We start from the raw sequence: 57,671 nt of genomic DNA, 5'->3' as shown, positions 1-57,671 counted from the left end.
TAGCTGCATTGGTGCTTGCCCGTGAAGGTGCGCAAGTTCTCCTAATCGAAAGAGGAAACTACGCGGGCGGCAAAAACGTAACAGGTGGGCGAATGTATGCCCATAGCTTAGAACGCATTATTCCAGGCTTTACCCAAGAAGCGCCTATTGAGCGCATGATCACACGCGAAAAACTGTCATTTATGACCGAAACTGGCGCTGTTACAGTTGATTTCCAAAATGGCTCAGAACAAAGCCCTGATGAAACGTCTTGGTCTGTACTACGCGGTAAATTAGATCCATGGCTAGTTGAACAAGCCGAAAATGCTGGTGCACAGTGTATTACGGGTATTCGAGTTGATAAGTTAGTTGAACGTGATGGCAAGGTAGTTGGTGTTGAGGCTGATGGTGATGTACTTGAAGCTAAAGTGGTCATTTTAGCGGATGGCGTCAACTCACTGCTGGCTGAACAACTTGGCATGACTAAGCGCGTCAATGCAGAACATGTCGCTGTTGGTGTAAAAGAGCTCATTGAACTACCAAGAGATGTTCTAGCTAACCGTTTTAACCTTAAAGACAAAGAAGGTGTTGCTTGGCTATTTGCTGGCTCACCAACCGATGGCTTGATGGGCGGTGGGTTCCTCTATACCAATGAAGATACCGTTTCACTCGGCTTAGTTTGCGGCCTACACCATATTAAAGATGCTAAAAAATCTGTTCCGCAAATGCTTGAAGACTTTAAACAACATCCGGCTGTTGCACCTTTGATTGAAGGTGGAAAAATGGTCGAATATGCCGCGCACGTCGTCCCTGAAGCGGGTTTAAAAATGCAATCCGAATTGGTTCGTGATGGTGTATTAATTGCTGGTGATGCCGCGGGTATGTGTATAAATTTAGGTTTTACTATTCGTGGTATGGACTTAGCCGTTGCTTCAGGTGAAGCCGCAGCAAAAGCGGTACTTAGCGCAATGAAAACTGACGATTTCAGCAAGCAAAATTTAAATCAATACCTCGCACTGCTCAACGAAGGCCCATTACGGGACATGAAAATGTACCAAAAAATGCCTGAGTTTTTGGATAACCCGCGCATGTTTTCTGCTTACCCAGAAATGGCGGTTGGTATTGCAAAAAAACTCTTCACTATTTCAGATGAAGCTCCTGTGCCTTTACGTAAGACCATGTTACAACACGCGAAAAAAGTGGGCTTTATGAACTTGCTCAAGGATGGAATTAAAGGAGTCAGAGCAATATGAGTAATCCAGTCAACGTTGATGTCAAACTCGGTATTAATAAATTTAATGTCGATGAAGAAAACCCGCATATTGTGATAAAAGAGCATCCAGATATGAATGTGCTCGACACATTAACTAAAGCTTGCCCTGCGGGATTATATAAAAAACAAGAAGATGGCTCAGTACGTTTCGATTATGCCGGCTGTCTCGAATGTGGAACCTGCCGCATTCTTGGCTTAGATAGTGCATTAGAAAAGTGGGAATACCCACGCGGCACTTTCGGTATTGAATTTCGTTACGGCTGATTTATTTAGCATCGCTCTCGAAGCTAATAACTTCGTGAGTTTTCAAGCGTTTATTTGCGCTGATCAGGGACACACCCATAATGAAACCAAAAAGTTTTGATGATATTCAATTTTCCTCCGTTCACCGACGGATCATGCTGTGGGGTAGCGGTGGGCCTTTTCTGGATGGTTATGTATTAGTCCTGATCGGCGTTGCCTTAGAACAACTCACCCCCGTATTAAGTTTAAGTAGTGACTGGATTGGCTTATTGGGCGCTGCAACATTGGCGGGCCTATTCATCGGTACTTCTCTATTTGGCTATATTTGCGACCAAGTCGGTCGTCGTAAAATGTTTTTAATTGATATTGTTGCCATTGGTGCCATTTCAGTCGCGACCATGTTTGTCTCAACACCGATGGAGCTGCTTATCATGCGATTCTTAATCGGGATTGTAATAGGTGCAGACTACCCAATTGCAACGTCAATGATCACCGAATTTTCCAATACCAAACAACGTGCATTTGCTGTCGGGTTTATTGCAGCAATGTGGTATGTCGGTGCCACCTGTGCCAATCTCGTCGGCTATATGCTATATGACGTGGAAGATGGCTGGCGCTGGATGCTTGGTAGCTCAGTGATCCCCTGTATTATTATTTTGATTGGTCGTTTTGATTTACCTGAATCACCTCTTTGGCTGATTCGCAAAGGGCGCATTAAAGAATGTGAAAAAATGATGGAAAAGTTATTTGGCCAACCCGTAATATTTGAAGCCGAAGAACAACAAAAAACACACTTTCTTCAATTATTCACTAAGAGGCATTTTTCTTTCGTCCTATTCACCGCCATTATTTGGACCTGCCAAGTGATCCCGATGTTTGCAATTTACACCTTTGGACCACAAATCGTTGGGCAGTTGGGGTGGGATCAAGGAAAAAACGCTGCACTCGGTAACGTAGTTATCAGCTTATTCTTTATGCTAGGTTGCTTACCTGCGATGTATTGGCTGAATAAAATGGGACGGAGACCATTATTGATTGGTAGCTTTGCCATTATGACCCTCGCACTTGCCATACTTGGGCTATTTTCAAACCTTGGTATTTGCCTTGTGATTATCATGTTTGGGATTTACGCTTTTTTCTCAGGGGGACCCGGTATTTTACAATGGCTTTACCCTAACGAACTGTTTCCAACCGATATTCGCGCATCCGCCGTTGGGATCATTATGTCTATCAGCCGTATTGGCACTATTTTTTCAACATGGGCATTACCGCTATTTATCACTAAATACGGTGTCAGTTCGGTGGTATTAATGGGGGCAGGCGTTTCTTTACTCGGACTGATCGTTTCGATCCTATTTGCACCAGAAACCAAAGGCTTAACCCTAGCACAAACCTCAGTGATGGGTATTCGGCGCAAAAAGACATAAGAGAAGTAAAAGAAGTTACTACGATAAACAATCACATCAAATACGCTAAATAATTCGTGCTGCACCAAGGCAGCAAGAGAAACTAATCCCTAGGAGCATAGGAGAGTATGTGACTAGGGTAACGCAGTGGCAGTAAGAAGTATAACGCGTATTTATACGCTAAATAGTTCAGATTGTAGGTAGGCGGCAAGCGAATAAGACCCTAGGAGCATACACAAGTATATGACTAGGGCGAATAAGCGAAGCCAACACCCCTACAATTTGAAATATGACGCGTATTTATACGCTAAATAGTTTGTGTTGTGGCTAGGCGGCAATCGAGGTTATCCCGATGAGCATACACAAGTATGTGATTCGGGTAACCAAGTGCGGCCAACAACGCCACAGCGCAAAATATGACGCGTATTTAGTTGGTAGAGAATGGCATGATGTCATACCATACCAACAACCAAATAGTCACATAAGCAAAAATCGCCGCAATAATATCGTCAATCATGATGCCAAAACCGCCACTGACTTTTCGGTCAAAAATCCGTATCGGCCATGGCTTCCACATGTCATATATGCGGAAAATAAAGAAGGCGGTGATGACCCATTCATAATCAACAACTGGGATCGCCATGAGAGTAATCCACATCCCGATAAATTCATCCCAAACAATGCTGCCGTGGTCATGAATTTTCATATCATCGGAAGTGCGCTGACAAATTAAGCAACCAATCCAAAAACCCGCGATAATAAGCACCCACAGGCTCCAAATTGGCATGTTGGCCATTAATAACCAGAAAGGTATCGCAGCAAGAGAGCCCATTGTGCCTGGCACAATAGGTGAAAGGCCGCTACCAAATCCTGTAGCCAATAAGTGCCAAGGATTACGCATATTCAGCCGTTTTTTTGCTTCTGCTTTTTCTTGGCGACTAGCCATTCTATGCACCTTCCGAAACAAAATGATCGAAACCTTTTAGGTTTACATCAACTTCTTGGTTATTGCAAAAGTAGCTAATTCCTTCAGACTGCGGCTTAATTTGCCCAATACACGTAAAGCCTGAGCCTGTATGTGCAAGTGCCATCTCTAGCGCCCCACGGTTAATTTCAGGAACGGTAAAGCAAAGTTCGTAGTCTTCACCACCACTCAAAGACCATAAACGCCCTTGTTCGATACTACAACTTTGTTTCAACGCTTCTGATTGAGGCAATGCATCTAAATTAATGCGCGCACCACAACTACTCGCTTTCAAGATGTGGTTGAGATCAGAAACTAAACCGTCAGAAATATCAATCGCAGAAGAAGCCAGGTTTCTCAATGCTTGGCCTTGTAAAATCCGTGGCTGTGGACGTAAATGGCGCGCAATTAGCCATTCTTGATGTTCTACATTTTTAACATTCAGTTTATCTTGTAAAATAGCAAGGCCAGCAGCGCTATCACCGAGAGTCCCCGTTACATAAATCCAATCGCCATTACGCGCCCCCGCACGGGACATCGCTTTGCCGTTTGGCACTAAGCCATGAACCGTGTAGGTCAAGCTCATAGGGCCTCGGGTTGTATCACCACCAATTAATTGCATGCCATAATAGTTAAGCTGTTCAAACAAACTATCACTAAAAGATTGTAACCAATCACAATCAACACAAGGCAATGTAATTGCCAAAGAAACCCATGCAGGGTCTGCGCCCATCGCTGCGAGGTCACTTAAATTAGATGCTAATGATTTATAAGCAAGATCAGCTGGTGAAATGGTTGGTAGGAAATGAATACCAGAAACGAGAGTGTCAGTGCTTACAGCAAGTTGCTGTTTTTCTGGAATGGTCATCAACGCACAGTCATCCCCAATACCGATATTAACATCACGTCGGTTAGTGGTTTGACGGTTAAAATAACGCGCGATGAGGTCAAATTCGCCATATGACATGGTAGATTTTCCGTTTTCGCTATATCTATTTTCGTTTAAGACGAAGCAAATAATTTACACCCTAATAATTCAATAATAGGTAAATAGCACTGAATTGCTAACCTGAAGAGTCTATCTAATTGGCTGCAATTATTCTTCGCTCACCGGCCATTGAAATATCGCGAGCATATAAACACAAAGGTAGACTGGAACCCAGGCTACCTATTTATTACCGTAGTGCTACAGGAGGGAACCCTGATATTATTATTTTTTACGGCGTACCGCAGGTGCAGCTTTGTCTAATACACCGTTAACGAATTTATGGCTATCTTCTGCGCCAAAAACTTTCGCTAATTCAATACCTTCGTTGATTGCGACTTTATAAGGTACATCTTCACGGAAACTTAATTCAAACATGGAGACGCGTAAAATCGCTTTTTCTACCTGCCCTAACTCTTCGAGCTGACGAGATAAATAAGGCGCCATCTGTTGATCTAGTTTTGTTGCGTTAGTCGCAACACCTGATAACAGTTCACGAAAATAGTTTACGTCGACGTCTGACATGTCCTGTTCAGCAATAAACTCATATTCGACTTCAGCAATTGGATTGCCAGATAATTGCCATGAATAAATGGCTTGTACAGCACACTCACGAGCGCGGCGACGAGCAGCAGGTTTCACAAGATTCCCCTTAAATTTAAAAACTGTACACAATAAACACTTGTTGCATTGCGTAATCTACACCGCAGTGGCGAAAAAACAGCAACATAGAGCAAATTGTGTATTATTTGCCTTTGATGGCCTTAATTACATTAATCATTTCAAGTGCTGTCAGTGCAGCTTCAGCACCTTTATTACCTGCTTTAGTACCCGCACGTTCAATAGCTTGTTCAATATTTTCAGTGGTTAACACACCAAAAGTCACTGGAACTTCACTGTTCATCGCAACATGAGATAAACCGGAGCTACATTCACCTGCAACGTATTCAAAGTGAGCAGTACCACCACGAATCACAGTACCTAATGCAATCACTGCATCATATTTATTCGTTTCAACCAATGCTTTTGTGGTCAATGGCAGCTCATAAGCGCCTGGAACCCACACAATTGTAATATTGTCATTTGAAACCTGACCAATGCGTTCTAACGCATCAACAGCACCTTCCAGCAGACTATCATTAATAAAGTTGTTAAAACGAGCGATAGCGATAGCAACACGCGCTTGTGGAGCAGCAACAACACCTTTAATTACGTTCATAGCCTTCCTCTAATATTAATTATAACCCGCGGGGCGCGGATTTTATCACATTCTTTCGTGTATCGTACGTATGATTTTCAAAAAAACCACTTACCATACGGGACGAAGCCTGACACGAAGGTCTGGCCCGACTTGCTTCACTTCTGTAAATTCAAATTTTGGCGCATCAACAAGGGCGTTAAGCGGCGGAAAGTCCACCAAACCTCGAGCGCTGTCACCTAATAATTTAGGTGCAATATAGACAATCAGTTCGTCAACTAAACCTAGCTTAAGTAATGAGCCAGCGAGTTTTGCTCCCGCCTCAACCCAAATGCTATTCACATTACGTTTAGCCAGCTGCATCATCAAAATAACCAGATCGGTGCCGTTTTCATCTGCTGGAATAGCGATTTGCTCAATTTTTCCTTGCCATACCGCATTTTCATCTGGGGTTGAGCGCACTAACCAACATTCACCATCTAATTGAGTAACTTTATGGTCAGGAGTCACTCGATTGTGATTATCTAGCACAATACGAATGGGTTGGCGTACTTGGCTTTCTGGATACACTTGTTGGATATCTGATGGGAGCTCACTCCAACGTACCGTTAAAGAAGGGTCATCAGCAACAACCGTGCTGCTCGTACTTAAAATAGCACTTGCCTCGGCTCGAAGAGCTTGTACATCTTTGCGAGCTGCCGGGCTGGTAATCCATTTGCTTTCCCCAGATTCAAGGGCGGTCTTGCCATCAAGCGAAGCAGCAAGTTTCAACTGGATATAGGGAAACCCGGTACGCATACGTTTTAAAAAGCCACGGTTCGCCGCTTCAGCATCGTCTAATAAAACATTACTACGTGTTTCAATTCCTGCTTGCGACAACATATACAGACCACGGCCTGCAACCTGAGGATTTGGGTCTTGCATCGCCGCTACAACTCGGCTTACACCTGCATTAATCAGTGCTTCTGCACAAGGCGGAGTGCGGCCGTGATGACTACAAGGCTCAAGGGTGACATAGGCCGTTGCCCCTTGCGCTTTTTCTCCTGCCATACGCAATGCGTGAACCTCAGCGTGGGGTTCCCCTGCTTTCTGATGATACCCTTCACCGACAATGGCACCATCACGCACAATCACACACCCGACATTTGGATTAGGTGATGTAGTAAAACGCCCTTTTCGTGCCAATTCAAAAGCACGAGCCATATACATGTTGTCTTGTTCAATCATTGGCGTTAATCCTGTAATTTAGCGATTTCTTCGCCAAATTCGCGCACATCTTCAAAGCTGCGGTAAACAGAAGCAAAACGGATATAGGCAACTTTATCGAGCTTTTTCAGTTCATCCATAACCAAACTACCAATCAATTTAGACGGAACTTCACGTTCCCCCGTAGCCCGAAGCTGAGATTTAATAGAAATAATAGCTTGCTCAATGTCATCAGAACTTACAGGCCGTTTTTCTAATGCCTTTTGCATACCTCGATTAAGCTTTTCTTCATCAAAAGGTTCACGAATATCGTCGCTTTTAATGACTCTAGGCATGACAAGCTCAGCGACTTCAAAAGTGGTGAAGCGTTCATGACAAAGTAAGCACTGGCGGCGTCTACGGACTTGGGACCCTTCACCGACCAGACGCGAGTCAATAACTTTCGTATCTACAGCTGAGCAGAATGGGCAGTGCATAGCGTTTCCTGAATCTATTTAGGGGGAGATAGTTTACCCTACTGTGCGAGAAAAAACACCCTAGAAGATGCCTCCTAGGGTGTTCTCGTTGCTCTTCATATTTCGCGTTGTAGGGGTGTTGGCATCGTTTATTAACCCTAGTCACATACTTTTGTATGCTCCTAGGGATTAATTACACTTGCCGCCTACCTACAACACGAACTATTTTGAGCACTAATTGGCTTAACTCTTTATTATTCCCGTTGTAGGGGTATTGGCATCGCTTATGAACCCTAGTCACATACTTTTGTATGCTCCTAGGGATTAATTACACTTGCCGCCTACCTACAACACGAACTATTTTGAGTGCTAATTAGCTTAGTTACTCATCATTTTTAAAACTAAGGCAGTAATGACTCTTGGTCTGCGCCTTCTTTTTCGACTTTCGCTTGCATCAAGTGTTCACGCTTCATACCCATCTTCAGTGCTAATGCAGAAGCCACATAAATAGATGAGATAGTACCGATAGTTACACCGATTAACATAACCAATGAGAAGCCTTCTAACATTGCGCCACCGAACAGGTATAGCATCAGAACCACTAATAATGTGGTGGCTGATGTCATGATGGTACGGCTCAATGTTTGCGTCAAAGAGACGTTCATGATTTCGTACGGTGTACCACGGCGTATTTTACGGAAGTTTTCACGGATACGGTCTGATACAACGATACTGTCGTTCAGTGAGTAACCAATAACTGACATCAATGATGCCACAATAGTCATATCTATCTCTATATGGAACAAAGACAGAATACCTAAAGTGATCACCACATCATGCGCAAGAGATAACACGGCACCCGCGGCCAAACGCCATTCAAAACGGAAACCAACGTAGACTAGGATACAAATCAACGCAGTTAACAGAGCCAAAGCCCCTGTTTGCGCTAATTCAGCCCCAACACTTGGCCCCACGAATTCAATGCGTTTTACGGTTGCTTTATCATCCACATTTTGGTTGATAATCGTGATAATTTCTTTACCGACTTCTTGACCAGCAGTGCCTTCAATTGGCGGAATACGGATCATGATATCGCGGCTGCTACCAAAGTTTTGGATTAATGGATCTTTATGATTCGAGTTAGACAAGCTATCACGAATTTTATCCAAATCAGCTGGCTGACTTAAGTTGATTTCAATTACCGTACCACCGGTAAAATCTAAGCCCCAGTTAAAACCTTTGACGCCAATAATCACAAAAGAAGCTATCAGTAATACGATAGAAATGCTAAAGGCAACGTTGTCCCAGCGCATAAAGTCATAAACTTTACGGCCATAGTTCAATTGTTCAACAGTATAATCCTGTGCCACAACGTGCTCCTTAAATTGACAGCTTGTTAATACGTTTACCGCCGTAAAGCAGGTTCACGATAGCACGTGTACCAACGATAGCTGTAAACATAGAGGTTGCGACACCAATCGCTGTCGTAATCGCAAAGCCTTTAATAGACCCAGTACCCACTGCATAGAGAATAATCGCAGTGATCAGTGTCGTTAAGTTTGCGTCTGTAATACTTGAGAAGGCGCCTTTATACCCTTCATGAATTGCTTGCTGAACAGATCGACCGTTCTTGAGCTCTTCTTTAATCCGTTCGTTAATTAGAACGTTCGCATCGACGGCAACCGCAAGGGTTAATACGATACCGGCAATACCAGGCATAGTCAGTGTTGCGCCCGGTAATAAGGACATCACCCCAACAATTAACACCAAGTTTGCCAACAGCGCGCTACTCGCAATCAGACCAAATTTACGATAGTAAATAATCATAAATAGGATAGAAGCTAACAGACCTGCAATACAGGCTTTCAGCCCTTGCTCGATATTTTGCATACCTAGTGTTGGGCCAATGGTACGTTCTTCAACAATTTGGATTGGCGCAATCAACGCACCTGCACGTAACAGTAATGAAAGCTGGCGAGCTTCAGTGCCGTTAGTAATACCAGTAATACGGAATTTGCTACCAAAACGTGCAGAAATACGTGCCGCATTGATGACTTTTTCATCTTTCACCAAAATTGAACGGCCCGTTGCATCTTTCTTGCCACTGTCTTTGTATTCAACAAACAGCGTTGCCATCAGCTTGTCTTGGTTATCACGTGTAAAGTCAGACATGATAGAACCACCAGAACTATCAAGACTGATACTCACTTGTGGTTGACCGTTTTCATCCGCATCAGATGTTGAGTCGGTAATATGGTCACCCGTTAAGATCACACGCTTATATAAGACATAAGGCATGCCTTCACGGTCATATTTAACTTCTGAATCACCTGGTACACGGCCACTTTCCGCTGCAGAAGAATCCACAGCGGTATTCACTAGACGGAATTCTAATGTCGCAGTCGCACCTAAAATTTCTTTTGCGCGCGCGGTATCTTGAATACCCGGTAATTCAACCACAATTCGGTCAGCGCCTTGGCGTTGAACGAGTGGCTCCGCAACACCTAATTGGTTTACACGGTTGCGAATAATAGTAATGTTCTGAGAAACCGCGTAGTTACGTGCTTCACGTAAACGCTCGTCGGTCATCACTGCGATCATGGTGTTATCGCTGCCATCACTAAAGACTAAGTCTGGGTATTTACGAGACAATGCTTTTTCAGCTTGGCTACGATCATCCGCGTTACGGAAACGAACTTCCACGCTATAATCATTGCCTTTACGAATAGAAGAGTACGCAATGCCTTCTTGACGCAGGTCATTACGCAAACCATCCATGTTTTGTTCCTGCAATTTACCTAATGCAGTGTCCATATCAACTTCCATCAGGAAGTGAACCCCACCACGCAGATCAAGACCAAGCTTCATCGGTTCACCACCGATAGCTTCGAGCCACTTTGGCGTTGCAGGTGCAAGGTTTAATGCAACAACATACTGGTCACCCAGTGCATTCATGATCACTTCACGCGCACGTAACTGAACATCAGAGTTGTTGAATCGGGCTAAAATGGCCCCATTTTCTAGAGAGATAGATTTACTCTCAATTTTATCGTCTTTTAACGATTTCTGGACTTGGATCAGCGTTTGTTCATTGGCGGCGGTTCCCCGCACGCCAGTGATCTGAACAGCCGGATCCTCACCATATAGGTTTGGAAGTGCATAAAGCAAACCGATGAGGATCGCGAAGATCAACATCAGATACTTCCACAAAGGATAACGGTTTAGCACGGCAGTTCCCTTCGGGAGAATCAGAATTAAATTGCTTTCATTGTGCCTTTAGGTAAAACAGCAGCAACGAAATCACGTTTGATGGTTACTTCTGTGTTCTCACTCAGCTCAAGAACCACATAACCGGTTTCAGACACTTTAGTTACACGTCCGATTAAACCGCCAGTTGTTAAAACTTCATCACCTTTAGTGATAGATTCCATCAATTTACGGTGTTCTTTCGCACGTTTTTGCTGTGGACGCAAAATCATGAAATAGAAGATCAGCGCGAAAACAACAAGCATGATAACCATAGTGTACGGGCTACCTTGCGCTGGTGCACCTGCTGACGCCGCTGCTTCAGAAATAAAAAAACTCATTCAACTTTCCTCATTGTTTTATTGAAAGCAATTTTACATACAAAAAAGCTAAGTTTGATATGCTACACAGATTAATGGCATTTCGCACTTAAATTCATTCGATATTTAATGAAGGTTCAGGTTTACCAATCTTTTGGTAAAAATCTTTAGCAAACTCTTCAAAATTCCCATTTTCAATGGCTTGGCGAATACCGGCCATCAAGCGCTGGTAATAACGTAAATTATGGATGGTATTGAGCCTTGCACCAAGAATTTCATTACATCTATCAAGATGATGCAGATAAGCGCGGCTATAATGACGACAAGTATAGCAATCACACTCAGCATCCAGTGTTGATGTGTCTGATTTATACTTAGCATTACGAATTTTTACCACGCCATTTGTCACAAATAAATGCCCATTTCGCGCATTTCGTGTTGGCATCACACAATCGAACATATCGATTCCGCGACGAACCCCTTCCACTAAATCTTCAGGCTTACCAACCCCCATTAAGTAACGAGGTTTTTCCGCTGGAATTTGCGGGCAGACATGTTCTAAGATTCGGTGCATATCTTCTTTCGGTTCGCCAACGGCTAAGCCGCCTACAGCGTACCCATCAAAGCCGATTTCCACCAGCCCCTTAACTGAAATATCACGTAAATCTTCGTAAACACTACCTTGAATAATGCCGAATAAGGCATTTTTATTGTTAAGTTCGTCAAAACGTTGGCGGCTACGTGCAGCCCAACGCAGCGACATTTCCATTGATGTCTTTGCATAGTCCCAATCTGCTGGATATGGCGTACACTCGTCAAAAATCATGACAATATCTGAACCGAGGTCATACTGAATTTCCATCGACTTTTCAGGACTTAGGAAAACTTTTTCACCGTTGATTGGGTTACGAAAATGCACACCTTCTTCTTTAATTTTGCGCATCGCACCAAGACTAAAGACCTGAAAGCCACCTGAATCGGTTAAAATTGGGCCTTGCCATTGCATAAAGTCATGGAGGTCACCATGCAACTTCATAATTTCTTGCCCAGGGCGCAACCACAAGTGGAAAGTGTTCCCTAATAAGATTTGAGCACCAGTCTCTTTAACTTCTTCCGGTGTCATGCCCTTAACAGTACCGTAGGTTCCTACTGGCATAAATGCAGGGGTTTCCACCACACCGCGCTCAAAAACTAAGCGACCACGGCGTGCATTGCCATCGGTCGTTTGTAATTCATATTTCACGTTTGCCTCCTAGCAGCAGAAAAACAGTCTGTTGCTATTGATAATATTAATTTGCTAAGCAAGCAGCCGATGCCACCGCTTCAAACTGATTACTCACCAATTTTCTCGAATCGAGCATTTGTATTGGGGGTAATGAACATAGCATCACCATAACTAAAAAAGCGGTATTTTTGTTCAACGGCTTCTTTATATGCATTCATGGTGTTTTTGTATCCAGCAAACGCAGAAACCAACATAATTAATGTCGATTCCGGTAAGTGGAAGTTGGTGATCAGTGCATCTATCACCTGATATTCATACCCTGGATAAATAAAGATTTGGGTATCATCAAAAAATGGAGCAATTAAAGCATCTTGGCTCGCTTTTGCGGCACTTTCGAGCGACCGAACGGACGTTGTTCCAACAGCGATAACGCGGTTACCTCGTGCTTTACAGGCTAAAACAGCGTCTACGACCTCTTGTGGCACTTCTGCATATTCAGAATGCATAATGTGATCTTCGATAGTATCAACTCGTACAGGTTGAAAGGTACCGGCTCCCACATGCAATGTTACAAACGCCATTTCTACGCCTTTTTGGCGCAATGCTTCAAGTAACGGTTCATCAAAGTGTAAGCCCGCCGTTGGTGCTGCAACAGCCCCTGGTTTTTCACTATATACGGTTTGATAAAGTTCTTTATCTGATTCTTCATCAGGACGATCAATATAAGGCGGGAGAGGCATATGACCAATTTGGTTTAGAATGCTTAATACATCACGTTCATCGTCAAAACGCAGTTCAAACAATGCACCATGACGCGCGACCATCGTCGCATTCACGCTTTCATCTTCGCCTAGCAGTAATTCAGCCCCTTCTTTTGGTGCTTTTGATGCCCTAACATGAGCGAGCACGCGGTGTTCATCCAACATACGCTCAATCAGAACTTCAATTTTACCACCGCTAACTTTGCGCCCAAATAACCGTGCGGGGATCACGCGAGTGTTATTGAACACCAGCAAGTCACCATGCTCCAATTTTTCTAGAATATCGGTAAAAACACCATGCGTGAGCTGCCCTGAGCCGCCATCTAGGCTTAATAAACGGCAAGCACTACGCTCAGCCTGCGGATAATGGGCAATCAGTTCTTCAGGTAATTCAAAAGTAAAATCAGAAACACGCATTGTATTGACATCAATCTAAAAAAACAGGCGACTAGTCTAGTGCCGCACTGACTTTGGCGCAAGAAATAAGCGCAAGATCGGACAAAAAACCACCATTTTTTAACAAATAATTTGTTAGCAAAAAATTCTGCATACTATTTATCCATTCAAAGAATGAATTATTTCAATTTCAATAAACTTTTATAACAAATTGATTTCGACTTTTTTCTACTCGATAGGTATACCCATGAATTTCAAATTAGAGGAATTCTTTATTCCTCTGCCAAGTAATGTCCTGTGAGTTTCGAATTCAACATAATTACTGCTATAGTTTGAGCAATCAAAAAGTTAGCTAAGCTGCGTTGCATGTCCTATGGATTTCGAATCACAGGTAGGCAACTTACATAGATTCGAACTATCAAGAATATTTTTTCTTTTGTTTCTCAATGTTCATACCCCATGAATTTCGAATTAGAGCAAGGCAGCAAGCAAATTGATCCCTAGGAGCATACATCAGTATGTGACTAGGGTCGATTTGTGCAGCTAACACAGCTATAATTTGAAAGGCATCGGGTATATCATAGGAGGATGAATTACCTAGCTCACCTCCACCTGGCCCATCTCGCTGGCAGCTCCTTACTCGGCAACATCATGGCTGACTACGTCCGCGGTAACCCTGTGGGCCTTTACTCCCCCGAAATTGTCTCTGGTATCTTTATGCATCGAACTGTCGACCGCATTACAGATACTCACCCTTTAGTCAAAGAAGCTAAATTGTTATTTCGTGATGAATATCGCCGTGTTGCCCCCATAACATTGGATTTAGTTTGGGACCATTTTTTATCGCTGCATTGGTCAACTATTGAGCCATCAATACCGCTAGTAGACTTTGTACGTGACTGCCGAAAAATAATTGAGCCGCAGCTTTGTCATACCCCTGAAAAATTCCAGGAGTTAAATGAATATCTCTGGCCTCAACAGTGGCTAATACGCTATGCAGATAAAAATTATATTGGAAAATCACTGAGTGGGATGGCAAGAAGACGCCCCAAGCTCAGTGCGCTAAGTGGTTCATTTGATGATTTTTTATTGCAGTATGATGCGTTAGAAACTATTTTCTTTCAATTTTATCCGCAAATGATGGCTAATGCGCTGCAACATTTTTTTGTACAGAATGTCACAATTAACACAAAGGAATAAATTAAAGCTTGCACTTTAGTGGAATAAAACTATCTTATTGATATTAATTTGATAAACCAGTATTATTGATAGTTAAAACCTATCACAATAATCGGTTTAAATGACTTTATTGTCAAAAGATCTTTTTCTATTCTTTCAGAAGTCTAAATCCACACTATTTATCAGTGATTAAATAGACAGGACAAAAAACTTTAATTCAAACTCATAGGAGTAAATTATGGTTCTGGTAACACGTCAAGCCCCTGACTTTACTGCAGCAGCTGTTTTAGGTAACGGTGAAATCGTTGAAAACTTCAACTTAAAAAAACACATTGCTGGTAAACCTGCTGTCATCTTCTTCTGGCCAATGGATTTTACTTTCGTTTGCCCTTCAGAGCTGATCGCATTTGACCACCGCTATGAAGAATTCCAAAAACGTGGTGTAGAAATCATCGGTGTTTCTTTTGACTCTGAGTTTGTTCATAACGCATGGCGTCAAACATCCGTAGATAAAGGCGGTATTGGTGAAGTTAAATACCCAATGGTTGCTGATATCAAACGTGAAATCATGGCAGCATACGGCATCGTGCACCCAGATGCAGGCGTTGCACTGCGTGGCTCTTTCCTCGTTGACAAAAAAGGTGTTGTTCGCCACCAAGTGGTTAATGACCTACCATTAGGCCGTAATATCGACGAAATGCTGCGTATGGTTGACGCGCTGCAATTCCACGAAGAGCACGGTGATGTTTGCCCAGCTCAGTGGGAAAAAGGCCAAGAAGGTATGAATGCATCTCCAAAAGGCGTTGCTGACTACCTGACTAAAAACTCTGCAAAACTGTAATTCGTTACGCGAGTTTTAGAAAAGCGGGCATCAAGCCCGCTTTTTACTTTTGTGAACCAAGTCTATCTTTTCTCTTCCTACTCGCAATTATTCCACTCAGTTAACAATTCTTAACTCAAATACTCAATGTTTTGTATTATTGTGTGCTATACATTAAAAACACAAATAATTAACAAACTATTCATATTGAATATTTGTGCGATAGAACAACTCAATTAACCCTAACTGGGAGATACGAATGATAAAAACATCATTACGCCCTGCGGTTCTATTTCTTTCCTTACTTGTTTCTAATCAGCTGTATGCCGCTTCTGAACCTGCCGTTGAAGCAAAAAAAGGTATGGTTGTTTCCTCCCAACATTTAGCATCACAAATTGGGGCTGATATTCTAAAATCAGGCGGCAATGCTATTGATGCCGCTGTTGCGGTAGGATATGCACAAGCCGTAGTTAACCCTTGCTGTGGCAATATCGGCGGTGGTGGCTTTATGACTATTCATCTAGCCGATGGCAAAGATTTATTTATTAATTTCAGAGAAACCGCGCCCGGTGCCGCTAGTGCAGATATGTATTTAGACAAAGACGGTAAGTTAATCAAAGATGCGAGCCTATATGGCTACCTCGCGTCAGGTGTACCAGGTACCGTTAAAGGCCTAGACTATGCCTTAGAAAAATACGGTACGATGAGCCGCCAGCAGGTGATGGCGCCGGCTATTAAATTAGCGAGAGAAGGCTTTGTGCTGACTAGAGCGGATACTGATGTCCTCGACACCACGACAGAACGTTTTAAACAAGACCCAGAAGTCGCACGTATCTTCTTAAAACCGGATGGTCGTTCTTTCCAACCCGGTGACTTGTTAGTTCAGACCGATTTAGCTAACACCTTAGAAAAAATTGCCCAAAATGGCCCTTCTGCTTTTTACGAAGGAGAAATCCCCAAAATTGTGGAAGAAGCCTCTAAGAAAAATGGCGGCATCTTAACCGCAAAAGATTTTGCAGATTTTACTATCACAGATACAGCGCCTGTTAGCTGTACCTATAGAGGCTATCAATTTATTTCTGCACCACCACCAAGTTCAGGTGGAGTGACTATCTGCCAAACGCTTAATATCTTAGAAGGGTATGACCTCAAAGAAATGGGCTTTAACTCCGCGGACTATATTCATACTCTAACGGAAGCGATGCGCCATGCTTATATGGACAGAAATACCTTCCTCGGTGATCCTGAGTTTGTCGATAACCCAACGGAAAAGCTACTCAGCAAAGCCTATGCAGAAGAGTTACGCAAAGAAATCAAACCCAACCAAGCAACGCCATCCACGCAAGTTCAACCAGGAATAGGGCCTCACGAAAAACCGGAGACCACGCATTACTCTGTCGTCGATGAAAAAGGAAATGCGGTTTCAACTACTTACACGATTAATGGTCGCTTTGGCTCTGTGGTGATCCCGCCCGGAACTGGCTTTTTCTTAAACGATGAAATGGATGACTTCACCACCAAAGTAGGTGAAAAAAACCTGTATGGTTTAGTACAAGGTGAACGCAATTCTATTGCACCAGGTAAGCGCCCACTGTCATCCATGAGCCCAACTATCGTAACGAAAGATGGCAAAGTATTTCTAGTTCTCGGTTCACCCGGAGGCTCACGAATTATTTCGATTACGCTGCAAACCGCTTTAAATATTATCGACCATGGTATGCCACCACAAGAAGCCGTTAATGCACCGCGTATTCACCACCAGTGGCTCCCTGATGAGGTTTATTATGAGCAAAGAGGCGTTTCTAAAGACACCTTAGCACTACTCGATAAAATGGGTTACCAGATGGTTGAACAAACACCGTGGGGTGCCGCCGAGCTGATTATGGTCGCGATCCCTGAAGGAGCTGGTGTTAGTGCCAAATCTTCGGGTAATGATTCCGCTGTTTCAGGGAAAGTTCGCGAAGGTTTCATTTATGGCTCTAACGATGTACGTCGCCCAGCAGGGAGTGCTGTCGGTGTTGATTAATGGCCTAATAAAATAGAAAAAGGAGCTATTTAGCTCCTTTTTTGTAATTTCAATTAATTACACTTGCTTATGCTGTGCAGCAGGTGACACAAACTTATCGCATAAAATAGCCACGACCATCACAACAACAGTTGGTAATACCCAGACTAAGTCTTGTTTATACAGTGGCATTGCTGTCATCCATTCAGGAATATAACCTTTAAGATGGTCTGACGCTTTTACGGCACCGATTAAACCGACGACAAAGCTAACTAACATTGTCGGCGCAATCACTATCGTTGGGTTTTTCCACCACTTCAAAGTAAAGCTTAATAAAATTAAGACAATACAAGGTGGATAAATTGAAACTAGCACGGGTAATGAGAAGGCGATTAACTTACTCAAACCTAAGTTTGAGATCACCATGGAGAACACACCCAAGATCAACACCAGTTTACGGTAAGAAATCGGTACATAGCGGCTAAAGAACTCGGCACAGGCACAAGTTAAACCCACGGCAGTTACCATACAGGCAACAAAGATTAATACCGCAAGGAAGAAGCTACCGTAATTACCAAAAGTATATTGAACATAGGTATGTAAAATATCAGCGCCATCAGCAGGGTTTGGAATTAACGAACCGCTATTCTCACCAAGCTTAAACAAGGACAAATAGACCAGAGTTAATAATACCCCTGCAATTAACCCTGCCCACATAGTGTAACGGGTTAATAGTGAAGAGTTTTCGATACCCCTTGAACGCGCCGCATTAACAATAACGATACCAAATACCATAGCACCAAGGGTATCCATAGTTAGATAACCATTGATAAAGCCATTCGAGAAAGCCATCTCACGGTATTCTATTGTAGAAGGGATCGGATCCCCCGCAGGCCACATGACAGCCGCAATACCCAAAATAGCCAAGGCTAACATTTTTACAGGTGCTAAAATGTGCCCAACGCTATCGAGCAGTTTTCCGGGATATAGTGAAATACCGATAACTAGAACGAAGTAAACTACGCTGTAGATAAGTAACAGCATATCGGACTCACCACCGAATAAAGGTGCGATACCGACTTTATAGGATACAGTCGCCGTTCTTGGCGTTGCAAATAGAGGCCCTACAGACAAATAAGCAACAACCGCCAATAGTAACCCTGCCGTTTTGCCAACGGGTGTACTGAGCGCTTCAATGCCCCCACCCACTTTAGCTAGCGCAATAACGGTTAAAACAGGTAAACCCACGCCTGTAACCAAAAACCCTAGTGCCGCAGTCCAAACTTGTTCCCCTGCCTGCAAGCCAACCATGGGGGGAAAGATAATGTTTCCTGCCCCTACGAATAACGCAAAAGTCATAAAGCCTAATGCGATGATATCTCTTGATGATAAACGATGAGCCATATTATGTTATTTTTAAGTGACAAAATAGAAAATTATGGGTTTACACTTAGCAACCCTTTGAAATATATATAGCGAGATAGAATTCTGATAAACATACTGTTAACAATATAAAAAAGCATGTTTGTTTGTATCATACGAAATGAAAAGTCAAAAAACAGAAAAATTCGCCAATAACTGACAACAAGTAGAACTTTTATAGGGCAAAAAGGCAATAGCAAACCGAAAAACAAGAATAAATAACTAAACTAATTTTCAGAACTAGTGATTACTTTCAGTAAAATCCCAATACTCGTTATATGCTTTGCTCGAAAAATGAACAACTCGTCTTTTTCTGGTGATTAAAATTGATTATTTAACAGAATATATAATTAATGTGATAGCAATAATCAGCATTAAATATATATGTTTTGAATTTAATACAGGTATGGATTGATAAATAGAAACAATCCACTTTATTAATATTTTGATTATATTAACAAAGTGGAATTATTTACCCATTTTTAAGTTTTTTGTCATCAACAATAAATACTGGCGGTAAAGTAAATGAAAACTCACTCCCTTTACCTAATTGACTTGTTACCACCAATTGGCTGCTATGGTGCTGTAATGCATGTTTAACAATAGCCAACCCAAGGCCGGTACCTCCACCGCCTTGGCGGGAGCGTGCTTTATCTACCCGATAAAACCGTTCTGTCAAACGAGGAATATGCTCTGTAGGTATCCCTTGCCCGTTATCTCTCACACTAAAACGAGCACCCTGACCATTTCTTTGCCATTCAACCCAAATTTTGGTGCCTTCTGGCGTATGGCTGATTGCGTTATAGACTAAATTCGCCACTGCACTTCGTAATTGTTCTTCATTACCATGGACACGCAATTTTTCATCAACATGAAATTCAAACTGGTGGCGCCCTTGGCTTAAACTTAACGCTTCTTGCTCAATCATTTTGAGAATGACAGGGATATTCACTTGCTCATCAAGGTTAATTTGAGGAGCAATTTCTATACGTGATAACTGCAAAAGCTGTTTAACCAAGTTATCCATACGATGAGTTTGCTCTTGCATGACATGCAGTGCTTTTTTATTGGCCGCAGTGACATTTTCTTGGTCATCCATGACCTCAAGGTAGCCTTGAATGACAGTAAGAGGAGTTCGTAATTCATGGCTTACATTCGCAAAGAAGTCCCTACGGGCCTTTTCCAAACGGCGTTTTTCTGTCACATCTCGAGCTACCATCAATAACTGCCCTTCGGTATACGGCAAGATACGAAATTCAACAATTTCACCACTATTGAGCTCGATAGTCAGCGCTTGGTCATAACGCTTAATGGTGAAGTATCGGCTAAAATCTGGGTAACGTAATAAATTAAAAATATGTTGGCCATTATCTTCAGGCCAACGGAAACCGAGTAAAGCCTGCGCATGACGATTACACCAGAAGATATTCCCTTCTGTTGTCATCATAACCACCGCTTCAGGTAGTGATTCTGCACCACTACGAAACCGTTTAATTAACTGGCCTAGCTCACGACGGCGTTTACGATTACGTTGTTGCATCTGGTAGATGCCATAAAATATCGGTTCCCACCCTCCTTTCCCCTCGGGTGGTAACATGCTTTTATCGAGCCACAACCAGTAAGAAAGTTTAAGTAGGTTATACCCATGCCATGTCAGTGCAGCAAGTAGCGATATCACTAATAGCCACGCTAGGTGGCCAATAAAAACCGATAAGATAAGGGCGGGTAAGATAAATAAAAACAGCCCCCAAATCAGCTGCTTAATCGATAAACGTTCAAGCACGCATGCCTCTCCCTTTGTGGTTTTTAGTAACGGATAGAAAAACGATAACCTGTACCGCGTACAGTTTGTACCATTTTATCATGACCTTCCGTCTCTAGTGCCTTTCTTAACCGCCGAATATGGACATCAACGGTTCTATCTTCCACATACACATTGGCTCCCCATACATAATTTAGTAGCTGTTCTCTACTATATACGCGTTCAGGGTGAGTCATGAAGAAATGCAGTAATTTATATTCAGTTGGCCCCATATCGATAGGGATTTCATTGCTGGTCACACGATGAGAAGTAGGGTCTAACGTTAACCCATTCATTTCAATAATATCTTCCGTCGCCATTGGTGAAATACGACGTAAAATTGCCTTTACCCGAGCGATTAATTCCTTTGGTGAAAACGGCTTAATCAGATAGTCATCCGCGCCAACTTCCAAACCTTTTACGCGGTCTTCTTCTTCTCCTCGTGCGGTTAACATCATGACAGGAACGTCACGTGTTGCGCTATCACGCTTCATATGCTTAATTACTTGGATACCGGAGCCCCCTGGGATCATCCAATCCAGTAGTACGAGATCGGGTAGAGGGTCAACGAGTTGTGCAATCGCACTGTCATAATCATCAGCTTCAATAGGCTGAAAACCATTCTGTTCTAATACAAAACAAACCATTTCTCGGATGGGCGCTTCATCTTCAACAACTAGAATGCGTCTTGCCATGATTGTTCCTGTAAAATTAAGAAGACATTTAAAATGTGAAAGTATTATGCGTCACTTTTATGACAGAATTATGAATATCAATGAGCAAAACTCATATTAATCTTTATTTTAGCGGTTAAATGTCATTTAAGTGAAATATTTCCGCAACATGGTAATAAAGCCGCAAACATCCCTCAACGAGTTATCTGGATCAGGTATACTTAGTTATCGAACGCTCGTGCACATTATTGTTGATAGGAATTGATAGCTCATGCGCATTATTCATACTTCAGACTGGCACCTTGGTCAGTATTTTTTTACCAAAAGCCGTGCGCCTGAGCACCAACATTTCTTGAATTGGCTCGTTGAACAAGTGGAATTACATCACGTTGATGCAGTCATCGTTGCTGGTGATATCTTCGATACAGGCTCTCCGCCTAGCTATGCACGTGAACTGTACAACAAATTTATTGTTGATTTACAAAAAACAGGCTGCCAATTAGTCATTTTAAGCGGTAATCACGACTCAGTTTCTGTACTCAATGAATCAAGTGCTCTACTTCGTTACTTAAATACACAAGTCATTACGTCGGGAAGTGAGCCCCAAGTTATTACCTTAGTCAATAAACAGGCTCAACCTATTGGTTTAGTCTGTGCCATTCCTTTTTTACGCCCTCGAGATATTCAACTAAGTATTGCAGGACAAAATATTGAAGAGAAACAACGCTCGCTGCAAACAGCTATTCATGATCATTACCAAGCCAGCTACCAACTCGCGCTAGAACAGCGAACCGCTTTGGGGCTGGATATTCCAATTATTGCAACAGGCCATTTAACTGTTGTCGGCGCAGCCTTAACTGACTCTGTACGAGATATTTATATTGGTACGTTAGATGCGTTTCCTTCAGGGGCTTTTCCGCCTGCTGACTATATCGCCCTTGGCCATATTCACCGGTCCCAAGTGATTGGAGGACAAGAAAATATTCGCTACTGCGGTTCACCTATTGCATTGAGCTTTGACGAAACAACACAACAAAAAAGTGTCTGCCTTGTTGAATTCAGCGGAAGTGAATTGACTCAAATCACACCACTGGAAATCCCGACTATTCAGCCATTACAAAGTATTAAAGGCTCCTTAAACCAAATAGAACAGCAATTAGAGATATGGAAAGATTACCAAGGTGATAAACCGGTTTGGCTTGATATTGAAGTTGCTTCACAAGATTACCTCGCTGATATCCAACAACGTATTGAAGCTTTGACACAAGACCTCCCAGTCGAAGTCGTAATACTACGCCGTGCACGCAAGCAAATACAGGGACAAAGCCAAACCTTGGCCAATGAAACATTGAGTGAACTCACCGTAGAAGACGTTTTTTTACGCCGCCTTGCTCAAGAGTCTTTAGAAGATCCTGAGCGTGAACAGCGTCTATTCCAGCTATTTCAACAATCTTATGACGCATTGCAACTGAGCAAGGAAAGTTAATATGAAAATTTTAAGTTTACGTTTAAAAAATATTAACTCTCTTAGAGGTGAATGGAAAATTGATTTCACTGAAGAGCCATTTGCTAGCAATGGCCTGTTTGCCATTACGGGTGCCACTGGTGCAGGGAAAACAACCTTATTGGATGCGATTTGCCTCGCGCTTTATCACCGAACACCGCGTTTAAAAACCATTTCTAATGCACAAAATGAACTGATGACTCGCCATACAGGGGAATGCCTCGCGGAGGTAGAGTTTGAGGTCAAAGGTAAAGCTTATCGAGCCTTTTGGAGCCAACGACGGGCTGGAGGGAAACCTGATGGCAATTTACAACAGCCTAAAGCGGAGCTTGCAACGGTTGCTAATGGTAAAATATTGACCGTAAAAATCACAGAGATAAAAGAATTAGTGGCGCAAATAACAGGGCTTGATTATGAGCGTTTTACTAAATCCATTTTACTCTCCCAAGGGGACTTCGCGGCTTTTTTAAATGCCTCTGAGAAAGAACGCGCTGATTTACTTGAAGAAATTACAGGCACCGAAATTTATAGCCAAATTTCAATTTATGTTTTTAATCAACACAAGCAAGCCAAAATTGACTTAGATTTGCTAAAAGCAAAAGCGCAAAACATTAATTTACTCACAGAAGTAGAACATCAAGAATTATTGGTACAGCAAAACGATTTGCTTGAACAAGAAGCACAAACCAAGCAACAGCGTGCTCGCCACCAACAAGGGGTTAATTGGTGGCAACAATATCATCAACTCACCCAGCGCATGCAATCACTTGATGAAGAACTCAAAAAAAACGAACTTGAGTTCCAAGCCGCGCAACCTCAATTAAAAAGATTAGCTGATAGTGCCCCTGCGGAATCCCTTCGTCCATTATGGCAGGAAGTTGAACGACAACAGCAACAACTCACTGAATACACGAATAAACAACACCATTTGAAACTTAGCTTGCAAACCCAACAAACTGAGCGCGCCCCACTGCAAGAAAAGTTGTTTAAATCGCAATCCGAGTATCAACAACACCTTGATTTTGCCAAACAACAACATCAATTGATTGATGAAACAGTCAGGCCTCTTGATAACCAAATTGCACAATTGAAACAGCAACAATCTGAAATTAAACAGCAAATTGAACAACAACAAATCACTCTTCAGCAAAAGCAATGCTTAGTTAGTGAAACGCAAAGTCAGATCCAAAATGCGTACCTTGAGTTAAAAAAACACAATATATTCCTAGAAGAACACCCAAAAGACGCTGAGCTCAGTTCACGAATAGGCAGTTGGCAACAACAAGGCCATTTTATTTTCGAATTAGCTGATAAACTGGCCAGCTTGCACGAAAAACAACAGATACTTTCAAATGAAGTCGAGCAGTTACAGCGGCAACAGCAGCAGCAAACAGAGAAATTATCCCAAAAACGTCTCGAGTTAGAGCACAGCACTGTAGCGTTCAAAAAACAAGAAGAAATCTACAAGCGAAACCAAGAAAAACATGACATTAACACCATCAATCAACACATTGAACAGCTACAAGCACGTTTGCAACATGCTAAGTTATTGCCATTAATATTATCTCAATGCCTTAATGCGCAAACGCAAAAACAGAAACAGCTCCAAAAAGATGTTGAATTAGCGCAAGATATCATCACTACGCAAAAAGCGTTGAGCCTTGCGGTAACACATATTAATGAATTGACCCCACTCATCAAACTAACCAATGATAAATTACAATTAGAACAAAAAATTGTCAGCCTAGAGCATGAGCGCCAGCAACTAATAGCAGGTAACCCCTGCCCATTATGTGGTTCAACAGAACACCCGGCAGTTAACGATTATCAATCAATCCATCTCAGTGAAACACAGCAACAACTCATTGAACTAACAAATAAACTCGACCAATTAAAACAACAACAAACTCAGTTAGAATCACAACTTCACACACAAAAACAACGTCAAAACGAAAATTTACAGCAACAGCAGCAAATCAATGAACAATTCGATGTATTTAACCAACAGTGGCAAAAGACATGTGAGCAAGCACTCACACCTGAGTTGGCCCAAAATGAACAAGCCGTTACGCTCTTTGTTAATCAATTAACAGAGCAATTGGCGACGCAACAGAAAATAGTTGTGGATATGGCTGCTCTTGAGCGTGAATACCAGCAAACCAAACATCATTTACACGAACAACAAGCAAGCTTTACCCAGTTGCAATCAGACCTGTTATTAGTCGAAGAACGCTTAAAAAACCAAACACAACAACATGATGAGTTGCAAAAAGAACAGAGCCAATTCCAACAACGTAAACAGAGACAAATAGAGCAGTGGCAATCTACCCTAGCGCCATTTAACTTAAATGTGCCAGATAAAGATAAGTTCGATGAATGGGTTCTCGATATTACTCAGCGAAGTGAGCGTTTTAATAACCAAAAAATGGCGGCGCAAACACTTAGCCAACAAATTGAGGTCAATAATGCCACATTAAAAGTTGAGTCAGAGCAACTCAATATTCTCAATCAACAAATTGAACAAGAAAGAAATCGCCTTAAACAAATTGAGTTAGGTTTAGAGCAAAAAACAGCGCAACGAAAAACACTGCTTTCTGGCTTAGCTATCAGCCAATTTATTCAGCAGTTGAATGACAAACAAACCATACTTTTCCAAACTCAGGAACAATTAAGCAAACAACTCAATGAGGTTGATAAAGCCATCGCATCTATGAATGGAAGTTATCAAGAGCTCATTGACGCCTGTGAAAAAACAAAACTGGCGCAAATACAAGCTAATACCCTGTTTACTCAAGCACTTATGGATAGCCCATTTCGTCATCAACAAGCTTTCCTTGATGCGTTAATCAGTCATGAAGAAAAACAACAATTAGAAGCACTAAAACAACATATTAACCAAGCTCGCATACAGTGTGAAACGCGTTATAAAGAGGGGTTGCAGGCTATTGAAGCACTGAATCAACAGCGTATCACTGATTTTTCAGCGCTTAATGAAACGCAATTACAAACAATTGTTACTCAGTTCGATGAAGAAATTAAGCAAATAAACCAAAAACAAGGCCAGATAATTAACCAGCTCAGTACAGACAAGCAACTGCGCCATCAACAACAAGATTTGCTGCAACAAATAGAAAAAAGCCAATTAAGTTATGATGACTGGAGCTATCTCAGCTTACTTATTGGTTCTGCTGAAGGAGATAAATTCCGACGTTATGCGCAAGGCTTAACTTTGGACTGTTTAGTTTCTTTAGCAAATCAACAGCTTGAGAAACTTCATGGCCGCTATTTATTACAGCGTAGCCACCAAGCAAACCTTGAATTACAAGTTATTGATGGCTGGCAAGCGGATAGCATTCGAGATATTAAAACCCTTTCGGGTGGGGAAAGTTTTTTAGTGAGTTTAGCATTAGCTTTAGCGCTATCCGATATGGTAAGTCACCGTACACAATTAGAATCGCTCTTTTTAGACGAAGGTTTTGGTACTTTAGATGCAGAAACGTTAGATATTGCCCTTGATGCATTAGAAAGTTTAAATGCATCTGGCAAAACTATTGGCGTAATTAGCCATGTGGAAGCAATGAAAGAACGTATTCCCGTCCAAATTGCAGTGAAAAAAGGCAATGGGCTTGGCTTTAGCGAACTTCCCGCACAATATCGCATCACCTAACTCAATTTAGTGACCATTCAGGGTGGGAAATTTCCCCACCCTGATGATTAAATCGCCTCTAATGCTAATTCCAATGCATATTTAAGGTCATTCACATTTTCAATACCTATAGATAGACGAACTAAATTATCACTAATACCGATTTGCTCTCTGACCTTTTGAGCAACACCTGAATGAGTTGTCGATGCCGGATGGCTAGCGAGCGACTCAGTTCCCCCTAAACTAACCGCTAATTTAAAGATTGCTAAGTTGTCTAGAAAACGAAATGCATCCGCCTCATTATTCCCTACATTGATAGAGAAAGTTGAACCCGCTCCTGTACATTGTTTTTGATAAACTTGATGCTCTACACTCGCTTTCGGAAAAAAAGCAGGAAATTGCACTTTACTGACTTTAGGGTGCTGATGGAGATATTCAGCTAATATTTTTGCACTCTCATTTGCCCTTTCCATACGTAATTGTAATGTTTCTAACGACCGCCCTAACATCCAGCTAGAGTGAGGGTCAAGCTGTGTACCGATGGCATTACGTTGAGCTTTTACTTTCTTGACTAGCTTCTGACTTCCAACCACCGCACCTGCGACTAAGTCTGAATGCCCTCCCACATATTTAGTTAGTGAGTACACACTCAAATCTGCACCTAACGACAAAGGCTTTTGAAACACAGGCCCTAGCAACGTATTGTCGCAAATGACTAACGGAGTTTGCCCATTTTGCTTCGCAGCTATCTGCTTAGCCACATGGCTAATTAATTCAATATCAACAAGTGTATTCAATGGGTTAGATGGTGTTTCAATATAGATAGCCGCAATTTTTTGCTCTTTCCCGACTCGATTAGCAACTTCTAAGATGGATTTCTGCTCGTACCCATTTTGAAATGGAACCGAAGTTATTCCGAAACGAGCCAACGTGTTTAAAAATAGGGTTTCAGTTCCACCATAGAGTGGCTGAGAGTGGAGTAGTACATCACCCGGTTGCAATACTGCCATTAAGCAAGTTGTAATTGCCGACATACCGGAAGAAAATAGTGCTGCGCTTTCTGCACCTTCATACAGGGCTAGTCTATCTTCAACAATCTCACTATTTGGGTGGTTAAAACGTGAATACACCAGTCCTTGTTTCTGGTTTTCGCTTGTTTGTGTGCGCCCACTAACTAAATTAAAAAAATCTTTTCCTTCCTGAGCAGTTTTAAATACAAATGTAGATGTCAGAAAAACAGGCGGTTTAATTGATCCTTCTGAAAGCTTAGGGTCATACCCATAACTCATCATTAAAGTTTCTGGGGATAATTCTTTACCTTGTAAGTCCTTTTTATAGCTTTGTTCTGACATTTTTAGCTCCAATACGGTTTATCATCATATCTCTAACGACTCGATTACTCAGATAATATTGTTATTACTTATTATTTGCTCATATTCCTTAGGATAAAAGCGACGAGTTACTGTTAAATGGGAACGCAATCGCCCTTTAATGACATTTTTTCCGAGATTGGTAAATAATGGGTTTAATGGATCGCTATCCGGCCCTAACGCTTGTTGTGCTAAATAATGGGGTAAATTTAATAATGGGACTTCTTCCGCAAAAATATTTGGTGTAATAAAATAAGCAATGGAATAGCGGGAATGACTATTTTTACGCCTAACAACTTGATGAACATTCGCACGTAAATAGCCATTAGTGGCTAATTCAAATACTTCTCCAATATTTACCACAAATGCATTTTCCAAAGGTTCAACATCTATCCAACCAGCATCAGTTTCAACTTGTAGCCCCCCACTATTATCCTGCCATAATAAGGTTAAAATTCCCGCATCTTTGTGCGCTCCAACCCCTTGCTCCCCTTCATTATTATCTTCCCTTGCCGGATAATGAATAAGTTTTAATAAATGTTGGGCAGGGTCGGCAATAATTTCATCAAAGCTATTTTCAGGCAATTCTAATGCAACTAAAAATGCTTTAATTAATTTTACCGCAATGGTTCGCATTTCACGTTGCCACGCAAGTGCTTGGGGTTTAAGTTCAGGTAAGGATTGTGGCCATTGGTTTGGCCCATGTAAATTAAACCAGATAGGGTCATCTTGATTAAGTTGTAATGCCGGTAACTCTTCGCCAATATCAATCTGTTCACGGTAATCTGGCTGGCTACGAGTGCTCTCTTCAGTGGATGCCGTGTACCCTCGAAAATGCTTTGAGTATTCCATCGAGATACTTTCTTTTTCGCTTTGAGGTAAGGCAAAAAATTGCTTGGTTGTCGCTAATAATTGCTCTCGGGTGCCAACGGAAATATTATGCCCAACGAGATAAAAAAAGCCAATTTCCCTGGCAATAAAGCGCAATTTTTTATAGAAACTCTCTCGTGTTTCAGGGTTTTCAAGCTCATGTAAATCAATAATAGGTAATTGTGTGATAGACATATTAATCGGCCTTTTTAAATATTTATTTAAATAATGAATAAAATTCACGATATATTTATCACTCGATTAAATACCACATCTGATATTACTAAAAATAATTTAAAACTATATCGATATAACTTTTTGAATATTTTAGCCTCATATAACTAAAAAGAAAAAATGTGGAAAAAATATTATTTATAAAGCGTTATTTTTATTTGGTTAGATACTGATAACAAAACCAATTAGAGATCATCAAATGAAAAAACTACCTGCAGTGTTATTGTCTTTGTCGTTAACGGCCTTGGTGGCATGTTCCCAAGAAGAAAGCACTAACGAAACAACAGAGTCACAAAAAGCAGCATCACAAAAAATTGTTATTGGTAGCCACGGTAGTGATGCAGATATATGGCAATTTATTGCTCAATCACCGGAAGCTAAAAAAGCCAACCTCGATATTGATGTCAAAATTATTGATGATGGAATAACACTTAATGTCGCCACTATTGACGGAGATGTTGATGTTAATGCATTTCAATCTTGGGGCTTTTTAAAAGATTTTAATAAAAGTCATAATAACCAATTAACCGCAATTTCAACCACCTATTTTGAGCCAATGGGCATATATTCGGTAAAGCATAAAAAATTGGCTGATTTACCTCAGCAATCTATCGTTGCCATTCCTAACGATGCCGCCAACCATATACGTGCACTTAAATTACTTGAAAAGTCAGGGTTAATTGCATTAAAACCTGATTTCAACCAAGCCACAGGGTCTACTAATGATATTGTCTCGAACCCTAAGAACTTAGTGTTTAGGCAAATAAAATATGCTCATGGCCCAAGGGCATTACCTGATGTTGATATCGCAGTCATCGGTAATACAGCTGCACAAGAAGGTGGGTTAAATGTTTTAACTGACTCGTTATTTAGGGAAGAAAATGATGAGACTATTATCAATAATATCAATTTATTAGTCGTTAAAACAGATAACAAGGATAACCCCAAATTTGCCAAATTAGCAGAACTGTACCACACTGAAGCGGTAAGAAAGTACATCATTGATAATTTTGGCGGAACTAAAATCGAAATAACCAAAAATGTTAGTGAACTCAATTAAGTAAAACTAGTTATCATTCTTGCCTAGCAGGGTTACGCCTCTAGCTAGGCTCTTTCATTTCCCATATTCCTCCCCCTTTTATACTCAATTATTTTCTATGCATATTATTCATTAGTGTTTATTAATGTGGTTTTTTGCTATGAATCATCGCTAAAAATAAAAATAACCTATTGATTTTAAATCAATTAAATCCAACCCTTAACTTGGCGCAAAAATTTGAACCTTATCGTTAAATTTTTTTTCTATGATTTTTTATTCCCCACGTTATAGTAATAACCATTGAAACACACTACGGCTTCTAAGATTTATTCAATAACATGCCGTGCGCTAATGAAAAGCTAGGAGACTAAAATGTCTAACGCATTTATCGAAATGATTAAAAATCGTCGTACCATTTATAACCTCGGCGATGCTTTACCTGTATCAGAAGAACACGTCACGAAATTAATTAAAGAAGCAGTTAAACATTCACCATCATCATTTAACTCACAAACATCTCGTGTCGTAATTTTATTTGGTGCTGAACACAAAAAATTATGGAATATGACCAAAGAAGCACTACGTAAAATTGTTCCTGAGCAAGCCTTCGCTGCAACAGAACAAAAAATTGATAGCTTTGCTGCAGGTGCCGGTTCTATTCTGTTTTTTGAAGACCAAGACATCGTAAAAGGCTTACAAGAGCAATTTCCTTTATATGCGGATAACTTCCCAATTTGGTCTGAACAAGCCAGTGGTATCGCTCAATTCGCAGTCTGGACTGCATTATCACAAGAAAATATTGGTGCATCTTTACAACACTATAATCCACTGATTGATAATGACGTTCAAGCAGCATGGAATGTGCCTGCTAACTGGATATTACGCGCTCAAATGGTATTTGGTTCTATTAATTCACCAGCAGGTGATAAAGACTTTATGGACGATGATGTTCGTTTCAAAGTTTTCAAATAAGCTGAAATAATACTAAAATTTTAAATAATCCCCTCGTAATATACTTACGGGGGGATTTTATTTATATCATATTATTAAAGTGCATAGCTTAATGTCATCACTTATGATTTCCACCATTTAAAATATAATAATAACTTATTCTAAATTAATCTGCGCTATCGACAAAACATATTTATTAAAAATACTTTATCGAAATAAATATAAATATTTACAATTACACTGTTATTATTACACTTTCATTACCACTTGCTCATTAATTGATCAGAAGAAATTAAACAAATAGATAAATTGATACTTATCAACGAATTAATCAATCACCCCACTAAACTCTAAGTATATTTTCATTTTTAGTTTTGCATTATGGATATTTGAACTACACTAAAAGTGAAAGCACAAAAACACGCTTCATCGTGTAACGTGTTATTAAGGGGGTGGACTATGAAAGGTTTATCTTTACTAACATCTGTTGTTGCTATAATCATTTCAAGTTGTTCTTTCACCTATGCAGGCAATAATTCATCAGGAGGTACAATTTCATTTACAGGTTATATCTATGAGCCACAATGTTCAGTCAATGTTGAACATAAAGAGCAAGTTAATGTTAAGTGTTACCGGAAAGGTAAAGACATCTCAATAACCCGTTCTTTAAAAGAGGGTCAAAAGATAGAGTCTGAATATGTTAAAGTAGAATATGATAAATATTCTAAATTACCTATGTTGAATGTTTTTTATGAATAGTAATATGATGTCTACATTAAATTATAACCGCTCGGGGTATTAAACTTTAAAAGTGATGTTTATATTCCGAGCACTATTTTCCCTTATTATCCTCACTTCACGTTTTTTCCTCTAAAAAAATAGCCTCCCAAACCTATCAGTTAGCCATTAAAAAGCCCACCCGTAGGTAGGCTCGAATAATACAAATACGTTAAAATTACTTCTCAGTTAAGTCTATTTGATAAATAGCGAAACCAATATCATCAGTACCGATTTGTTTCATCGGATACTGTGCATTTTCTTTGATAAAGTTTGCAGCCTTTTCACTTGGTGCTGTTTCAAAGCGAACATCCAGTTTTTTGTCTGTTTTAATTGGTGTGAATGACCAATTATTAGCCGCTTTAGTCGCAATTTGTCCTTTATCTTTAGACTCTTTAGCAATATAAGCCGCTAAAATAGAACGGTTTTCATCCGGAGATGCAAATGCAACATTATTATCACCTGTTCCCGCAAATTTACCGCCGTAGCCACGGTAGTTATTCGTTGCCACTAAGAAGGTGGCTTTTGGATCAATCGGCTTACCTTGATAGGTGACATTTTTGATTCGGTTAGCATCTTTGTTGACAGTTTGGCAATCAACATCGTATTTCGCTGGTTGAGTCAAGTCGATTTGATAATTTACACCACTAATTGTATCAAAGTTATAAGTTCTGAAACCATTCCAATTCAATAAGCTTTGTGGTGCTGTTGATTGTGGGTTGATTTGATTGAACATTCCCGCTGAACATTCTAACCATTCGACGACATCCGCACCAGTCGCTTTAACCACAACCAATGTATTTGGATATAAATACAAGTCAGCAGCATTACGGAAGGTTAAATCACCTTTTTCGACTTCAATGAATTCAGTCGGTGAATTTTTACGACCGCCTGCCTTAAATGGTGCTGCGGCTGCAAGAACCGGTAAATCAGCCAGATCAGGGTCACCTTGAATAAAGTTTTTGGTGTAATCGATTTGGGCGTCATTCACGATTTGTACAGTTGGGTCGCTTTGAACCAATGCTAAATAGCTGTACATGTTTTCGGATGCTTTACCGATATGTTTCCCAACAAATTTACGAGTATCTTGGTGTTCTTGCTCAATAATTTTTGCGAGGTCGCCATCGCGTTCAACCAAGGCTTTCTTATTTGGTTTGTCATAGACAGGGCGTGCGTGAGCGGTTGCATCAACTACTTTCCAAGCACCATCATCATTATTGACCACTAAATCAACAACACCTAAATGATCACCCCACTGCCCTGGCATGACGGCTGGCACGCCATTAACAGTCCCTTTCGCAACATCAACACCCTTGATATCACTGAAATCTTTGCTTGGGAACACACCGTGTGAGTGGCCAAACATAATCGCGTCAATACCCGGAACTTCGCTGAGGTAATAAACTGAGTTTTCAGCCATTGCTTTATATGGCTCTTGCGAGAAACCAGAGTGAGGGATCGCAACAACTAAATCTGCTCCCTCTTTTTTCATTTGAGGTACAAATTTTTTCGCGGTTTCAGTAATGTCATTAACTAATACTTTGCCTTCTAAATTTGGTTTATCCCAAATGAGAATTTGTGGTGGAACAAAACCAATATAACCAATCTTGATGGTGTGTGTTTTGCCGTCTCTATCTTTAACCGGTGTATCGACAATAATGTATGGGTTAAAGTAGTTTTTACCTGTTTTCGCGTCGATAATATTGGCATTAATGTATGGGAATTTTGCGCCATCAATCGCTTTGTGTAAGAACTCTAATCCAAAGTTAAACTCATGGTTACCGAAGTTACCTACGGTGTAACCCATAGTATTTAAAAGTTTATGTGCCGGGTGAGATTCACCGTCTTTTAAACCTTCACCTACTATATAGTCTGCTAATGGGCTACCTTGGATTAAATCTCCGTTGTCCACTAATACTGAGTTTGTTGCTTCTTGTTTAGCGGCTTTAATTAATGTCGCGGTACGTACGTAACCAAATTGCTCTGTCGGCTTGTCTCTATAATAATCAAAGTCAACGAGGTTGCTGTGAACATCCGATGTTTCCATTACGCGTAAATCAACCGTTGCTGCGTTCGCATTAAATGCGACTAACATAGCAAGTGTTGAAAGTTTTAATACTTTATTCATGTAATCCCCTTAGTTGCCATTTTTGAGAGAAAATTGCCTCTCAAATTTGAGTACCTATCCTGTAAAGTTGAACAAATAAACAACAAAAATAGCGTTAAAATTTTACACTATGTGCATGACGTCAATTTTTAATGATAATACACTGCAAACACTAACCATTTTTTGTGACTAAATCACGGTTTTCATCTTTTTATTGGGCTTGATTTTTATATAGCTCACAAAAATGAATTAATGATGACAAATTCACCCAAAATAATTGAAGTTATCTTGTCGAGGTATTGTGAATATTTTTTGAAGTAAAAAAAGAATTGTGATTTATATCACTTAATACAAAGTAAACTTATTTTGATTAAAAAACCACAATTCGTTACATAAATAAAATAATCAATCTTATTTATCAAATTTGATTTAATAAATATATTTATTAAATCATCTTCAATTAATTAAAATTTAATTTAAGTAAAAAAAAGATGATTATTTAAGCATTAAAATATCAATATTATTTTCTAACTTATGTGTACCATAACTAGGCGAAAATAAGATAATTTGTCGTTTTCTCCTCAAAGTAAACTACATTTTTTTTAAATAATTCAAGTTGTGGCAAGGCGGAAAAATGAGGTCATCTCAAGGAGCATACATAAGTATGTGACTAGAGTGACTGAATGAAGCCAACGCAGCCACAGCTTGAAGTATGACGAAAAGATAGGAGCATACATTAGTATGTGACCCGAGTAGCCAAGCGCCGCCAACAACGCTACAGCGCAAATTAGGACGAAAACAACCAAGCGGCTCCGCGCACCCCACTCGAATCGCCATGCACCGCTTTACGAATAGGCGTATCACACTCCCCACCAAATACCCATTGGCAGATCCTTGCTGGCAACGCTTCATATAAGTAATCGACATTGCTCATTCCGCCCCCTAGCACTATCACGTCTGGGTCTAACATATTAATGGCTTGTCCGAGGGCTTTTGCGAGGCGGTTGAGGTAATTTTCCAGTGCGATCTTGGCATATTTATCACCTGATTGTGCTAATTCGACAATTTCCATTCCCGTTTTTTGGCTTCCTGACATTTTCGCGTAATCCGCCATAAACCCTGTGCCTGAGACAAACAATTCCGTGCAACCTGTCAGCCCGCAATAGCAGTTTTCTGTTACTAGAAATTGCCTATCTTGCTCATCTTGCCATGGTAGAGGGTTATGACCCCATTCCCCTGCAACGCCATTTCCCCCTGAGTGCACTTGCCCATTTATTGCAATTCCTGCACCACATCCAGTTCCGATAATTACGGCAAACACGACTTTCTCGCCTGCTCCTGCACCATCAACGGCCTCAGAGACGGCGAGACAATTAGCGTCATTTGCCATTTTTACTTTACGGTTTAATAAATAACTTAAATCGGCATCGAACGGTCTGCCATTAAGCCATGTGGAATTAGCGTTTTTAACTCTTCCTGTCACTGGAGACAAGGTTCCAGGGATCCCAACACCAACACTGCCTGACAACCCCGTCGCCGTTTCTGCATCCGCCACTAAACTCGCGATCGCTTTAAGTGTCGCATCATAATCACCACGAGGTGTTGGAATACGTTTACGAAACAAAGTATTACCACTGTCATCCAATGCAATAACTTCAATTTTGGTTCCACCAAGGTCAATACCTATTCTCATTATGATGCTCTCTACTATTCAAGGGTTCTATGGTTATCATGGCTTGATTTGAGGAGTATTATCAATAGTTAGCTAATGAAATGATAGCAGCCCTCAACGTCAACGTATTTTTTTTCGCTTAATAACAGACAATTCGCTATCATAGCCCCATGCTCTAACTGGCTATTTATCAACAAAGGTAGGTTTTTCATGTGGTTCAAGAATATATTGGTCTATCGCCTAAATCGGGATTTGGCACTCTCCGCAGATGATTTAGAGAAACAGCTTGCCGCCCTCGCCTATCATCCTTGTGGTAGCCAAGACATGATGCAAACTGGCTGGGTTTCCCCTATGAATGGTGGTGATGCATTGACGCATGCCGCGGGTAATCAAATTCTTATTTGCGCTAAAAAAGAAGAAAAAATGTTGCCATCTCCTGTAATAAAACAAGAATTACAGGATAAAATTGAAAAACTAGAAGCTGAACAAGGGCGTAAGTTAAAAAAAACCGAGAAAGACTCCTTAAAAGATGAAGTCGTCCATGCTTTACTCCCTCGCGCATTTAGTAAATTTAGTAAAACCTACATTTGGATTGATACTGTAAATCAATTAATTATTGTTGATGCCGCAAGCGCAAAACGCGCTGAAGATAATTTAGCCTTACTCCGCAAAAGCTTAGGTTCTTTACCTGTCGTTCCTCTGACTTTTAAAGACCCTATAGAGCTAACACTTACTGAGTGGATCCGTTCAGGCTCATTACCACAAGGCTTTGCTGTCATGGATGAAGCAGAGCTAAAAGCTATCTTAGAAGAAGGTGGTATTATCCGCTGTAAGAAACAAGACCTAATTTCTGATGAAATCGCAAACCACATTGAAGCTGGCAAGCTCGTTACCAAACTGGCCTTAGATTGGGAAGAGCGTATCCAGTTCATGTTATCTGACGATGGTTCACTAAAACGCCTCAAATTTAGCGATACATTAAAAGACCAAAATGATGACATCGCCAAAGAAGACTACGCTCAAAAATTTGATGCTGATTACGTCTTAATGACCGGTGAACTCAGTGCATTAATCGCTCGCTTGATTGATGTCTTAGGTGGTGAAGCCGAACACTAAATTTGTTTCCATATCCTCTATTGCTCTCACAATGGCAACTAACACTTAAGTAAGTTGCCATCACTTTTTAGATCCCGCTTACATAGCCACAATTAAGTCATTGACTGGTTGTGAAATCTCTGGTTGATTGATTTATATCCATATCGCAAATTTCTGATATTTAATTATGTTCAACAACAACAATAATAAAAATAATCCATCACTGATGATTATGGTCAATATTCTGTCGAAGGAAATGTTATGAAAGAGCTCATCGAACCTGAATTAGATGAAAATTCACTGGTTACCCTACAAAAAGTCACTGCAGAAAATTTTTCTGAAATTTGCTTACTAAGTCATACACTTAGTGAGGCACAGCGTAATATGGTAGCAGATAACGCCTATTCCATGGTGGAAGCACAATTTTCTGATTGTGCATGGTATCGAGGCATATACGCTGATGATGTCCCTGTTGGTTTTATCATGCTGCATTCAGGGCTAGATGACGATGAGTTAGAATATGACGGCATTATGCTTTGGCGCTTTATGATTGCAGAACCCTACCAAAAACTGGGGTTTGGCCGAGAAGCTTTAGTTCAAGTCATCCAGTATTTAAAGAGAAAAGGTTATCCTCGCCTTTATAATAGCTGTGGTGAAGGGGAAGAAAGCCCATTTGAGTTCTACAAAAAGCTTGGTTTTGTTCCAACAGGCGCTTATATGGATGACGAATGTGAGTTGGTTCTAGATATTACTAATTGGCAAGAACAAGAAGAGTAATCGAACTACCACCTATACTAACCGTGTTCAATTTCCCGATTTACCGACCGCTTTAATATTTACAGGGTATCACTAAGATACCCTATATAATTTGGGTTGTAACTAGGCGACAAGCGAACCGAGCCTTAGGAGCATGCAGTGTGATTAGGGAATAGGCGTAAGCCTATAAGTGCAGTCAACAACGCTACAGCACGAAGCATGACCAATACCAATACGCTAAATAGTTTGTGCTGTCGCAAGGCAGCAAATGCGTTAGACCCTAGGAGCATACACAAGTATGTGACTAGGGCTAACGCATGAAGCCAACGCCGCGACAGTGCAAAATATGACGCGTATTCGTTATTTTTGGATAAGATAACGAATAGTCGGCCCATCTTGCTGAATATCCAACACAGTATAACCGTAGTTTTTCGCATCCAGAGGAATATTATTGATCGACTGCGGGCAATCACTTACTACCTCTAATATTTCACCTTTTTTCAACGATGGCATTGCTTCTAATGTTGCCACTGCTGGGTATGGACAAGGTTCGCCGACCATATCTAACCGGTAATCAGGGATAATGTCTTTCTTACTCATACAACCTCCACGGATACATTAGATGCTTTTTGAGAACGTTTACGGAAAAAATGTTTTTCCCAGACCAACATCAGTACAAATGCGACCGCTAATAACCCATAAGTGACCAGTAATCCACCTTCTGGTCCAAAGGTTTCAAGTAAATTAACTTTGTCAAAATCAGTCGCTAGCCAAGGGCCTAAGTCATCCCAGTAGTAAGCCAGTACTGTAGCACCAATAATATTACCAAAACCTACCCACCAATAATGAACCTGGCCTTCTACCGCACGGTACATCCAGCCCGTTTCACAGCCACCAGCGAGTACAATACCGAAGCCAAACAGTAATCCACCAATGACGGCATTCGGCCCAGCCCATAAAATTTTTGGCGTTGCACCTAACTGCACATAGCTGAAAATACCAATCGCACTGACCGCCATACCAATAATGATAGCTTTCGCCATATGGGTGCGTCCGGTGATCCACAGATCACGAAATGCAGAGGTAAAACAAATTTGTGCTCTTTCAATCAGTAACCCGAAGCCAATACCACATAAAATGGCAAACCCCATTACTGGGGAGTCTAATAAGGTATAAAAGCCCCAAGCCAGTGCTAAAGTGAAAATCACCATTCCCAGTTTAAAGCGCCTTTTCGCCACATTATGATTTTGTGTTAACGGCGATGCGGTGCTGACTTTTTTCAGTTTCACAGGAATGCGAAACATTGGCATTAGTGTGAATTTCGCACCAAAGTATGACCCTGCCGCAGTAGCAACAGCAAAATACCATGCGTGTAATGAAAATTGAGGGATACCAGTAAAGAATGCAGCTAAATTACACCCCATCGCCAAACGAGCACCAAATCCAGCGATAATACCGCCTAAAATAGCTTGAAAAATACGTATCCGATGCTGAGGCATTCGTAATTTAATATTATTGGCCCATAATGCAGCGGCAAAACACCCGGCAAACATACCAATGATCATCACGCCATCAATACGATCCAGAGGTGTACCCTCAAAACCAATAACTTTAAAATAGCCCCATGTCTCTGGCTCTGCACCAAATAATTGCATGATGTGCCCGCCCCAACGCGTAAACTCACCCGTGACCGCCCAGAATGTGCCGGTCAAGCCAAAGTAATAGGTTGATAAGATACCTGCGGCAATAACTGCAGGTAATGGTTTCCAAAAACCGATGAGATAGCGAGATTTAAAATCAGACCAAGTCATTGTTACTTCCAATTCATTCACGCCAGACCTTGGCAGAGAAATTCGCCGTTGTATAATTATCGTTATAAGTATTTATATCGATCCCCACAGCGAAGTGGCAACATCATACTCCGATAAATTTTTTCGTGAAGTTATTTCATCATAAAACGAGAGACAGATTGATCTTGAGCACACTCAGATTTAAAGAAATAGATGAGAATAAAAAAAAAGCGCTATCTCAATGATAACGCTGGAAGTGTAGTCTTATTTTATCTATAGAAGAGTATAATATGAAATTGCCGTATTACGGCGACGCTTGCTATGCGTAGTCTGTAGTCAGCCCATTTGACTCCAGTAATAACACTTATCTCACAGTATAAATACGTTCACTTAGCTGACCTACTTGTTAAGTAATCATAACTATTTTTAATACAAAGGCCTAAACGTTCACTAACTTTGTATTATTTCCAAATTAGCATTGGCCTTATTGATTCCCTAGCATAAGTAAATTATAAAAATAGATAACTCAGTATAATAAAGTATTTAAAAGTGTTTCTAAATGTTATTGGTTGCATTATAGCGCAACACTTTTGTTGCGCAAGTGTTTTTTTATTTTCATGATAAGCTACAAAAACCATGCAACAAAGCAATTAAAATCAAATAGATACATTGAAAAAACCGAAATCAGGCAAAATATTTAACCTATAGTTAAGATATTACAAACAATTTACATTTTTTATAGAAAACAATTTACTTAAAATTTAAAAGTAAATTTAATATTAATTAATATATATCACATAGCTTTACAAATATATTTTCTGGAATAATAAAACATTCTGAACATTAATAAAACTTACATATTTTTCAATTATAAATATTAATGGTATTTACGTAATTAAAATTTATTAACCTACGAATTAAATATAAAAACAATCAGGCTCATGATAAATAATAACTTTTCTGATGAATCCTTCCCTTACAAAATAACCACCAATCTGATAAGGAATTAGGTCAAATAGATTAAAAATGATCCCCACATAAATCCTTACTTATAATATGGTTTATTTTTCGTTAAGTTTCACATCGCTATTGCATTACTTTTGATAAAATAATCAGCATTAATATGCTATTTAACTCGCATTTAAAAATTAAAAAACCAAGAAAATGAATCAATGTAACTAATAGATAAATAGTAAAAAAGGTAAAATCAATAGACATTACTGTGATAATAAAGAAAAAACAAACAATGATTCATTATAAAAATTAATAAGATGTTTCATTGCTTATAGAAAATACAAGCAAAAATATCCTAAATAGAGTGAAACAATGAGTGCAATAGCCACCCCAGCCTATCAAATTACGAATAGAAAGCGTCAAATAAGAATAAAATTCTTAAAAAGAAATCTAATTAGCAAAATAAATGTGATGAGATAGACAAAAATAGTGCCAAAGGTAAATTAGATCGCCACAGGCTTACCTTAAGGCATAGTTAGATAATAAAAAAACGCGTTTTACCCTTAACGATAAAACGCGTTTATACGATGTAATTCGCTTATTTTGAAGTTGTTGCTTCCATACCCACTAAACCAATCTTCAAGTACCCAGATTGACGCAATGCATTCATTACATCCATCATAGTTTCATAATCAACACTCTTGTCCGCTTGGAAAAAGATTGTCGTTTCCTTATTAGAACTTGTTGCTTGGTCAAGTGTAGAAGCAAGCTGTTCTTTTGTCACAGCTTGGTCCCCAATAAAAAGCTGGCTGTCCGATTTCACCGTTAAAAAAACGGGTTTTTCTGGACGCGGCTGCGGCTTCGCTGTCGAGGCGGGTAAGTCGACTTTAATATCAACTGTTGCCAATGGTGCCGCAACCATAAAGATAATCAATAAAACCAACATAACATCGATAAAAGGTGTTACATTAATTTCATGCATTTCACCGCTATCGTCTTGTTCGTCACCTAAACGCATTGCCATAATAATTACCTTGCTTTGCTATTTGCCAGATCAAGATCACGCCCCAGTAACAATGCGGACTGAGCAGCGACATCTCCTACTTGACCACGATAGTTGTTGATCATACGAGCAAAAATATTATAAATCACAACCGCAGGGATAGCGGCAATAAGACCGATTGCTGTTGCTAATAATGCTTCTGCAATACCTGGCGCAACAACAGCAAGGTTAGTGGTTTGTGAGTGGGCAATCCCGATAAAGCTATTCATGATCCCCCAGACAGTTCCAAATAAACCGACGAATGGAGAAATCGCACCAATAGTAGCCAAATAACCATTGCCACGCCCCATATAACGGCTAATAGCAGCAACAGCCCTTTCTAGGCGGAATGATGTGCGCTCTTTTGTACCTGATAAATCAGAGCTATTCGCTGATAAAGCTCGCTCAGTAACAGCTTCATTTAATAACATACGAGTAATGCTATTTGCTTTGAAGCCTTCTGCAATACTGACCGCCTCATCAAGTGATTTTACCTCAGCAATCGCTTTCGCTTCTGCTTTTAAGCGACGGCGAGCAACTAAAATCTCCAAACCTTTTGAGAAAAATAGCGCCCATGTAATAACAGAAGCAATCACCAAACCAATCATAACGGTTTTAACCACGTTATCTGCATTTTGGTACATTCCCCAAACAGATAAGTCTTGATCAAAACCTCCTGTTGGTGCTTCTGTTGCAATTTCAATGTTTTCATTAACAACTGTTGTGTTCACAGCTTCGCCTTGTACAGGCTCAGCGGGTACTGATGCAACTTCAGCACTTGGTGTTGTTGTTGGTGCAGCCGGGTTTACTGCCGGTTGTGTTGATGGTGTATTTTGAGACGCAGCTGGTGTTGTTGCAGGTGTGGTTTCAGCGACTGCCGTACCCATCAAGCCGAACGCCAATAGAATAGAAGCTGTTAGTTTACGCATCAGTTGGCCTTTACTCTCTTTTTAGTGTTGTATAATAAAATTCATATCGATGATTGTGCCATTCATCGACTAACCTTTAAAAGCGAAATTTGACTCGCGCTGTCCGTCTCTTTTCAAAAAGACGGTGCTGATGATATCAAACACAGCGCGAATTGATAGTAATTATCATTAGTATTCGCGATTTTTTTATATTTTTTTGCGTTTAGACAAACATGTCCTTCTCTATTATGCGGTTATTTTCCTTAATAATTCATAGCTCAATTAAGTGTTCATACGCAACCTGAGAAAATGAGACTTACCTATGAATTGAAAGTTGAAGAATACTCAGGTTACATTTCTATCAGGATCATTTAACGTCTTAGTATAAATCACCTTTGAGTTTAACTAGTTCACATCCTGTGTAGGGAAAAATCATGGCAGACATAAAACCTGAAACACAATTAGTTCATATTGGGCGAAACCCTAAATACACACAAAAAGGAGTAAACCCCGTTATTCAACGAGCTTCTTCTATTATTTTTGATACGCTTGAAGAAAAACGACATGCAACTCGCCATCGTGCAAATAACGTACTATTTTATGGACGCCGTGGTACGCAAACACATTTTGCTTTCCAAGAAGCCATGACAGAATTAGAAGCAGGTGCAGGTTGTGTCCTTTACCCTTCAGGTGCTGCCGCAATTACCAATGCCATTTTGTCCTTTATCTCTGCAGGCGAACATATCCTTGTTACCGGTTCAGCTTATGACCCAACCCAAAATTTTTGCGACAATATTCTCACTAAGTTAAATGTCCAAACCACGTATTTTGATCCCTTAATCGGAACGGGGATTGCTGATTTAATACAATCCAATACACGTATTGTATTCTTAGAATCCCCCGGCTCTATCACTATGGAAGTCCATGACTTACCTGCAATCGTAAAAGCTATACGTGCTAAATCGCCTGAAATTGTCATTATGATTGATAACACTTGGGCTGCGGGCGTCTTACTTAAACCATTATTATTTGATGTTGACGTTTCAATCCAATCAGCAACTAAATATATCAATGGCCATTCCGACGGAATGCTCGGCCTTGCTGTGGCAAACCAACGCTGTATTGAAACATTACGTGAAAATTCTTATCTCTTAGGTCAAACAGCTGACCCAGACACTGTTTATATGGCTAATCGTGGCCTGCATACATTACCGACTCGATTAAAACAGCACCAAATTAATAGCTTACAAGTTGCTAATTGGTTACAGCAACGTCCTGAAGTTGAACAGGTTTTTCACCCGGCACTTGAGAATTCTCCGGGTCATGAATTCTTTATTCGTGATTTTACAGGCTCTAATGGTCTGTTCTCTTTCCAACTAAAATCACGCTTAACCACGGAGCAATTTACCGCTTTTCTTGATAATTTTAATCATTTTAAAATGGGTTATTCATGGGGAGGTTTTGAATCGCTGATTTTGGGATACCAAAAAGAAGATTTGCTCAGTATGCGGCAGTATGATTTTTCACCAAAAGAAGGCACCTTCTTCCGAGTGCATATCGGTTTAGAGCACACCGATGATTTAATTCACGACTTACAATTAGCTTTTGAGCGAATTTAATTTGTAGCTTAAATCAAGATGTTAATTGCAGGATAATCATTAAATATTTCCTGCAATTTATCCACTCAATGATTAATTCATCAAACAAATCAAACTTGAACCCTTTTTTTCCTGTAATATAGATGATAAAGAAATTCGCTTTTACGCAGATACAGGAATGATTATGGAAGTCCTACGCGAAATCGTACTGGCACTTTGGCACCACGATTTCCTTAAACTCTCCAACCCTGAAGTGCTTTGGGTTATTTATACCGTACTTTTTGTTGTCATTGTTTTAGAAAATGGCGTTCTTCCCGCCGCTTTCCTACCCGGTGATACCTTGTTGATCCTTTCAGGTGCATTAATTGCCAAAGGGGTCTTACACTTTATTCCCACAATACTATTGCTAACAACAGCAGCCAGTTTAGGTTGCTGGTTAGGTTTTCTACAAGGCCGATGGTTAAGTGAAACCAAGGTTGTGAAACGCTGGTTAGCGCAAATTCCTGAGGAATATCACACCAAAGCAAATAATATGTTTAATAAGCAAGGATTATACGCCCTACTTATCGGCCGCTTCCTTGCATTTGTCAGAACAATATTACCTTTGCTCGCTGGGTTATCTGAATTAAGTCACCGCCGTTTCCAATTTTTTAACTGGCTAAGTGGCTTGTTATGGGTTGGCTTGATTGTCACCTTGGGGTATGCCTTAAACCAAATTCCTTTTGTGAAAGAACATGAGCAAATTGTTATTAGTGCGCTAATGATTATCCCTGTCATCCTACTAATTAGTGGGCTAATTGGTTCAATTGTAATGTATTGGAAACACCGAAAGGCACTCTCTGGTAGCAAAGAAAAATCATAGTATGACCGAGTAATGGCCGCTAATTAGCGGCCATTTGGTTTTATTGATCCATCAAACTTATTGATCCATCAAACTAATAGCAGAAAATAAGTACTGGCCAATTTCTGCTGTCATCCATGTTCCTTGCGAAGTCTTGGGTTCCTCACGATAAATTACCCGAATTCTCTCTTGTAGCTCAGGATCTCCCCCCGTAAACTGGTTGAACATCGCTAACCATGTTTTCGCTAATTGTTGTACTTCGGGTGAGTCTGGGGATTTATGTGCTTTTAATGCATTATATAAACCTGCGATTAATTCGGGCCACGCCTCACCTGAGGAAAAATAATGCTGCTGAACAAAAGCAAATTGCTCCGCAGTTAAATGAGGTTTAAACAGTGATAATTGGTACTCACTAAAACCCTCTGCTACATATTGGATCATTGCAACAGAAATACCTGATGAATAGGCTAACGTGTTATCCGATAAATGAATTCGATTCAATCGTGCAAAGAAATCCGGGTTGCCTCCAGTATCTCTTTCTAATGCCGTCATCCATTCATGTGCAATTTGTTGCACCTCGATAGATTGAGGTGTTACACCTTGTTCCATCAACTTATTTACCGTTGCTACGCGTTGTTGCCACTCTTGGTTTTTCAGCGTGTGCGCCGTATAGAGTGGCAATTGTTCCAATTCTTGAGGGGTAAAATATTTATCAAACATCGACATCATCTCCAATACAGAAAACCAATCAGCCTGAGTTAAACTATTACCTGTTTGCATTTGCTTGTGTAATTGCTCTAATCGATAACGTAATGTCGCCATTTGCTCCATTTGTTCCGTTAATAATGCAATTCGTTCTTGCAGCAAACTCGTCATATCTCCACTCTGGCCATCCAGTAATTCACCGATGTTTTTCAGTTTGACTCCAACCTGCCGTAGCAATTGAATTTGCGTTAAACGCTCTATGCATTGCATGTTGTAAAGCCGATAACCCGCATCGGTTCTTGCAGTTGGTACCAATAAGCCAATTTCTTCATAATGATGCAGTGTACGGATGGTTAATCCTGTTTTTTCCGCAATCTCACCAACTTGAAATAGCATAGGTTCCTCCTGTAATTGCGACCAAGGTTAGTGCCTCACGTTACGTGAGAGTCAATCTCAATTTTGCATTTTTTATTGGAATTATATTTTACCCACAATATCACCAGACAATTATTTTCTCGCTAGCGATAGTTTAAAAGTAGCCATAAAAAAGCCCCAGTAAATTGAATACTGAGGCTTACATAGGTGACTTATTAAATAATTACTTAATTAATGCATGCATTTCTTGTACAGAGATTACTGTATCTGTTGGATCTGCACTGAGCGACATCGTGGTGGCAAAACCGCCATTCAACGTCGTGTCATAGTGAACTTTGTAGCGCAATGCACTGCGACGAATTAATTTTGAGTCTTCAATAGCTTGACGGCCTGCGGTGGTATTCACAATGTAATCATATTCACCATTCTTAATTCTATCTTGAATGTGTGGACGACCTTCATGAACTTTGTTAACGAGGCGCGGATTAATCCCAGCCTCTCCTAACACAATCGCCGTACCGTGAGTAGCATCTAACTCAAAGCCGTGTTTTAACAGCTTAGCGGCTAAATCAACCACACGTGTTTTATCCCCTTCACGAACGGATAACAGTGCACGGCCTGATTTTTTCATCGTCGAGCTACTGCCTAACATCGCTTTAGCAAATGCTTCTGCAAATGTCCGGCCGACACCCATTACTTCACCTGTTGAGCGCATTTCAGGCCCAAGAATTGGGTCAACCCCAGGGAATTTATTAAATGGCAATACGACCTCTTTTACAGAGTAGTATGGTGGAATAACTTCTTCCGTTACTCCTTGCTGTGCCAAGGTTTGCCCTACCATCACTCGCGCTGCAACTTTCGCTAATGGTACACCTGTTGCTTTAGAGACAAAAGGCACAGTTCTTGCGGCACGTGGATTGACTTCAATTAAATAAACTTCGTTATTTTTGACGGCAAACTGCACATTCATCAAGCCACGTACACGTAATTCGAAGGCAAGATTGCGGACTTGTTCGCGCATCACATCTTGAATTTCTTGGCTAAGTGTATATGCAGGTAGTGAACATGCAGAGTCACCAGAGTGCACGCCAGCTTGCTCAATGTGCTCCATGATACCGCCAATCAGCACCATCTCACCGTCACAGATCGCATCTACGTCAACTTCAACTGCGTCGTCTAAGAAGCGATCAAGTAGCACTGGCGCATCGTTAGAAACGCTCACCGCCGTTTGGAAATAGCGACGCAAATCGATTTCATCATATACGATTTCCATTGCACGGCCACCTAACACATAGGATGGGCGAACAACCAGTGGATAACCAATAACAGCTGCTTTTTCAACTGCTTGCTCAATAGCAGTGACAGTTGCATTCTGTGGCTGCTTTAAGTTCAAGCGATTAACGGCCTGCTGGAAACGTTCACGGTCTTCTGCGCGGTCAATGGCATCTGGGCTCGTACCAATAACAGGAACACCCGCAGCTTCCAACGCTCTAGCTAATTTTAATGGTGTTTGACCACCATACTGCACAATCACACCTTTTGGCTGCTCGATGCGTACAATTTCCAGCACATCTTCAAGAGTGACAGGTTCGAAATAGAGACGGTCTGACGTGTCGTAATCGGTTGAAACAGTTTCTGGGTTACAATTCACCATAATGGTTTCATAGCCGTCTTCACGTAACGCTAGAGATGCATGTACACAGCAATAGTCAAATTCAATCCCTTGCCCAATTCGGTTTGGCCCACCGCCTAATACCATCACCTTCGGTTTAGCATTATTTGGGTTTGACTCACACTCATCTTCGTATGTGGAATACATATAAGCCGTGTCTGTTGCAAACTCTGCCGCACAGGTATCAACACGTTTATAAACGGGATGTAAATCATAGCCTTGACGTAGTTTGCGTAGTTCTGCTTCAGAAACACCGACTAAACTTGCCAGACGTGCATCTGCAAATCCTTTACGCTTAAGTACACGTAAGAAGTCCTTAGTTAGGCCATTGATGCCTAATTCAGCCACTTCTTCTTCTAAACGCACCAATTCTTCGATTTGCACTAAGAACCAGCGGTCAATATTGGTTAAATTGAAAACACCATCAACAGAAAGACCGGCACGGAACGCATCCGCGATAAACCAGATACGTTCTCCACCTGCATCTTTTAACTCACGACGGATGCGAGTTAGTGCTTCAGGGTCTTCTTGGGCCACTTTCGGGTCGAAGCCTGTTGCGCCTACTTCTAAACCACGTAATGCTTTTTGCATTGATTCTTGGAATGTGCGACCAATAGCCATTACTTCGCCGACAGATTTCATTTGCGTTGTTAGTCGGTCATTCGTGCCCGCAAATTTTTCAAAGTTAAAACGTGGAATTTTTGTCACAACATAGTCAATGGAAGGCTCAAATGATGCCGGAGTACGGCCACCAGTGATGTCATTCATTAACTCATCAAGGGTATAACCCACTGCTAATTTTGCCGCAATTTTTGCAATTGGAAAGCCCGTCGCTTTAGAAGCAAGCGCTGATGAACGCGAAACCCGTGGGTTCATTTCAATAACAATTAAGCGCCCATCTTTAGGGTTTACCGCAAATTGAACGTTAGAGCCGCCCGTTTCAACGCCGATTTCACGCAATACTGCCATCGATGCATCACGCATGATTTGGTATTCTTTATCGGTCAATGTCTGAGCCGGAGCTACGGTGATAGAATCCCCCGTGTGGATCCCCATGGCATCGAAGTTTTCAATGGAACAAACGATAATACAGTTGTCTTTTTTATCGCGGACAACTTCCATTTCGTATTCTTTCCAGCCAATTAACGATTCATCAATCAATAATTCGTTAGTAGGGGACAAATCTAAACCGCGAGTACAGATTTCTTCAAACTCTTCACGGTTATAGGCAATACCGCCACCGGTGCCTCCCATCGTAAATGATGGGCGAATAATACAGGGAAAGCCGACCGCATCTGCAACGGCATATGCCTCTTCCATATTATGTGCAATACCTGAGCGTGCTGTACCCAAGCCGATTTTTTTCATTGCTTTATCAAAACGTTGGCGATCTTCTGCTTTATCTATTGCATCTGCCGTTGCCCCAATCATAGTGACACCGAACTCAGCTAAAACGCCTTTACGCTCTAATTCAAGCGCACAGTTCAGTGCGGTTTGGCCACCCATGGTTGGTAATACTGCATCTGGGCGCTCTTTTTCGATGATTTTACGCACAACTTCCCAGTGAATCGGCTCGATGTAAGTTGCATCTGCCATTTCTGGGTCAGTCATTATTGTCGCAGGGTTCGAGTTAACTAAGATTACGCGGTAGCCTTCTTCACGCAGTGCTTTACATGCTTGAGCACCTGAGTAGTCAAATTCACATGCTTGGCCAATCACAATCGGGCCGGCACCTAAAATCAGAATGCTTTTTATATCAGTACGTTTTGCCATTTCTTTTGCTCCCGATTATTGTGCGTTTTGACGAGGTGTGTTCTGACGGTATTCATTAATTAATTCAATGAAATGGTCGAATAAATTTGCCGCATCATGTGGCCCTGAACTTGCTTCTGGGTGGCCTTGAAAACTGAATGCTGGTTTATCCGTACGGTGAATACCTTGCAATGTTCCATCAAACAGCGACTTGTGAGTCACTCGCAGTGTGTCGGGAAGTGTCGATTCATCAACAGCAAAACCATGGTTTTGCGCCGTGATCATCACCACATCTTTATCTAAATCTTTAACTGGATGGTTAGCACCATGATGGCCAAACTTCATTTTCATGGTATTAGCGCCACTCGCCAGGGCAAGTAACTGGTGCCCTAAACAGATACCAAATACTGGAATTTCTGTGGTTAAAAATGTTTCAATGGCCTTGATGGCGTAATCGCATGGGGCTGGGTCACCAGGGCCATTCGATAAGAAAATACCATCGGGGTTCATCGCTAATACAGTTTCTGCGGGTGTTGTTGCTGGTACCACCGTTAAACGGCAGCCACGGTCAACTAACATACGTAAAATATTGCGCTTCGCACCGAAGTCATAAGCGACAACATGTAAAGGGAGTTCATCCGCAGTTTTTGCGCCTTGCTGGCCATTTTCCAGCGTCCATGAACCTTGGGACCAGTTATAAATCTCTTTAGTGCAGACTTCTTTTGCTAAATCCAACCCATTCAAACCTGAAAAACTACGCGCTTTTTCCAATGCCAGTGCAACATCTGGGTTATCACCCGCAATGATACAACCGTTTTGAGCGCCTTTTTCTCTCAGTAAACGTGTCAATTTACGTGTATCGATATCTGCAATCGCCACCACATTATGGCGTTTTAGATATTCAGATAACCCTTCTTGCCCGCGGAAGTTACTGTATACCAATGGTAAGTCACGAATGATTAAGCCTTGAGCATGAACATTTGGAGATTCTTCGTCATCAGCATTAGTGCCGACATTACCAATATGGGGATAAGTGAGAGTAACAATTTGGCGGGAATAGGAAGGGTCTGTAATTATTTCTTGATATCCGGTCATCGACGTGTTGAAAACGACTTCTCCAACAGCAGCGCCTTCTGCACCGATAGCACGCCCGTGGAATTGGGTTCCGTCTTCCAGAACCAATATAGCTGACTTAATCAAAACACCCTCCGGAGAATAATAAATCACGTTTTTTGCATATTAATTCAGATTTTGCGATCTAAATCAATGCCAAAATGAGTTTTTAAGCAAATTTTTGGCAAATTGCGCGCATTCTAATGATGAGATAGGGTCTTGTCTAGAAAAAAATGCATTTTTTTCACTTTTATCTTACTTTTTTACTCAACTACCTCACTTTTAGTTGGATGAGTAGTATAAATCATAGTAAAAATGAATTAGTAAACGGTTGCAAAGTAAGATAACTAGTTTATTGATAATAACTCAGCTAAAAGAAGGAGGGAAGGATAATTAACGAGCAAAACCGAAGATAAAAACAATGAAAAGATAAGGTTATGTTGATTTGAATGCAAATAATTCAAATCAACATAAAATAAATACTTATTAATCACAATTAACTGATATATAAACAAAAAAATAAATAATAAATACTATAAATCATCAAGATTTAACACATCTTTCATATTATATAACCCACTATTTCTAGCACAAACCCAACCTGATGCCTTAATTGCACCATTTGCAAAGGTCATGCGGCTAGAGGCTTTGTGAGTAATTTCAACTCGTTCCCCGATATCTGCAAACATGGCGGTATGTTCACCCACAATATCCCCAGCTCGGATAGTTGCAAAACCAATGGTTCCAGGTTCTCGCTCTCCTGTGTAGCCTTCACGGGTGTATACGGCACACTCTTTTAAATTTTTACCCAGCGCGCTAGCAATAGATTCCCCCATGGCTAAAGCAGTACCTGATGGCGCATCCACTTTATGGCGGTGATGAGCTTCAACAATTTCAATATCCGTGTAATTTCCCATTACTTTTGCTGCTTTTTCCAGTAATTTCAGTACGACATTGACGCCAACACTGAAATTTGCTGCAAAGACAATAGGAATAGATTTCGCAGCTTCGGCAATGGCTTGCTTCCCTTGCTCATCAAACCCTGTCGTACCAATGACCATGGCTTTTTGGTTGGCTTTACAAAATGCTAAGTAATGCAATGTGCCTTCTGGACGCGTAAAATCAATAACCACATCAAAATCATTAACAACCTGGTCAAGTGAATCAACAATGGAAATACCTAACTTACCGATACCTGCGAGTTCACCTGCATCGGTTCCGATAAGTGATGATCCTTCACGCTCAATCGCTGCCCCCAATTGAATTCCATCTTGTTGTTGTGCGGCTTGGATTAGCTGGCGTCCCATACGTCCACCTGCACCAACTATTGCGACACGTACCACTGAATTTGCCATGGTTTATCCTTTTTTAATTAATGCAAATATATAAATTTGAACTGTTGTTTAGGATAAAAAGGCTATTTTTACCCACAGTTTAGAAATGATTGTGATACAGATTAACTATCCTGACTGTATTCTGCTAGCAAAAATGCAGAGTTATTAACAAAAGCGTAGAAAGCATAGAGATTATCAGTAAAAGTTTTAATTGAGAGAAAACGCGAAGGGAACAACTTGAATAAAAAGGTTAAAACAGCCGCAAAGATAGGAATGGTAAAGCGGCTGTTCCTGTAATTGAAATCAAATGATTAATTAATCTCTTTAACCTCAACTCTTAATTCTTTAGGAACCTCAAAGACGATATTTTCTTCACGCCCTTGCAATTCAACAACAGAATCAGCCCCTAATTCTTTAAGTCTATCAATAACTTGCCTAACTAGAATATCAGGAGCAGATGCCCCCGCAGTTAAGCCAATAATGTTTTTATCTGCTAACCATTCCGTTTTAATATCTTCTGCACCATCAATTAAAAATGCAGGTTTTTGCATGCGCGAAGCTAATTCCGCTAGACGATTTGAGTTTGATGAGTTTTTAGAACCGACGACTAAAACAATATCAGCGCGTTCTGCTAGTTCTCTCGCTGCCTCTTGGCGGTTAGTCGTTGCATAGCAAATATCGTCTTTACGAGGTCCTACAATGCTTGGAAAGCGAGAAGTCAGTGCATCAATAACATCAGAGGTATCATCAACAGAAAGTGTTGTTTGTGTCATGAAAGAGAGATTATTTTCATCTTTCACTTTTAATTTCCAAACATCTTCTGGGCTCTCAACAAGATACATCCCACCTTCAGGGTTACTATATTGGCCCATCGTGCCTTCGACTTCTGGATGCCCGGCATGCCCAATTAAAATAGCTTCTTTGCCTTTACGACTCGCTCGTGCAACTTCCATATGGACTTTCGTCACCAAAGGACAAGTGGCGTCAAATAACATCGTTAGATCGCGAGAACGCGCTTCTTGGCGAATGGCTTGAGAAACGCCATGCGCAGAAAAAATCAAGATTGACCCATCCGGTACTTCTGAGATTTCTTCAATAAAGATAGCACCACGTTGACGTAAATCATCAACAACATAACGGTTATGAACCACTTCGTGACGAACGTAAATCGGAGCACCATATATTTCTAATGCCCTTTCTACGATGCTAATTGCGCGGTCTACGCCAGCACAAAACCCACGAGGGTTAGCCATTAATATTTGCATTGTGATTCTCCAATTGCGGGTCTACTTCAAGCACTTCGATATCAAAACTAATCTGCTGCTCAGCGAGAGGGTGGTTAAAATCAATAGTAATCGACTCACCTTCAATTGATTTTACTACACCTGGCATTTCACTGCCATTCATCGCGGTAAATAGCATTATCGTACCAATTTCAGGAATGCCTGTTTCTATAAAGTCACGCAATGAAAAATATTGAACTAAATCAGGATTATGTTTCCCAAAAACAGTGTCTCCGGGCAGCGAAAAACTTTTCTTTTCACCTTCATTAAGGCCAATCAATTGAGCTTCAAGTTCTGGCGATAAGGAGTCATTCCCTAAAACAAACAACGCAGGCTTTCCTTGTGCATGCGAGGAATCAGCCGTAGAGCCATCTTCCAATTTCAGTGTGAAATGCAGTAAAACAGAGCTCTGCGCCTGTATTTGAGTAGACATAAACCAAACCTATTTATCATAAAATTCAGCCCAGAAAATCTGGGCTGTGAGTTATTACATTCTAACCTAGTGCACTACCATTTTATTTGGCTTTTTCTTGCTTTGATTTATCTGGTAGGAAACCTTCTAAAATCACAAGAGCTGCACCAATACATATCGCCATATCCGCTAGGTTAAATGTCGGCCAATGCCAATTACCGACGTAAAAATCAAGGTAATCGATAACGAAGCCATGGACTAAACGGTCGCTTAAATTACCGATAGCACCACCAATAATCAATGCATATGCAATGTTAGATAGGCGTTTTTGTGCACTTTGGCGATACATCATAACCATTAAGATAACGGAGATCCCAATTGCAATACCTGCAAAGAACCAACGTTGCCATCCGCCTTCATCAGCCAAGAAACTAAATGCCGCGCCAAAATTTTGCGCATACATTATGTTAAAAAATGGCATGATCGGATGCGGTTCGTACAAATTTAGGTCACTAAGCACTAATTGCTTAATGCCTAAATCCGCAACGATAATCACAATGGTTAACCATAACCAACGCAAACCGGTAGAACAAACTGGCGTCTTCATTAAGCAAACTTACGTGTTTCGCCGTTACCGGCTACGTTAGTGACACAGCGACCACAGATTTCTGGTTGCTCGCTTGAAGAACCGATATCACTTGCATAATGCCAGCAACGTGGGCATTTTTCACCCGCTGCTTTACTGAAAGCAATTTTCAGGCCTTTCAATTCACTTTCTTGTGCATCTGCTGGAGCTGTTGCGATATCAGCGACATGGGCTTGTGATGTCAGTAAAACAAAGCGTAATTCATCACCCAAGCTTTGCAGTTTTTCGGCCAGAGCTTTATCCGCATACAATGTCACCGCAGCTTCTAATGAGCCCCCGATAAGCTTATCAGTACGCGCTTGTTCTAAGACCTTATTCACTTCACCACGAACAGCCAATAGCTCAGTCCAGAAGCTGTTGTTCATTTCATTTGATTCATCTAAACCAAACAAACCGTCATACCACTCTTCGGTAAGAACGAATTGAGCGCGTTTTCCTGGTAACTCATTCCAAATTTCATCGGAAGTGAAGGACAGAACTGGAGCCATCCAACGCACTAACGCTTCAACAATATGGAATAACGCAGTTTGGCAGCTACGACGCGCTAAACTATCACTTTTCGCCGTATACTGACGGTCTTTGATGATATCCAGATAGAATGACCCCATTTCAATGGAGCAGAAATGCATTAATCTCTGGATAACAGACAAGAAGTCGTATTCATCATAAGCTTTGGCTATTTCTTGCTGAGCTTCTAACGCACGGCTCACCGCCCAACGGTCTAAAACCACCATATCTTCTGGTTTCACCATATCGGTTTCAGGATTGAAACCACTCAGGTTAGCCAGTAAGAAACGTGCAGTATTACGAATACGGCGATATGAATCAGCAGCACGTTTTAAAATTTCATCTGAAACCGCGATTTCGCCAGTATAATCCGTTGATGCAACCCATAAACGTAAGATATCTGCACCCAGTTTATTCATTACATCTTGTGGGCTTACTGTGTTGCCTAAAGATTTAGACATTTTGCGGCCTTGGCCATCAACAGTAAAACCATGTGTCAACACTTGGCGATAAGGTGCTTTCCCTTTCATTGCTGTTGATAACATCAATGATGACATAAACCAGCCACGGTGTTGATCCGACCCTTCAAGGTACATATCCGCTGAATTACCATGGAATTCAGGACGTGCATCAACAACCGCAAAATGCGTTGAGCCTGAATCAAACCACACGTCTAAGGTATCAGGTACTTTACGATATATTTCAGCTTCATCACCCAGAAGCTCGGCAGGGTCAAGATCCCACCATGCTTGGATGCCATCCACTTCAACACGCTTAGCCACTTCTTCCATTAATTCTAACGTGCGAGGATGTAGCTCTTCAGTGTCTTTATGAACAAACAACGACATTGGGGTACCCCAAGTACGCTGACGAGAAATACACCAGTCAGGGCGGTTTTCAACCATAGACTCAATTCGTGCACGTCCCCAACCCGGGATCCATTGAACAATATCAATTTCTTTCAGAGATTGTTCACGTAAGCCGTTTTTATCCATGCCGATAAACCACTGTGGCGTAGCACGGAAGATAACTGGAGTCTTATGGCGCCAGCAACATGGGTAGCTGTGTTGAATCGCTTGTTTGTACAGTAACGCACCTTTTTCGTTCAATAATTCAACGATAAGGTCATTAGCTTTAAAAATAAATACACCATCTAATGTTGGGTAAGTATTTGGTAAGAAGCAGCCATCTGGGCCCACAGGATTAGCCGTTTCTAAGCCATATTTCTGCCCGACAACATAGTCTTCAGGGCCGTGGCCTGGTGCGGTATGAACAGCCCCCGTACCTGCGTCTAATGTCACGTGATCGCCCAAAATAGCAGGAACATCAAAGCCCATAAATGGGTGCTGGAAGCGCAACAATTCTAATGCTGAACCTTCGCATTCACCAAGAACTTCCCATGCGGTGATACCCGCAGTTTTCATCACGTCTTCAACAAGGTCAGCAGCTAAAATGACTAACTCACCATTTGCATCGACCAAGTTATATTTGAATTCAGGATTTAATGAAATTGCACGGTTTGCTGGCAATGTCCAAGGTGTCGTTGTCCAAATAACCAGCGACGGAGTTTTGTCACTTGCCACACCAAATTTTTCGCACACGGTTTTGCCATCTACCGCAGGGAATCGAACATAGATAGATGGCGAGGTTTTATCATAATATTCGACTTCAGCTTCCGCTAATGAAGAACCGCAAGCTGTACACCAGTGAACAGGTTTTGCCCCTTTCACTAAATGGCCGTTTGCAATAGTTTTCGCCAATGCTCGAATAATGTGAGCCTCGGTTTTAAAATCCATTGTTAGATAAGGTTTATCCCACTCACCTAAAACACCAAGACGCATGAAATCAGCTTTTTGACCTTCAATTTGCTCTTTAGCGTATTGACGGCATTGTGCACGAAATTCAGCGGCAGAAACTTTTTCCCCTGGCTTACCGACGATTTGTTCAACTTTATGTTCAATCGGTAATCCATGGCAGTCCCAACCTGGGATGTATGGGGAATCATAACCCGCCAACCCTTTGGACTTAATAATAATATCTTTGAGAATTTTGTTAACTGAGTGACCAATATGAATACTGCCGTTAGCATACGGAGGACCATCGTGCAGAATAAAGGTTTTCTTGCCCGATTTTGCTTTACGGATTGCCTGATACAAACCTTCTTTGTACCAGCGCTCTAACATCTGTGGTTCGCGTTTAGCGAGATCGCCACGCATTGGGAACCCTGTTTCTGGTAGATTCAGGGTATTTTTATAGTCACTCATCGATTCTCAGTTCCAATTTTCCGCTAAATTATCTGATTCCTATTGCAGTAAGATACTCTCTCGCTGCAATTACATCATTAGCAATTTGCTCCTTAAGCGCTTCCAACGAAGCAAACCGCTGCTCATCACGTAATTTCTTACGTAACACTACATCGATATGACGCCCATATAAATCCATATTTGCATCAATCAGATGAACTTCTAACTGTGTTCCTTTTCCAGATACAGTCGGACGTGTGCCAATATTTGCCACACCAGGTAGAGGCTTATCACCTAAACCGTAAACTTCTACAGCATACACACCAGTAACTGGTGTGACTAAACGTTTTAACGGTAGGTTTGCTGTTGGAAAACCTATTGTTCTGCCAAGTTGATTACCATGAACCACTCGCCCGCTAATACGATAAGAATGCCCTAATAGGCTTTCAGCTAATTCAAGATTGTTTTCTTGAATCGCTTTTCGTATCGCCGTACTGCTAATACGAAGCCCTGAATCACAGAAGCTTTCTGTATCTGCAACTTCAAAACCGAATTCATCACCCGCCTGTTGTAAAAAAGTAAAATCCCCCATGCGATTTTTCCCAAAGCGGAAATCATCACCTATAGCGAGATACTTTACCCCAAGCTTACTGACAAGTAAGTCAGCAACAAACTCAGCGGGTGTTAATGATGCAAAGTGCTGGTTAAATTCAACACATAAGAGGTAATCAATACCACTGTCTGCAAGATATTTAACTTTGTCTCGCAAGCGTGTCAAACGCGCAGGCGCTTTGTCACCAATAAAAAATTCAAGGGGCTGTGGCTCAAATATCATCACGACAGTTGGTAACCCTAACTGCGCTCCCTTAAGTTTCAAATTTTGAAGCAAAACCTGATGCCCACGATGGACACCATCA

46 protein-coding genes (2 of these 46 cut by a window edge) are annotated in these 57,671 nt (G+C 41.0%); 15 read left to right on the top strand and 31 right to left on the bottom strand.

The window, feature by feature from the left end; all coding sequences use genetic code 11:
• The 3 genes from fixC to PR725_RS12055 all read left to right on the top strand — a co-directional run.
• Nucleotides 1-1,232, top strand: the 3' portion of a protein-coding gene (fixC, locus tag PR725_RS12065; protein ID WP_272569169.1) for an FAD-dependent oxidoreductase FixC. 55 nt of this gene lie to the left of the window's left edge; only the last 1,232 of its 1,287 coding nucleotides appear in the window; its start codon lies off the left edge, out of view; it ends in the stop codon at nucleotides 1,230-1,232.
• Nucleotides 1,229-1,516, top strand: a complete 288-nt coding sequence (fixX, locus tag PR725_RS12060) for a ferredoxin-like protein FixX (protein ID WP_004914610.1) — start codon at nucleotides 1,229-1,231, stop codon at nucleotides 1,514-1,516. Before fixC ends, fixX begins: the two co-directional genes overlap by 4 nt.
• A gap of 80 nt (nucleotides 1,517-1,596) precedes the next feature.
• On the top strand, nucleotides 1,597-2,922 hold the full coding sequence (locus PR725_RS12055; protein ID WP_306426767.1) for an MFS transporter: 1,326 nt from the start codon (nucleotides 1,597-1,599) through the stop codon (nucleotides 2,920-2,922).
• 406 nt (nucleotides 2,923-3,328) lie between these two features.
• Here the strand turns inward: PR725_RS12055 and pgpA are convergent, their stop codons facing one another.
• The 11 genes from pgpA to queA form a co-directional block, all read right to left on the bottom strand.
• Nucleotides 3,329-3,847, bottom strand: coding sequence for a phosphatidylglycerophosphatase A (gene pgpA / locus PR725_RS12050; RefSeq protein ID WP_109911879.1), 519 nt, complete (start codon nucleotides 3,845-3,847; stop codon nucleotides 3,329-3,331).
• A 1-nt stretch (nucleotide 3,848) separates the two neighbouring features.
• Nucleotides 3,849-4,832, bottom strand: a complete 984-nt coding sequence (gene thiL / locus PR725_RS12045) for a thiamine-phosphate kinase (RefSeq protein WP_004914616.1) — start codon at nucleotides 4,830-4,832, stop codon at nucleotides 3,849-3,851.
• Nucleotides 4,833-5,075: 243 nt separating this feature from the next.
• Nucleotides 5,076-5,492, bottom strand: a complete 417-nt coding sequence (gene nusB / locus PR725_RS12040) for a transcription antitermination factor NusB (RefSeq protein ID WP_004914619.1) — start codon at nucleotides 5,490-5,492, stop codon at nucleotides 5,076-5,078.
• 103 nt (nucleotides 5,493-5,595) lie between these two features.
• Complete coding sequence (gene ribH, locus PR725_RS12035) at nucleotides 5,596-6,069, bottom strand: 6,7-dimethyl-8-ribityllumazine synthase (protein WP_004905531.1); 474 nt, start codon at nucleotides 6,067-6,069, stop codon at nucleotides 5,596-5,598.
• Between the two features lie 90 nt (nucleotides 6,070-6,159).
• A complete protein-coding gene (gene ribD / locus PR725_RS12030) occupies nucleotides 6,160-7,275 on the bottom strand; it encodes a bifunctional diaminohydroxyphosphoribosylaminopyrimidine deaminase/5-amino-6-(5-phosphoribosylamino)uracil reductase RibD (protein ID WP_272569165.1) in 1,116 nt (371 codons plus the stop codon).
• 5 nt (nucleotides 7,276-7,280) lie between these two features.
• A complete protein-coding gene (gene nrdR, locus PR725_RS12025) occupies nucleotides 7,281-7,730 on the bottom strand; it encodes a transcriptional regulator NrdR (protein ID WP_004914623.1) in 450 nt (149 codons plus the stop codon).
• Between the two features lie 380 nt (nucleotides 7,731-8,110).
• Nucleotides 8,111-9,079, bottom strand: a complete 969-nt coding sequence (gene secF / locus PR725_RS12020) for a protein translocase subunit SecF (protein ID WP_004914625.1) — start codon at nucleotides 9,077-9,079, stop codon at nucleotides 8,111-8,113.
• A 10-nt stretch (nucleotides 9,080-9,089) separates the two neighbouring features.
• The gene (gene secD, locus PR725_RS12015) at nucleotides 9,090-10,937 is read right to left on the bottom strand and encodes a protein translocase subunit SecD (RefSeq protein WP_004914628.1); all 1,848 of its coding nucleotides are present in this window, start codon (nucleotides 10,935-10,937) and stop codon (nucleotides 9,090-9,092) included.
• A gap of 26 nt (nucleotides 10,938-10,963) precedes the next feature.
• Entirely contained in the window at nucleotides 10,964-11,296 is a 333-nt protein-coding gene (gene yajC / locus PR725_RS12010) for a preprotein translocase subunit YajC (protein WP_004905542.1), read from the bottom strand.
• 94 nt (nucleotides 11,297-11,390) lie between these two features.
• Entirely contained in the window at nucleotides 11,391-12,518 is a 1,128-nt protein-coding gene (gene tgt / locus PR725_RS12005; protein ID WP_004914630.1) for a tRNA guanosine(34) transglycosylase Tgt, read from the bottom strand.
• 89 nt (nucleotides 12,519-12,607) lie between these two features.
• Nucleotides 12,608-13,678: a tRNA preQ1(34) S-adenosylmethionine ribosyltransferase-isomerase QueA gene (gene queA, locus PR725_RS12000; RefSeq protein ID WP_109911878.1), complete on the bottom strand. Its 1,071-nt coding sequence runs from the start codon at nucleotides 13,676-13,678 to the stop codon at nucleotides 12,608-12,610.
• A gap of 567 nt (nucleotides 13,679-14,245) precedes the next feature.
• Between queA and PR725_RS11995 the strand changes: the two genes are divergently transcribed.
• The 3 genes from PR725_RS11995 (at nucleotide 14,246) to ggt (ending at nucleotide 17,682) form a co-directional block, all read left to right on the top strand.
• Nucleotides 14,246-14,857, top strand: a complete 612-nt coding sequence (locus tag PR725_RS11995) for an acyl carrier protein phosphodiesterase (protein ID WP_164528432.1) — start codon at nucleotides 14,246-14,248, stop codon at nucleotides 14,855-14,857.
• Nucleotides 14,858-15,074: 217 nt separating this feature from the next.
• The gene (locus PR725_RS11990; protein ID WP_196718561.1) at nucleotides 15,075-15,677 is read left to right on the top strand and encodes a peroxiredoxin C; all 603 of its coding nucleotides are present in this window, start codon (nucleotides 15,075-15,077) and stop codon (nucleotides 15,675-15,677) included.
• 238 nt (nucleotides 15,678-15,915) lie between these two features.
• Nucleotides 15,916-17,682, top strand: a complete 1,767-nt coding sequence (gene ggt, locus PR725_RS11985; RefSeq protein WP_164528430.1) for a gamma-glutamyltransferase — start codon at nucleotides 15,916-15,918, stop codon at nucleotides 17,680-17,682.
• Nucleotides 17,683-17,739: 57 nt separating this feature from the next.
• On the opposite strand, the gene brnQ is transcribed toward ggt, so the two are convergent.
• From brnQ to phoB, 3 genes are all read right to left on the bottom strand, one after another.
• The gene (brnQ, locus tag PR725_RS11980) at nucleotides 17,740-19,065 is read right to left on the bottom strand and encodes a branched-chain amino acid transport system II carrier protein (RefSeq protein ID WP_004914636.1); all 1,326 of its coding nucleotides are present in this window, start codon (nucleotides 19,063-19,065) and stop codon (nucleotides 17,740-17,742) included.
• 490 nt (nucleotides 19,066-19,555) lie between these two features.
• Nucleotides 19,556-20,866: a phosphate regulon sensor histidine kinase PhoR gene (phoR, locus tag PR725_RS11975; protein WP_272569160.1), complete on the bottom strand. Its 1,311-nt coding sequence runs from the start codon at nucleotides 20,864-20,866 to the stop codon at nucleotides 19,556-19,558.
• 23 nt (nucleotides 20,867-20,889) lie between these two features.
• The gene (gene phoB / locus PR725_RS11970) at nucleotides 20,890-21,579 is read right to left on the bottom strand and encodes a phosphate regulon transcriptional regulator PhoB (RefSeq protein ID WP_004914638.1); all 690 of its coding nucleotides are present in this window, start codon (nucleotides 21,577-21,579) and stop codon (nucleotides 20,890-20,892) included.
• Between the two features lie 250 nt (nucleotides 21,580-21,829).
• Here phoB and sbcD point away from each other — a divergent pair, with 250 nt between their 5' ends.
• Together sbcD and PR725_RS11960 are read left to right on the top strand one after the other, a co-directional pair.
• On the top strand, nucleotides 21,830-23,044 hold the full coding sequence (gene sbcD / locus PR725_RS11965; protein WP_272569158.1) for an exonuclease subunit SbcD: 1,215 nt from the start codon (nucleotides 21,830-21,832) through the stop codon (nucleotides 23,042-23,044).
• 1 nt (nucleotide 23,045) lies between these two features.
• Nucleotides 23,046-26,729, top strand: a complete 3,684-nt coding sequence (locus tag PR725_RS11960; RefSeq protein ID WP_272569156.1) for an AAA family ATPase — start codon at nucleotides 23,046-23,048, stop codon at nucleotides 26,727-26,729.
• A gap of 47 nt (nucleotides 26,730-26,776) precedes the next feature.
• Here PR725_RS11960 and PR725_RS11955 read toward each other — a convergent pair whose 3' ends face one another.
• Nucleotides 26,777-28,060, bottom strand: coding sequence for a cystathionine gamma-synthase family protein (locus tag PR725_RS11955; protein WP_272569153.1), 1,284 nt, complete (start codon nucleotides 28,058-28,060; stop codon nucleotides 26,777-26,779).
• Nucleotides 28,061-28,108: 48 nt separating this feature from the next.
• Nucleotides 28,109-29,143 (bottom strand): isopenicillin N synthase family dioxygenase, encoded by a 1,035-nt coding sequence (locus PR725_RS11950; RefSeq protein ID WP_109911871.1) that lies wholly within the window; start codon nucleotides 29,141-29,143, stop codon nucleotides 28,109-28,111.
• A 238-nt stretch (nucleotides 29,144-29,381) separates the two neighbouring features.
• On the opposite strand from PR725_RS11950, the gene PR725_RS11945 reads away from it, so the two are divergent.
• The 3 genes from PR725_RS11945 (at nucleotide 29,382) to PR725_RS11935 (ending at nucleotide 31,931) form a co-directional block, all read left to right on the top strand.
• Nucleotides 29,382-30,242, top strand: a complete 861-nt coding sequence (locus PR725_RS11945; RefSeq protein WP_004914646.1) for a MetQ/NlpA family ABC transporter substrate-binding protein — start codon at nucleotides 29,382-29,384, stop codon at nucleotides 30,240-30,242.
• Nucleotides 30,243-30,593: 351 nt separating this feature from the next.
• A complete protein-coding gene (locus tag PR725_RS11940; protein WP_004914649.1) occupies nucleotides 30,594-31,193 on the top strand; it encodes a nitroreductase family protein in 600 nt (199 codons plus the stop codon).
• A gap of 438 nt (nucleotides 31,194-31,631) precedes the next feature.
• Nucleotides 31,632-31,931 carry a hypothetical protein gene (locus tag PR725_RS11935; RefSeq protein ID WP_004914650.1) on the top strand — a complete coding sequence of 100 codons (300 nt, stop codon included), beginning with the start codon at nucleotides 31,632-31,634 and terminating at the stop codon, nucleotides 31,929-31,931.
• 196 nt (nucleotides 31,932-32,127) lie between these two features.
• Here the strand turns inward: PR725_RS11935 and PR725_RS11930 are convergent, their stop codons facing one another.
• Nucleotides 32,128-34,077, bottom strand: a complete 1,950-nt coding sequence (locus PR725_RS11930) for a bifunctional 2',3'-cyclic-nucleotide 2'-phosphodiesterase/3'-nucleotidase (RefSeq protein ID WP_109911869.1) — start codon at nucleotides 34,075-34,077, stop codon at nucleotides 32,128-32,130.
• A 766-nt stretch (nucleotides 34,078-34,843) separates the two neighbouring features.
• Nucleotides 34,844-35,749 carry a fructokinase gene (gene mak, locus PR725_RS11925; protein ID WP_109911867.1) on the bottom strand — a complete coding sequence of 302 codons (906 nt, stop codon included), beginning with the start codon at nucleotides 35,747-35,749 and terminating at the stop codon, nucleotides 34,844-34,846.
• 189 nt (nucleotides 35,750-35,938) lie between these two features.
• On the opposite strand from mak, the gene rdgC reads away from it, so the two are divergent.
• Both rdgC and PR725_RS11915 read left to right on the top strand, forming a co-directional pair.
• Nucleotides 35,939-36,844: a recombination-associated protein RdgC gene (gene rdgC / locus PR725_RS11920; RefSeq protein WP_004914657.1), complete on the top strand. Its 906-nt coding sequence runs from the start codon at nucleotides 35,939-35,941 to the stop codon at nucleotides 36,842-36,844.
• A 240-nt stretch (nucleotides 36,845-37,084) separates the two neighbouring features.
• Nucleotides 37,085-37,600: a GNAT family N-acetyltransferase gene (locus tag PR725_RS11915; protein WP_004914659.1), complete on the top strand. Its 516-nt coding sequence runs from the start codon at nucleotides 37,085-37,087 to the stop codon at nucleotides 37,598-37,600.
• Nucleotides 37,601-37,939: 339 nt separating this feature from the next.
• Here PR725_RS11915 and yedF read toward each other — a convergent pair whose 3' ends face one another.
• The 4 genes from yedF to exbB form a co-directional block, all read right to left on the bottom strand.
• Complete coding sequence (gene yedF / locus PR725_RS11910; protein ID WP_004914660.1) at nucleotides 37,940-38,179, bottom strand: sulfurtransferase-like selenium metabolism protein YedF; 240 nt, start codon at nucleotides 38,177-38,179, stop codon at nucleotides 37,940-37,942.
• Nucleotides 38,176-39,390, bottom strand: coding sequence for a selenium metabolism membrane protein YedE/FdhT (gene yedE, locus PR725_RS11905; protein ID WP_109911866.1), 1,215 nt, complete (start codon nucleotides 39,388-39,390; stop codon nucleotides 38,176-38,178). The genes yedF and yedE overlap by 4 nt, the downstream gene beginning before the upstream one ends.
• 1,531 nt (nucleotides 39,391-40,921) lie before the next feature.
• Nucleotides 40,922-41,347, bottom strand: a complete 426-nt coding sequence (exbD, locus tag PR725_RS11900) for a TonB system transport protein ExbD (protein ID WP_004905603.1) — start codon at nucleotides 41,345-41,347, stop codon at nucleotides 40,922-40,924.
• A gap of 5 nt (nucleotides 41,348-41,352) precedes the next feature.
• On the bottom strand, nucleotides 41,353-42,294 hold the full coding sequence (exbB, locus tag PR725_RS11895) for a tonB-system energizer ExbB (RefSeq protein ID WP_004914664.1): 942 nt from the start codon (nucleotides 42,292-42,294) through the stop codon (nucleotides 41,353-41,355).
• A gap of 413 nt (nucleotides 42,295-42,707) precedes the next feature.
• Here exbB and metC point away from each other — a divergent pair, with 413 nt between their 5' ends.
• Nucleotides 42,708-43,892: a cystathionine beta-lyase gene (gene metC, locus PR725_RS11890; protein ID WP_110731399.1), complete on the top strand. Its 1,185-nt coding sequence runs from the start codon at nucleotides 42,708-42,710 to the stop codon at nucleotides 43,890-43,892.
• A gap of 163 nt (nucleotides 43,893-44,055) precedes the next feature.
• Entirely contained in the window at nucleotides 44,056-44,733 is a 678-nt protein-coding gene (locus PR725_RS11885) for a DedA family protein (RefSeq protein WP_004914669.1), read from the top strand.
• Nucleotides 44,734-44,790: 57 nt separating this feature from the next.
• Here PR725_RS11885 and PR725_RS11880 read toward each other — a convergent pair whose 3' ends face one another.
• The 9 genes from PR725_RS11880 to ribF form a co-directional block, all read right to left on the bottom strand.
• Nucleotides 44,791-45,813 (bottom strand): MerR family transcriptional regulator, encoded by a 1,023-nt coding sequence (locus PR725_RS11880; RefSeq protein WP_109911864.1) that lies wholly within the window; start codon nucleotides 45,811-45,813, stop codon nucleotides 44,791-44,793.
• 202 nt (nucleotides 45,814-46,015) lie between these two features.
• Nucleotides 46,016-49,237: a carbamoyl-phosphate synthase large subunit gene (gene carB / locus PR725_RS11875; protein ID WP_109911863.1), complete on the bottom strand. Its 3,222-nt coding sequence runs from the start codon at nucleotides 49,235-49,237 to the stop codon at nucleotides 46,016-46,018.
• A 15-nt stretch (nucleotides 49,238-49,252) separates the two neighbouring features.
• The gene (gene carA, locus PR725_RS11870) at nucleotides 49,253-50,416 is read right to left on the bottom strand and encodes a glutamine-hydrolyzing carbamoyl-phosphate synthase small subunit (RefSeq protein WP_164528422.1); all 1,164 of its coding nucleotides are present in this window, start codon (nucleotides 50,414-50,416) and stop codon (nucleotides 49,253-49,255) included.
• Between the two features lie 446 nt (nucleotides 50,417-50,862).
• Nucleotides 50,863-51,684, bottom strand: coding sequence for a 4-hydroxy-tetrahydrodipicolinate reductase (gene dapB, locus PR725_RS11865; RefSeq protein ID WP_109911861.1), 822 nt, complete (start codon nucleotides 51,682-51,684; stop codon nucleotides 50,863-50,865).
• Nucleotides 51,685-51,974: 290 nt separating this feature from the next.
• On the bottom strand, nucleotides 51,975-52,928 hold the full coding sequence (ispH, locus tag PR725_RS11860) for a 4-hydroxy-3-methylbut-2-enyl diphosphate reductase (protein ID WP_004914678.1): 954 nt from the start codon (nucleotides 52,926-52,928) through the stop codon (nucleotides 51,975-51,977).
• Nucleotides 52,909-53,379, bottom strand: coding sequence for an FKBP-type peptidyl-prolyl cis-trans isomerase (fkpB, locus tag PR725_RS11855; protein ID WP_004905629.1), 471 nt, complete (start codon nucleotides 53,377-53,379; stop codon nucleotides 52,909-52,911). The genes ispH and fkpB overlap by 20 nt, the downstream gene beginning before the upstream one ends.
• 82 nt (nucleotides 53,380-53,461) lie before the next feature.
• Complete coding sequence (gene lspA / locus PR725_RS11850) at nucleotides 53,462-53,965, bottom strand: signal peptidase II (protein ID WP_109911860.1); 504 nt, start codon at nucleotides 53,963-53,965, stop codon at nucleotides 53,462-53,464.
• Nucleotides 53,965-56,775, bottom strand: coding sequence for an isoleucine--tRNA ligase (ileS, locus tag PR725_RS11845; protein WP_004914683.1), 2,811 nt, complete (start codon nucleotides 56,773-56,775; stop codon nucleotides 53,965-53,967). The genes lspA and ileS overlap by 1 nt, the downstream gene beginning before the upstream one ends.
• A gap of 28 nt (nucleotides 56,776-56,803) precedes the next feature.
• Nucleotides 56,804-57,671, bottom strand: the 3' portion of a protein-coding gene (gene ribF / locus PR725_RS11840) for a bifunctional riboflavin kinase/FAD synthetase (RefSeq protein ID WP_109911859.1). 71 nt of this gene lie beyond the right edge of the window; the window shows 868 of its 939 coding nt (coding positions 72-939); the start codon falls outside the window, past its right edge — the gene reads right to left on this strand; its stop codon occupies nucleotides 56,804-56,806.

This window comes from Providencia sp. PROV255 (assembly GCF_028478065.1).
In the GTDB taxonomy this organism is placed as follows: Bacteria; Pseudomonadota; Gammaproteobacteria; order Enterobacterales; family Enterobacteriaceae; genus Providencia; species Providencia rettgeri.
This window is presented reverse-complemented; position numbering and strand designations above follow the sequence as displayed.

Bases quoted from the DNA above. Each gene is read 5' to 3' on its own strand.
- fixX (WP_004914610.1), top strand. From the start codon at position 1,229: ATGAGTAATCCAGTCAACGTTGATGTCAAACTCGGTATTAATAAATTT.
- PR725_RS12055 (WP_306426767.1), top strand. From the start codon at position 1,597: ATGAAACCAAAAAGTTTTGATGATATTCAATTTTCCTCCGTTCACCGA.
- pgpA (WP_109911879.1), bottom strand. From the start codon at position 3,847: ATGGCTAGTCGCCAAGAAAAAGCAGAAGCAAAAAAACGGCTGAATATG.
- thiL (WP_004914616.1), bottom strand. From the start codon at position 4,832: ATGTCATATGGCGAATTTGACCTCATCGCGCGTTATTTTAACCGTCAA.
- ribH (WP_004905531.1), bottom strand. From the start codon at position 6,069: ATGAACGTAATTAAAGGTGTTGTTGCTGCTCCACAAGCGCGTGTTGCT.
- ribD (WP_272569165.1), bottom strand. From the start codon at position 7,275: ATGATTGAACAAGACAACATGTATATGGCTCGTGCTTTTGAATTGGCA.
- nrdR (WP_004914623.1), bottom strand. From the start codon at position 7,730: ATGCACTGCCCATTCTGCTCAGCTGTAGATACGAAAGTTATTGACTCG.
- yajC (WP_004905542.1), bottom strand. From the start codon at position 11,296: ATGAGTTTTTTTATTTCTGAAGCAGCGGCGTCAGCAGGTGCACCAGCG.
- queA (WP_109911878.1), bottom strand. From the start codon at position 13,678: ATGCGTGTTTCTGATTTTACTTTTGAATTACCTGAAGAACTGATTGCC.
- PR725_RS11995 (WP_164528432.1), top strand. From the start codon at position 14,246: ATGAATTACCTAGCTCACCTCCACCTGGCCCATCTCGCTGGCAGCTCC.
- PR725_RS11990 (WP_196718561.1), top strand. From the start codon at position 15,075: ATGGTTCTGGTAACACGTCAAGCCCCTGACTTTACTGCAGCAGCTGTT.
- ggt (WP_164528430.1), top strand. From the start codon at position 15,916: ATGATAAAAACATCATTACGCCCTGCGGTTCTATTTCTTTCCTTACTT.
- brnQ (WP_004914636.1), bottom strand. From the start codon at position 19,065: ATGGCTCATCGTTTATCATCAAGAGATATCATCGCATTAGGCTTTATG.
- phoB (WP_004914638.1), bottom strand. From the start codon at position 21,579: ATGGCAAGACGCATTCTAGTTGTTGAAGATGAAGCGCCCATCCGAGAA.
- sbcD (WP_272569158.1), top strand. From the start codon at position 21,830: ATGCGCATTATTCATACTTCAGACTGGCACCTTGGTCAGTATTTTTTT.
- PR725_RS11960 (WP_272569156.1), top strand. From the start codon at position 23,046: ATGAAAATTTTAAGTTTACGTTTAAAAAATATTAACTCTCTTAGAGGT.
- PR725_RS11955 (WP_272569153.1), bottom strand. From the start codon at position 28,060: ATGTCAGAACAAAGCTATAAAAAGGACTTACAAGGTAAAGAATTATCC.
- PR725_RS11950 (WP_109911871.1), bottom strand. From the start codon at position 29,143: ATGTCTATCACACAATTACCTATTATTGATTTACATGAGCTTGAAAAC.
- PR725_RS11945 (WP_004914646.1), top strand. From the start codon at position 29,382: ATGAAAAAACTACCTGCAGTGTTATTGTCTTTGTCGTTAACGGCCTTG.
- PR725_RS11940 (WP_004914649.1), top strand. From the start codon at position 30,594: ATGTCTAACGCATTTATCGAAATGATTAAAAATCGTCGTACCATTTAT.
- PR725_RS11935 (WP_004914650.1), top strand. From the start codon at position 31,632: ATGAAAGGTTTATCTTTACTAACATCTGTTGTTGCTATAATCATTTCA.
- PR725_RS11930 (WP_109911869.1), bottom strand. From the start codon at position 34,077: ATGAATAAAGTATTAAAACTTTCAACACTTGCTATGTTAGTCGCATTT.
- mak (WP_109911867.1), bottom strand. From the start codon at position 35,749: ATGAGAATAGGTATTGACCTTGGTGGAACCAAAATTGAAGTTATTGCA.
- rdgC (WP_004914657.1), top strand. From the start codon at position 35,939: ATGTGGTTCAAGAATATATTGGTCTATCGCCTAAATCGGGATTTGGCA.
- PR725_RS11915 (WP_004914659.1), top strand. From the start codon at position 37,085: ATGAAAGAGCTCATCGAACCTGAATTAGATGAAAATTCACTGGTTACC.
- yedF (WP_004914660.1), bottom strand. From the start codon at position 38,179: ATGAGTAAGAAAGACATTATCCCTGATTACCGGTTAGATATGGTCGGC.
- yedE (WP_109911866.1), bottom strand. From the start codon at position 39,390: ATGACTTGGTCTGATTTTAAATCTCGCTATCTCATCGGTTTTTGGAAA.
- exbD (WP_004905603.1), bottom strand. From the start codon at position 41,347: ATGGCAATGCGTTTAGGTGACGAACAAGACGATAGCGGTGAAATGCAT.
- exbB (WP_004914664.1), bottom strand. From the start codon at position 42,294: ATGCGTAAACTAACAGCTTCTATTCTATTGGCGTTCGGCTTGATGGGT.
- metC (WP_110731399.1), top strand. From the start codon at position 42,708: ATGGCAGACATAAAACCTGAAACACAATTAGTTCATATTGGGCGAAAC.
- PR725_RS11885 (WP_004914669.1), top strand. From the start codon at position 44,056: ATGGAAGTCCTACGCGAAATCGTACTGGCACTTTGGCACCACGATTTC.
- PR725_RS11880 (WP_109911864.1), bottom strand. From the start codon at position 45,813: ATGCTATTTCAAGTTGGTGAGATTGCGGAAAAAACAGGATTAACCATC.
- carB (WP_109911863.1), bottom strand. From the start codon at position 49,237: ATGGCAAAACGTACTGATATAAAAAGCATTCTGATTTTAGGTGCCGGC.
- dapB (WP_109911861.1), bottom strand. From the start codon at position 51,684: ATGGCAAATTCAGTGGTACGTGTCGCAATAGTTGGTGCAGGTGGACGT.
- ispH (WP_004914678.1), bottom strand. From the start codon at position 52,928: ATGCAAATATTAATGGCTAACCCTCGTGGGTTTTGTGCTGGCGTAGAC.
- fkpB (WP_004905629.1), bottom strand. From the start codon at position 53,379: ATGTCTACTCAAATACAGGCGCAGAGCTCTGTTTTACTGCATTTCACA.
- lspA (WP_109911860.1), bottom strand. From the start codon at position 53,965: ATGAAGACGCCAGTTTGTTCTACCGGTTTGCGTTGGTTATGGTTAACC.
- ileS (WP_004914683.1), bottom strand. From the start codon at position 56,775: ATGAGTGACTATAAAAATACCCTGAATCTACCAGAAACAGGGTTCCCA.